Here is a 56,273-nt window from a genome sequence, read left to right as displayed (position 1 = left end):
AAAGCCCGGCGCGGTGCTGGCCACCAACACCTCCTATCTCGACCTCGACACCATCGCCGCCGTCACCTCCCGCCCGCAGGACGTGGTGGGCCTGCACTTCTTCGCCCCGGCCAACGTGATGAAGCTGCTGGAGGTGGTGCGCCCGGCTCTCGCCGCGCCCGATGTGATCGCCACGGCGCTGGCGCTGGCGAAGAAGATGGGCAAGCAGCCGGTGGTGGCCGGCAATTGCGACGGCTTCATCGGCAATCGCATCTATGCGCTCTACCGCCGCCATGCCGAGGTTCTGGTGGAGGACGGCGCCAGCCCGCAGGAGGTGGATGCGGCGCTGGAGGCCTACGGCTTCGCCATGGGCATCTTCGCCGTGTCCGACATGTCCGGCCTCGACATCGCCTATGCCATGCGCAAGCGCCGGGCGGCCGCCCGCGATCCGGCCGAGCGCTATGTCGCCATCGCCGACCGGCTGGTGGAACAGGGCCGCCTCGGCCGCAAGACCGGCGCCGGCTGGTATGCCTATGACGCGGTGGGCGACAAATCCGCCGATCCCGTGGTGGAGGCGCTGATCGCCGAAAGCCGCGCGGAGAAGGCCATTGTCCCGCGCTCCTTCACACCCGAGCAGATCCAGCGCCGGCTGCTCGCCGTCATGGCCAACGAGGGCGCCAAGGCGCTGGCGGAGGGCATCGCGCTGCGGGCCTCCGACATCGATCTCGCCTTCGTCCATGGCTACGGCTTCCCGCGCACCAGAGGCGGGCCGATGTGGGCCGCCGACCAGATGGGCCTGCGCGCGGTCGTCACCGAAGTGGAAGCCGCCCACGCCGCCGGCGGCGCCGGATCCGAGCCCGCGCCGCTCTTGCTGGCCCTCGCCCGCGACGGACGCAGCTTCGCCGACTGGCGGAAGGCGTAAGGCCCTTCAGGACAAGAAAAACCCCGCCGCCGGCGCAAGCCGGGCGGCGGGGGAGTTAGCGGGCCGCCACGGTCGGGTCAGGCGGCACCGACAATGGTGATGGAGCAAACGTTCTGGGCCGGCGCGCCGCCGAGATTGTGCGTGAGGGCAAGGCTGGGGCTCGCCAGTTGGCGCTCGCCCGCCTGGCCGGTCAGTTGCAGCCAGCATTCGTAGAGCATGCGCAGCCCCGAGGCTCCCACAGGATGGCCGAAGCATTTCAGGCCACCATCCACCTGGCAGGGCATGACGCCGTCCACATCGAACGCGCCGTCCAGCATCCGCTTCCAGGCGGTGCCCTCATCGGCAAGGCCGATATCCTCCAGCGTCACCAGCTCGGTGATGGAGAAGCAATCGTGCAGCTCGGCGAAGCTCAGCGCGGTGCGCGGGTCGGCAATACCCGCCTCCGCGTAGGCCCGCCGCGCGGCGATGCGGGCGGTATGGACATAGGAGCCGTTCCAGCCGCTCTGCTGCACTTCCCAGCCGTTGGATGCCACAAGCTGGATGGCCTTCACCAGCACCGGCGTCTTGCCGAGGCTCCTCGCGATCTCCGGCGTGGTGACGATGGCGCAAGCCGCACCGTCCGACACCGGGCAGCAGTCGAACAGGCCGAGCGGGTCCGCCACCATGGGGGCGTTCACCGCCTGCTCGATGGTGATGGCCTTGCGCAGGTGGGCGTTCTTGTTCGTCACCGCATTGGCGTGGCTCTTCATGGAGGTGTGCCCCATGGCCCGCTTCAGGTCGCCGGAGGAGATGTTGTGGCGCGCCCCATAGGCCCGGGCGAGCTGGGAGAAGTTGCCCGGATTGGTGTGGGTGGGCAGGTACATGGGCGCGAGCGTCCCTCGCGAGGCCGGCGGCAGGCCGGCAAAGCCGGTGTCCTTCAGCTTCTCCACGCCCACGGCGAGGGCGATGTCCACCGCCCCGGACGCCACCGCATAGACCGCGCCGCGGAATGCCTCCGTGCCGCCGGCGCAGAAGTTCTCCACGCGGGTGACGCCGATGGCCGGCAGGCGCAGGGCCTGGGCCATGGGCGTGCCCGCCTTGCCGGCGCCGATGTCGTCATAGTGGGAGGAATACCAGGCCGCCTCGATCTGGTCCGGCCTGATGCCGGCATGGCCCAAGGCCTCCAGATAGGCCTCGGCCATCAGCTCTTCCTGGCCCACGTCCCAGCGCTCGCCGAAGCGCGAACAACCCATGGCGAGAATGGCGACCCTGTCCTTGATTCCCTTGGCCATCGTGCGTCGCCTTTCGATCAGGCTGCGGCCGGCAGCGCGGACGCCGCGACCGCCTTCCAGAAATAGCGGCGGTAGCCGGTGCGCTCGTCCATATCCTTGATGCGGAACACGAAACGCACGGCGTCACCGGGGCCGAGGCGCGCCGCGTCGGGGTCGGTGAAGTCCATCATCAGGCGGGCGCCGCCGGGAATGTCTATGAGCCCGTAGCAATTGGGTGGGCTGCGCGAGAAGGCGAGCCGGTCCGCCGTGGCGGTGGCGACCGTGCCGCCGAGGTCGGCCAGCGGCCACGGCTCCTGCGGCTCCGCGAAGAAGCCGGCCTCCGCCACGGCGAGGCGGGAGGGGGGGAACTGCACCTGACCGGTCTCGGGGCTGCGGCTGCCGACGAAGCCGAGGAGTGCTTGGGAATTGCGATAGGCGGTGGTCAGCGCCTCGCTCACGGGAAGGCGGCCGCGCAGGCCCCGCTCCCACGGCAGAAGGCCGCGAAAGACGGGGAGTTTCAGATAGTTGGTCTCGGCGATGCCGGTGTCGATCATGGCGGACGCGGCGGGTGCGAAGCCGGCAATGGCGGCGGTCGCCTCCAGCACAAGGGCAGTCGCGCCCTGGCCGAACTGGGCCACTACCAGCCGCTCGCCGGGGCGCATGTCTTCCATGGCCCGCGCCAGCATCACCAGCGCGTGGGCGGCGCCGGTATCTCCGCATTCCAGATCAAGGGGTTGGGCCAGCTTTGCCTGGCTCAGGCCGGCGGCTTGCGCCACCGCTTTTGCGGCGCCGGGAATGACGCAGGGCAGGACGAAACTCTGGATGTCCTCCGGCGAAAGTTGCGCCCTATCGAGGGCTTCCGAGATGGCGCGCGGCACCAGATCGAGGAAACCCTCCTCGCGCACCCAGCGCTCTTCCCAATCGGTGGTGAGGGCGTGGCCGGCGCCGCGGTAGCGCTCGATGAAGGGCGCGGACAGGCTGGCGCCGCCGCGATAGGCGAGCAGGTTCGGCCCGGCGCCGACGAGAACCCCGGCACCCCCGTCCGAATAGCGTAGTTCGGCAAGTCCTCCCGGGGTATTGGATGGCATGTCGGAAGCGATCAGGAGAGCCGGATCCGAACCCTCCAGCGCGGCGTGAAGGGCGAGGAGGCCGCACCTCATGGTGCCGCCGACATCCTGGGTGCGGATCGCCTCCGGGAGGCGGAGCGCGGCACACAGGAAGCTCGCCTGCTGCGGCTCGGCGAATACCGGCGTGGTGGTGGCGAAGGTGAGGGCGCGGACGGCCGTGCGCGCCTCCGGAGCCTGATCGAGGCAGGCCCGCGCGGCGGCGACGCCCATGCTCACCGGGTCCTCGTCCCAGAAGGCGAGGGTGCGGGCCCCGCGCGTGTCGGAGCGGGCACAGAGCCAGTCCATGGCGGCAGCCATGCTCGCGCGCTGGAGGCGCAGGCGCGGCAGGTGGATTGCGATCGCTGTGATGCCCGTCACCTTGGGTTCCTCGCCCTGATCTGTGATTGCGGCGCCCGGCCGGGAGGAGGCGCTCGGTCCGCACGCGCCGCCGTCGGGGCCGACGATGCGCAGGAAACCCGGTTGCCACCCGCGATTTGGCATTATAATAACCAGAACGTTCGGTCAATAAATATTCAGAGAGGGACGCCATGGAGCAGGAACACATCGCCATCGTCGGTGCCGGACAGGCTGCGGCATCCCTAGCCATGCGCCTGCGACATAGCGGATATTCCGGCGCCTTGACGCTCTATGGCGATGAGCCGCACCCTCCCTACCAGCGTCCGCCGCTCTCCAAGGCCTATCTTAAAAGAGAATGGACGGTTGATCGGCTTTATCTGCGCCCGGCCGACTTCTGGAGCGACCTCGGTGTCGCGCTGGTGACGGACGCGCGCGTCACCGCCCTCGATCCGGCAGGGCGCACGCTGGAGGTGAACGACCGCACGGTGCCATGGAGCAAGCTGGCGCTGGCGACGGGCACCCGCCCGCGCACCCTGCCGCCGGAATTTTCCGGGCTCAAGGGCGTGTACGAACTGCGCGGCCTCGCCGATGCAGAACGCCTTCAGGACGCCATTCGTCCGGGCCGACACCTCATGGTGCTGGGCGGCGGCTATGTGGGGCTGGAGACAGCGGCGGTGGCGGTGAAGGCCGGCCTTTCCGTGACCGTGGTGGAGCGCGCCGCGCGCATCCTGGAGCGGGTGGCCTGCGCCGAGACATCGGACGCCATCCGCGCCCTGCACGCGGGCCACGGCGTGCGTATTCTGGAAGGGCGCAGCGTGGTCGCCGTGACAGCGCGGGACGGCGCGGTCGCGGCGGTGACGCTGGACGACGGCACGCGCATGGAGGTGGATGCGGTCCTCGTCGGCATCGGCGTGCTGCCCCGCGACGAGCTGGCCCGCGCCGCGGGCATCGCCTGCGACAACGGCATCGCAGTGGATGTCCACGGCCGCACCTCGGCGCCGGGCATTTGGGCGGCCGGCGATTGCGCGGCCTTTCCCTTGGCGGGCATCCCGACGCGGCTGGAGAGCGTGCAGAATGCGGTGGACCAGGCGGAATGCGCGGCCGACGACATGCTCGGCCGCCCGCGCGCCTATGAGCCGGTGCCGTGGTTCTGGTCCGACCAGTACGACATGAAGCTCCAGATCGTCGGTCTCAACCGCGGCTATGACGCGGTGCTCCGCCGGCGCACGGAGCGCGGCGAATCGCTCTGGTACTTCCGCGAGGGCCGGATGATCGCGGTGGACGCCCTCAACGATGCGCGCACCTACATGGCGGCCAAGAAGCTGCTGGAAGGCGGCATCGCCGTCTCACTCGAAGAGGCGGCGCAGGAGGGGTTCGACCCTGTGGCACGGATGCGGCGGCCGGCCGCCTGAGGCGGTCCCGGCTCCCGGCGTCAATCCTTGCGCGGTCAGTCCTTGCCGGAGCGGGGATCGGCCCGGCCATCCTGCCGCGCAGGGTGGCGCGCATCCTGTTTCGCGTGGGGCTGGGTGCCATTGGATGGTGCGGCCGCGTGGGCGTAGCCGTTCACGAACAGGTCCACGGTGCGGTCGGCGAGTTCGCTGGGCGTCACCGCGCCGTCGGCGTGGTACCACGTATAGGTCCAGTTGATCATGCCGAAGAACAGCATGGTGTCCACGTGGGCCATGGTGGAGTCCTTGGCGAGGTCCGGCCGCAGCTGCAGCAAGATGTCCCGCACATAGGCGATCAGCTCGCGCTGCTTGGCCACCAGCACCTTGCGGGTCTCAGGCACCAGGAACTCCGAGCAGGTGAGCAACGCCACGTGCTGGTCGCGCGAGACCGAATAGACGTCGAGGAACAGGCGCGTCAGCTGGCGGAATCGCTCCTCCGGGTCCTGGTAGCCGTAGAGGGTCTGCCGGCACTTCATGAGGAGGCTTTCCACATGCGACGTGAGCATGTCGGAAAGGATGGCCTCCTTGGACGTGAAATAGTGATACAGGCGCGACTTGGAGCACTCGCAGGCCTCGGCGATGTCGCCGATGGAGGTGGCCGCATAGCCGCGCTGCGCGAAGACGGATGCCGCCCGCTCGAGTATGGTATCGTGAATATTGTCGTACTCGGCTGAGCGCGTTCTCGCCACGACGTCATACCTGCAAGAATGTTCCGATCATTCGGTCTATAAGCGCGAAGGCCCCCGGTGCCAAGTGCAGGGCCGGGAAACGGGTAGCTCCCGGGCGCGGCCAGCGGCGCGGTCAGCTCCTTACCTCTGGCCCCCTGTCCGCGGTGGCGTTTTCCCGGGCGGTTGATGCAGATCAAATTTCCCCGTTTACATAGACCATCCGTTCGATCTATTAATTCATCAACCGAGAGCGGCCGCAAGAGCCGCGTGTTCCAACGGTCGGATGGGGGAGGAAGCACATGCAGCATCCTGAGGTGGAGTCGCTCGACCGCGACGGTATTCTGAAAGTCCAGCGCGAGGGCCTTGCCGGCCTCGGCGCGCGCCTCGCGCAGTGCGATGCCTGGAAGGCGCATTTTGCCGAAGCCGGCATGAAGCCGGAGGATCTCGCCTCCGAGGACGGCCTCGCCAACGCCCCCTTCATGGACAAGTCGCTGCTGCGCGACCGCTATCCCTTTCCCTTCCTCACCGTGCCCATGGAGAAGGTGGAGCGCTTCGTCGCCACCTCCGGCACCACCGGCCTGCCGGTGACGTTCGGCATGACGAAGAACGACCTGCACGGCCTCCTGCCCTACCAGATGGCGCGCCTGCTGACGGCCGCGGGCGTGCGCAGCGGCTTCCGGGCCTATCAAGGCTACGGCTATGGCTTGTGGATCGGCGGCCCGGCGCTGGACGCCGGCTTCTCCGCCGTGGGCTGCACCAACTTTCCCATCGGCCCCGGCCGCGGCGAGCTTGCCGCCCGCTGGCTGCGCGACCATGCCTATGACGTGGCCTCCATGTCGCCGTTGTGGCTGATGACGCTGGTCCAGGCGGCCAAGCACCAGGGCATCGATCCGCGCACGGAGTGGACGCTGAAGGTGGCCATCCTCGGCGGGCAGTCGGTCTCCGCCGAGTTCCGCGCCCAGCTGGAGGCGGAACTGCCCCAGGGCTTCATGAGCCACAACATCTACGGCACCACGGAAGCGGGCGGGCCGATCCTCGCCATCTCCACGCCCTACACCCACGCCGACGACGAATTGCAGCTCCTCAACGAGGACACCGTCATCGTCGAGATCCTCGATCCCAAGACCATGAAGCCGGTGTCGGACGGCGAAGTGGGCGAGATCGTCGTCACCACCCTGCGCAAGGAGGCCTCGCCTGTGGTGCGCTGGCGCACCCGCGACCTGGTGCGCCTTTCCCCACGCCCCTACGACTGCCCCTCGGGCCGTCGCGGCATGCGCAAGATCGGCCGGATCATCGGGCGCACCGACGACATGATCAAGTTCAAGGGCGTCATCGTCTTCCCATCGCAGATCGAGGACGTGATCGCCGGCATCCCCGGCCTCGCCAAGGAGGCCTGGCAGATCTACGTGGACAAGGAGGCCACCACCATCGGCAAGATGACTGTGGCGGTGGAATCCGTCAGCGCCGAGCAGCGCCCCGGCGAGGTGTGCGCCGCCGACGTGCGCCGAGAAATCAAGGCCCGCCTTGGCATCAACGTGAACGTGGAGTGCCATGCGGAGGGCGCGCTGCCGCGCTACGAAGCCAAGGCCACGCGCGTGCTGCACCGGTCGGAAGCTGCGCACTGAGGCTTGTCTTTTCCTGGCGGGGAGCGGCGGGCGGATGCGTCCGCCGGCCCCGCGCGCCGGATGCCGTCATGACCCAACCCCTTCCCAGCCCCGCCGACAGCGCCGTCGCTTTCGAGCGGGTGCGCGCACGCATCAAGGCCGCGACCTCCGCCTGGGCGGCGGGCATGAGCCTCGCCGAGATCCGCGCCAGCTTCGAGGACTTCCTCGGGGCGGGCGAAGGCGCCCCGCAGGTCACGCGCTCGCCGCACGCGCTCGCCGGCCTTCCCGCCTGCGCCTTCGATGCGGCGGAGGCAGAGGCGGGCCGCACGCTGCTCTATTGCCACGGCGGCGGCTTCCAGATCGGCTCCGTGCGCTCCCATGCCGGGCTGATGGCGCGCCTTGCCGCGGCGAGCGGCATGCGGGTGCTAGGCTTCGACTATCGGCTCGCCCCCGAGCACCGCTTTCCCGCGGCGCCGGACGACGCCTTCGCCGTCTACCGGGTGCTGGTGGAGGCGGGCGACATCCCGCTTGCGCTCGTGGGGGATTCCGCCGGTGGGGCGCTTGCCCTCGGCACCGCGATCAGGGCGCGCGATGCCGGCCTGCCGCTGCCGAAGGCGCTGGTGCTGCTCTCGCCCTGGCTCGACCTGACCATGAGCGGGGAGAGTTACAGCGCGCTGGTGGAGCAGGACATCTTCTCCCGCCCGGAGCAGTTGAAGGCCATGGCCCGCACCTATCTCGGCCGCGACCATGCGCCCGCCGACCCCACGGCCTCGCCGGTGCTGGGCGATCTCTCCGGCCTGCCACCCATCCTGGTCCATGCGGGCGGCGCCGACATCACCCTCGACGATAGCCATCTCCTCGCCCGCAATGCGGCGGCGCAGGGCGGGCGGGTGGAGGTCGAGGTGTTCGAAGGCATGTGCCACCATTTCCAGGTGTTCGAGGAACTGCCCGAGGCGGCCCTCTCCCTCGCCCGCATCGGCGCCTTCCTGCGCGCCCTCTGACACCCGGACACGTCCTCCCGACGGCTCGACCCCTTTCGCCGTCGCATGTGCCGGGTTCACTCGCCGGCCTCCCGCCATCGCCGGGAGGCCGGTTCTTTCTTGGGGCCTATTTTTGGGGGCCCATTTTTTGAGGCTCAGGGATCGAGCCGAGCCGGATCGAGGCCCCAGCCGGCGAGGATCTCGCGACCGTGCGCACCCGGTGCCGCTGGCCCGGAGGCGATGGCGGAGGGGGTGGCGGAGAAGCGCGGCGCGGGCGCCGGCTGCACCACGCCGTCCACGCTCACGAAGGCGCCACGGGTCCGCGCGTGCGGATCGGCGGCGGCCTCGTCCCAGTCGAGGATGGGGGAGACGCAGGCGTCGGTGCCGGCGAACAACCGGGCCCAGTGGTCGCGCGGCTCGGTCAGGAAGAGGGCGGCGAGCCGGGCGCGCAGCCGGCCCCAGGCGGCGGGTTCGGCCGCGTGGGTGAATTCGGCGGGGTCCAGCCCGAGGGTGTCGATGAGGATGCGGTGGAACTTGCCCTCCACCGGCGCCACAGCGAGGAATTTTCCATCAGCGCACGCATAGGTGCCGTAGAAATAGGCTCCGCCGTCCAGCAGGTTCGCCTGCCGCGCAGCGCCCCACAGCCCCCCGGCGCGGAAGCCCCAGAACATGGCGGCGAGCAGCGCCGCGCCATCCGTCATGGCGGCATCCACCACCTGGCCTTCGCCGGTGGTCTTCGCCCCCAGCAGCGCCGCCACCATGCCGAACGCCATCAGCATGCCGCCGCCGCCGAAATCGGCGATGAGGTTCAGCGGCACGGGCGGCGGCGCATCCGCCGGGCCCATGGCGGCCAGCGCGCCGGTGGCGCCGAGATAGTTGAGGTCGTGCCCGGCGGCGTCCTTCAGCGGCCCCTCCTGCCCCCAGCCGGTCATGCGGCCGTAGACGAGGCGCGGATTGGCGGCGAGGCAGGGCTCCGGCCCGAGGCCGAGGCGCTCCATCACCCCCGGCCGGAAGCCCTCGATGAGGCCGTCCGCGCGGGCGAGGAGATCGCGCATCACCTCAAGATCCCTCTCCGCCTTGAGGTCGAGGGCGATGGACCTGCGGCCCCGCGCCAACACGTCGAAACGCGTGTTCATGAGCGGGATTTCCGGCCGCTGGCCCCTCTGGTGGACGCGGATCACCTCGGCGCCCGCATCTGCCAGCATCATGGCGGCGAACGGGGCCGGCCCGAGGCCGACCATCTCGACGATGCGCAATCCCGAAAGCGGTCCCGGCATCGGCCTCAGCCCTGGCCGGCGGGCAGGTGGACGACGAGGCCGTCCAGCGCGGGCGCCACCTTCACCTGGCAGGAGAGGCGGGAGCTGTCGCGCACGTCCTCGGCGAATTCCAGCATGTCGCGCTCCATGCCGGCGGCCTCGCCCGCCGCGGCGCACCACTCGGGGTCCACATGCACGTGGCAGGTGGCGCACGAACAGGCGCCGCCGCATTCGGCGACGATGCCCGGCACGTTGGCGCGGCGGGCGCATTCCATGACGCTGAGCCCGTTCTCCGCATCGATCTCGATGCGCTGGCCGGCGGGCGTGACGAAGGTAATCCGGGTCATCGGGGCTCCCCGTGGATATTGGTTCTTGCTTGAGGGCAGGCTCAGGCGCCGCAGCCCATGCCGCCGGAGACGCCCAGCACCTCGCCGGTGACGAAGGAGGCGCCCTCGGAGGCGAGGAAGGCCACCGCCGCCGCCACTTCCTCCGGCTCGCCGATGCGGCGCAGAAGGGTGAGGGCGGCCATATCGGCGAGGATCGTCTCGCCCACCTCGGCCACCGCGCGCTCCACCATGGGGGTGCGGATGGGACCCGGCGCCACGGCGTTGGCGATGATGCCGTAGCGGGCATTCTCGCGGGCGATGGAACGGGTAAAGCCGATCAGCCCCGCTTTCGCGGCGGCATAGACGGCGCCACCCTTCGAGCCGAGCCGCCCCGCCTCGGAGGCGACGTTCACCAGCCGGCCGTAGCGCGCCGCCTGCATGGCCGGCAGCGCGAGGCGGGTGAAGAGAAAGGCGGTCTCAAGGTTCACCGACAGCAGGAAGCGCCAGTCTTCCGCCGTGGTCTGCGTGAAGAAGGCGTGCTGGTCAGCGCCGATATTGTTCACCAGCACGTCGAACGGGCCGTGGGCGGAAAACAGCGCCTCGGCCGCCGCCGCATCCGTGCCGTCCATGTGCACGAAGGCGGCGCCGCTCGCGGCCGCGAGCGCCGTGCCGGTTTCGGCGTCGCGGTCGCAGAAGACCACGTTGAGGCCGTCCGCGCCCAACCGTTTGACGATGGCGGCGCCGATGCCGGCGCCACCTCCGGTGACGAGCGCGCGGCGCCCGGGAGACGCCGTGCTCATCGGCCGGTGAAGACGGGCTTGCGCTTCCCGATCACCGCGGCGAGGCCCTCGCGGGAATCGGCGGTGAAGGAGAGTTCGGAGACGGTGCGCGCCTCCTCCGGCAACGCCCGCTCCACGTCCAGCGCGTTCCACAGGAGACGCTTGGTGGCCGCGAGCGCCAGCGGCGCGCCGGAGGCATAGAGGCGCGCGGCCTTCTTCGCCTCGGCCTGAAGGGCGTCGTCGGGCACGCATCTGGTGATGAGGCCGATGGCCTGCGCCTCCGCCGCATCCACAATGCGGTTGGAGAGCATGATCTCCGCCGCCCGGCGGAAGCCGACGAGATGCGGCAGGATCACCGAGGAGCCCGCGTCCGGCGCCATGCCTACGCGCGTGGCGCCGGCGAGGAACTTCGCGCCGGCGCCGGCGATCACGACGTCGGAGGCGCAGACGAGGCCGAGCCCGCCGCCGCCCGCGGCATAGCCGTGGACCTCGGTGACGACGACGGCTTTCAGGCGGATGAGTGCGCCGATGGCGACCTGCAGATAGGCCGTCACCTCGCGCAGGAAATCGCCGAGCGCCTCGCCCTTGGAGGCGAACTCGCGCACGTCGCCGCCGGCGCAGAAATTGGCGCCGGCGCCGCGCAGGTGCAGCACCCGCACGTCCGGCGCGCGGTGCACCACCATGATCGCACGGTACAGCGCCTGCATGAGTTCGATGTTCATGCCGTTGGCCGAGCCGGGACGGTTCAGCGTGAGGGTGGCGACGCCCTCCGCATAGTCGAGCAGGACCGGCCCTTCGCCGATCCAGCTCTCGGGTGCAGGCGCATTATTGGCCGCGGGCGCTTGGGAAGAGGCCGCAGGCGCTTGGGAAGAGGCCGCAGGCGCTTGGGCAGAGGCCTCGGAAGTGCTGTGTGTCATGGAAGGTCTCAGACCAGGAAGGAGAGGGTGAAGATGGGCTTGTTGTTGTTCACGAGCGCGATCTTCTTGCGCACCAGCCGGAAGCCGCCGTCCACCATGCGCAGGCGATAGGTGTTGCGCGCCGCCCACAAAGTATCGCCGCGCAGATTGTCCTCGTAGATGAGGACGTTGGCACGCACCTCCACCTCGTTGCCGCGGACTTCGGCGATCTCGATATTGGAGATGACGCGGGCCAGCTCCGAACGCGGGGTCTGGGTGTGGCGGCGCCCGGTCTTGAGCTGGCGGATGCGCACGCCGATGCGCGAGCGGTTATCGTAAAGTACCGACATCTCCTTCTCTGGGTCGGTGTCGTCGCCATTGGCGGGGACCCAGTAGATGGCGTCGTCCGTCCACAGCGCCTCCCACCCGTCATAGTCGTGGGTGTCGGCGAGGCGGGCCTCCAGATAGAGGAACTGCGCCACCTGGTGGTGGAGCGCCACGGCATCGGTTGCCGCAAGATCGGGAGCGGATACGTCCGCGAAGGATTGGGCGAGCGCGGTCATCAGCGGGCCTCGGTCATCAGGTTGAGGTAGTGGCGCCAGATGCCGCGCTGCGGCGTCTCGTCGGTGGAATGGGCGATGCGGAAACCATTGTCGTCGAGCCGCTCACGGTGCAGGCCGCGCGAGAGCACCAGCCATTCGGGATCAAGGATCTGCGCGCCGCGATGGTTGCGCTCGTACATCTCGGTGTCGTCGGCGAGCAGCAGGCCGGCGGGGCCCACCGACCCCATGGTCTGCTGGCGCAGGCGCCGGTTGATGTCGGGCGCGCCCTTGAACTGCACGGCGGTGACGTGCTGGACGGTTTCGTCCACCGCCACCGGCTGCAGCACGAAGATCTGGATCTCGGCGATGAACAGGTTCGGGAAGATCATGACGTGCGGCGAGCCGTCGATCATGATCTGGCGGGCGCGCTCCTCGCCATAGCCCGCGTTCATGGCCTTCACGTACTCGGGCAGGCGCTCCGGCGTGGTGCCGAACCACTGCAGCGGCTTGTCGTTCTTGCGCCATTCGGGGCGCAGGTCGAACTCGGTATGGCCGTTGCCATAGTCGCGGGTCAGGGCGGTGGAGTCCGAGCCGTAGAGGCTGCCGATGCCCGAGCTTGTCACCTGGAAGACCGAGCCGTGGACGAAGCCGGGGTGATAGCCGTCGGTCTCGTTCTCCAACATGAACTTCCAGTTGGCCTTGGTGCGGTGCTGGAGAAAGCCCGCGGTCAGCTCCAGCTCGCCGGTGGGCGAGTTGTCGAGCAACTGGTCGAGCGCCGCCTTGGCGCCACCGAGATGCTCCTCCAGGGAGATGCCCTCCGCCGCCATCGAGCCGAACACGAAGCCACGATAGATGGCGATGCGCGGCACCTTGCCGAGGTTGAGGCCGGCCTTGCTCTGGCCCTCGTAGCCGTCCGGCAGGGCATAGCCCATGAGGTCGCCGGTGTTGGAGAAGGTCCAGGAGTGGTACGGGCAGGTGAAGCTGGTGCGGTTGCCCTTCTGGTAGGCGCACAGCTGGTTGCCGCGATGGGGGCACTTGTTGAGCAGGAGGCGGACCTCACCTTCCTTGTCACGCACCATCAGCACCGGCATGGGGCCGATCGACTTGGTGACATAGTCGTTCTTGTTGGGGATCTCGCTGGTGTGACCCACGTATACCCAGGTCTTGTACCAGATCTTCTCCAGCTCTTCCTGGAAGATGGCCGGATCGTAATAGAGCCGGCTGTTGATGCGCGCGGGCTCGATGAGCGCGCGGTAGTCGCGCGCCCCGGCGGAGGCTGCGGCTTCGGACACGGCGGCTTGCGGCATGGCGGTCCACCCCTGAGGTTGTGTTGGATTGTTGGAAAATTAATCGAACGATTGGTCTAAATATTCCTTCGTCCTTGGAACCTGTCAAGCGCCGTCCACGCCGCGTGGACGCAAATTTTCTCGCCGACCATGTTCGGCAGGCCCTCAGGTCGCAATGGATTATTGCGTTGATCAACCTTGCACGTCCGCTCCAATGACGTTGCGTACGGGCAACGCAGATTCTGGTGGAAATGGGATTTGATCTGAATTAAAAAGACCGAACGATCTAACGATAATAGATCGAAAGCGTGATGCCCCCCGCTTTCCATCCGCAGGCTCTCCAGCGCTGGAGACGTGATGGCGGCCCGGCGGCGTCACCATCAAGCCTGGGGAGGACACATGAAGAGGATTGTGACGGGCGTGGTCGCGCTGGCCCTGATGGCCACCGCCGCCAGCGCCGACATCAAGATCGGCGCTATCGTCTCGGAGACCGGCCCGGCTTCCTCGCTCGGCGATCCCGAGGCCAGGACCATCCGCATGATGGTGGAAGAGCTGAACACCAGGGGCGGCATCAAGGGCGAGAAGCTGAAGCTCGTCCTCTATGACGACAGCGGCGACCCCTCGAAGGCCAAGACCTTCGCCACCCGCCTCGTGGAGGACGACAGCGTCGTCGCCATGGTCGGCGGCACCACCACCGGCACCTCGCTCGCCATCCTCGCAGTGGCCGAGGAGAGCAAGGTGCCCTTCATCTCGCTCGCCGGCGCAATCGAGATCATCGATCCGGTCAAGCCCTATGTCTTCAAGACCCCGCACACCGACCGCATGGCGTGCCTGAAGATCTTCGAGGACATGAAGAGCCGCGGCCTCGTCAAGATCGGCCTCATCTCCGGCACCGACGGCTTCGGCGCCTCCATGCGCGCCCAGTGCCTCACGGTCGCCAAGTCCTCCGGCATCGAGATCGTCGCCGACGAGACCTACGGGCCGAAGGATGCGGACATGACCCCGCAGCTCACCAACATCCGCAACAAGCCGGGCATCCAGGCCATCCTCAACTCGGGCTTCGGCCAGGGGCCGGCCACCATCACCCGCAATTACGCGCAGCTCGGCATCACCTTGCCGCTCTACCAGTCCCACGGCGTCGCCTCCAACGCCTTCATCGAGCTTTCCGGCGCCAAGAATGCCGAGGGCGTGCGCCTGCCCGGCACCGCGCTGCTGGTGGGCGAGCTGCTTGATCCGAAAGATCCGCAGAAAGCGGTGGTGCTGGCCTACAAGGCGAGCTTCGAGAAGGCGGCCGGCGGCGCGCCGGTCTCCACCTTCGGCGGCTATGCCCACGACGCCATGCGCATCCTCACCGGTGCCATCGCCAAGGCGCCATCCGCCAAGCCGGCGGCGATCCGCGACGCCATCGAGGCCACCACCGGCCTTGTGGGCACCACCGGCACGTACAATTACTCGAAGACCGACCATCTCGGCCTCGATCTCTCCGCCTTCCGCATCCTCGAGATCAACAACGGCGGCTGGAAGTTGGTGCAGTAGGCCGGCGACCGGCGCGGTACCTTCTCTATCCAGGGATTCTTCGCCTCCGGCCCGCGGGCGCCCGTTCACGGGTGGCCGCGGGAGCGGCGGCGGACACCAAGACAAGCCGCCCCCCAAGGACGCATCGCGTCCGCCGGGCAGGCGCGGCCCCCCTTCCACACAGCGTGAGACGGTCTTCGCCGCTCCCTCCGGGTCCGGCCCGCCGCCTCGAACCGCCCGCGGGGAGCGAGCGAACATGTCCGATCTGCTGCAGTTCCTGGCATCCGGGGTCACGGTGGGCGCGGTTTATGCGCTCGTCGCCCTCGGCTTCACCATCATCTACAACGCGTCCGACGTGGTGAACTTCGCCCAGGGCGAGTTCGTGATGCTGGGCGGCATGATCTCGGTGGCCGGCGTCGCCGCCGGCCTGCCGTTGCCGCTCGCCGCGCTCATCGCCATCGCCGTCACCTCGGCCATCGGGGTGGCGCTGAACACCTTCGCCATCGAGCCGGCACGCGGGGCGCCGGTGGTGTCGCTCATCATCATCACCATCGGCGCCTCCATCTTCATCCGTGGCGTCACCCAGATCGTGCTCGGCAAGGGCACGCACCGCCTGCCGTCCTTCTCGGGCGACGAGCCGCTCCACGTCTTCGGCGCCACCGTGCTGCCGCAGAGCCTGTGGGTGACGGCGGGGGCGGTGGCGATCTTCGTTGCGCTGTGGCTGTTCTTCACCCGCACGCTCACCGGCCGCGCCGTGCTCGCCACCTCCAACAACCGGCTGGCGGCGCAGCTCGTGGGCATCAACACCCGCTTCGTGATGACGCTCTCCTTCGCCCTGTCCGCGGCCATCGGCGCGCTGGCGGGCGTGCTCATCACCCCGATCCTGCCGACCAGCTTCGAGGTGGGCATCTCGCTGGCGCTGAAGGGGTTCGCCGCCGCCATGCTCGGCGGCATGGGCAGCCCAAAGGGGGCGCTGACGGGCGGCCTGCTGCTCGGCCTCATGGAGGCGCTGACGGCGGGCTACATCTCCTCCCACTACAAGGATGCGGTGGCCTTCTTCGTCATCCTCGCCGTGCTGTTCGCCTTCCCGCGCGGCCTCTACGGCAGCAATCCGACGGAGCGCGTGTGACCATGCGGCTCTCGTCCAAGCAGTCCACCTTGCTGGTGCTGGCGGCGCTGATGATCATCAGCCCGTTCTTCTTCCCGTCCAATTATTACTATCGCGTCGGCTCACTGGTCTTCGTCAACGCCATCGCGGTGGTGGGCATCGTCATCCTCACCGGATATGCCGGGCAGATCAGCCTCGGGCATGCCGGCTTCGTGGGCATCGGCGGTTACGCCTGCGCGCTCCTGCCGGTGCACCTCGGGGTGCCCCCCGCGTTGGCGGTGGTGCTCGGCGCAGTGCTCTCCGGCGCAGTCGCCTATGGGGTGGGCCGGCCGATCCTGCGGCTGAAGGGCTATTACCTCGCCGTGGCGAGCCTCGGCTTCGGCGTGCTGGTGGCCATGGTGCTCGCCAACGAGGGCTGGCTGACCGGCGGGCCGGACGGCATCAAGGTGCCCGACCCCGGCCTGCGCGCGCTGCTGGAATCGCTCGGCATCACATTGACCAACCCGCAGTTCTGGTATGCCTTCTGCGGCCTCGTGCTGTTCGTCGGCGCCTGGCTGGCGCTGAACCTGCACGACAGCCCCACCGGCCGCGCGCTCAGGGCGCTGCACGGCTCGGAGGTGGCGGCGCGCACCGCCGGCGTGGACGTGGCGAAAGCGAAGCTGAATGCCTTCGTCATCTCCGCCGTCTATGCCTCGGTCGCCGGCTCGCTGCTGGCGTTGCAGAACCGGCTGATCACCCCGGACGTGGCCGGCTTCATGCACTCCATCGAACTCGTGACCATGGCGGTGCTCGGCGGGGCAGGCTCGGTGCTCGGCGGCATCTTCGGCGCCGCCCTGCTCACTTTGCTGCCGCAGGTGCTTACCGTGCTGCAGGATTATGAGCACGTGGTGCTGGGCCTCGTGATGATGCTGGTGATGATCTTCCTGCCGGCGGGGCTCATTCCGAGCGCCCGGCGCCTTCTGCGGGGGAGGGGCGAATGAGCCTGCTTCAAGTGGAGGGCCTCGGCATCTCCTTCGGCGGCGTGAAGGCGGTCAACGACGTCTCCTTTGCACTCGACACGGGCAGGATCGTCTCCGTCATCGGCCCGAACGGGGCCGGCAAGACCACGCTGTTCAACATGATTTCCGGTGTCTACCTGCCGAAATCAGGAAAAGTGCTCCTCGATGGCGAGGACGTGACCGGCCTGCGCCCGGACCTGCTGGCCGGGCGAGGCATGTCGCGCACGTTCCAGAACCTGCAGATCTTCCACGAGATGAGCGTGCTGGAGAACGTCATCGTCGGCTTCCACATGCATGAGCGCGGGCCTGTGCTGTCCGACCTGCTCGGTCTTCCCGGCTCGCGGCGGCGCTCGCGCGCGGCGGCGGAGGGTGCGCGCGTCCTGTTGGAGCGGGTGGGGCTGGAACGGGCGGCGGAGCGCGAGGCCGGCGCCCTCTCCTATGGCGCGCTGAAGCGGCTGGAGATCGCGCGGGCGCTTGCCGCAGGCCCCCGCGTGCTGCTGCTCGACGAGCCCGCCGCCGGCTGCAACGCGGTGGAGACCGAGGAGATCGACCGCCTTATCTGCGAGGTCGCCAGGACTGGCGTCGCCATCCTGCTGGTGGAGCATGACATGAAGCTGGTGATGCGCCTCTCGGACACCATCGTTGTGCTGGACCATGGCGAAAAGATCGCCGAGGGCGATCCCGCCGTGGTGAGCCGCAACCCGAAGGTGATCGAGGCCTACCTCGGCGCCGGCACCACGGAGGCGCTCCATGCTCACGGTTGAGGGATTGCGCTCGCGCTACGGCCGCATCGAGGTCTTGCACGGCGTGGATCTGTTCGTCGGCTCGGGCGAGATCGTCACCGTGGTGGGGGCCAACGGCGCGGGCAAGACCACGCTGCTGCGCTGCCTCTCCGGGGTGCAGCCGGTGTCGGGCGGCGCCATCACCTTCCGCGGCGAGGCGATGACCTGCGTGCCGGCCTATCGGCGCGTCGCGCGCGGGCTGGCGCAGTCCCCGGAGGGCCGGCAAATCTTCACCAATCTCAGCGTGGAGGAGAATCTGCGCCTCGGGGCCTTCATCTTCGCCGATGAGAGGGTGGAGCGCGACATGGCGGACGCCTTCGCCATGTTCCCGATACTCAGGGAAAAGCGCAACCAGCTCGCGGGCGGCCTTTCCGGCGGGCAGCAGCAGATGTTGGCCATCGCCCGCGCCCTCATGGGCCGTCCCGCCTGCCTGCTGCTGGACGAGCCCTCCATGGGCCTTGCGCCCATCCTGGTGGCGCAGATCTTCGAGGTGGTGAAGGCGCTCAAGGCCCTCGACGTGACCGTGCTGCTGGTGGAGCAGAACGCCTTCGGCGCGCTGTCCGTCGCGGACCGCGGCTACGTCATGGAGACCGGCCGCGTCACCATGGGCGGAAGCGCGGACGAACTGATCGCCGATCCCCGGGTACGTGAAGCCTACCTCGGCATCTAGGCTCCGCCCTCCACGATACGCAATTGGGGTGGCTCCTGAAGCAGACCTTCCCAAAGGTCCGCTGCTGTGAAGGGCTTCGGAAGCCGACCCGATCACGGCAGGGCTAAACCAGCGGGCCGGCGTCGGAATGCCTCAAGGGCCGAAACCACGGTCCGACGTGCGCGACGGTCAAGGTCTTCGCGGTGCTATGGCGATTTGAGGAAGCAGAAGATGGGTGGCGAAGGGTGTGCGTGGAGAAGCCCTTGTCGAGCCTGGCGGATGGGCCTTGGCCCGGCTGACCCGACTGCTGCCATGATCTGCATGTTTGAGTCGCGGCCAGCACGACGAGACCGCGTGGGCGTTCCCGGCTTTGGTGCATGGCAAGCCCCTCGCAGTGAAGCCCGAGCTTGCCAGCCGCGCCAAGTGACGGCAATCTCCGCTCCGCGAGAGGATCGGCGCGTGTATGCCGGCGTATTTTCGCGTCGGGCAACAGGACATGGGAAGCTGCGAAATCATGATCATGGACGATGGGAATGCCGCGGCTGGCGAGACTGACGAGGTCGCCGTGCCTGGGCTCCGGTCGGGGTCTCTCAGCCGCCGGTCATTTCTGGTCGGCTCTGCCCTCGGTCTCGGCGCGCTGGGGCTGGCCGGTTGCGCGTCATCCGATGGCATGAGCCTCGCCGAGGCGGAGAAGCTCTACGGGCCGGTCCCCACCGAGAAGTTTCCGATCCCGGGGGTCGATGTCAACAAGGTCAATCCAAAATATTTTCGCCGGACAGTGAGTTACGAAACCAAGGAAGCACCGGGCACCATTATCGTCGATCCCGGCAATTACTACGTTTACCGCGTCGAGGACGGCGGATCCGCCACCCGCTATGGGGCTAATGTCGGCCGCGCCGGGTTCCTGTGGAGCGGTGACGCGTATGTCGGGCGCAAAAGCGAATGGGCGACCTGGACCCCGCCCAAGGAGATGATCCAGCGCCAGCCCGAGGTGGCCAAATATGCCCGCGGCATGCCGGGCGGCCTCGACAACCCCCTCGGCGCCCGCACACTGCATCTCTATCAGAACGGCACGTACACGCTCTATACAATCTACGCCACCAGCGATCCCGAGTCGATCGGCTCTGGCGTTACAAGCGGTTGTGTCGGCCTTCTCAGTCAGGACATGATCGACCTTTATGCACGAACCCCAGTCAAAACCAAGGTAGTCGTCCTGCCGGCATAGCAACGCCCGGTTCCGGCTCCCGGTGGCACCGGTTCAGACCATGCAGAAAACAGGCGCATTCCCAGAATCTGGCGATTGGGCCTGTAGCGATCCCGGAAGGTCGCCGATCCAACTGCAAGTTCCCCGCATCGCTGCACAGGCGGCGGGGCTGCGCAGGTGGTCCTGACGCAGTTTGTGTTGGACCAACGAAAGCGCGGCGCCGTCGGAAGCCCCATCAGAGGCCCCCGTCAGTGTGGACAATCCGATAGGCAACGTCACCGCCCAGCGCGGGTTGCTCACCCGGCGCGCGACGACGGACAGCGCGCACGATGACGACAAGTCGAATTTCGGTCGATGGAGTTAGGCCCCAATGGGTCGCCGATCGGGGTGAAGCCCTTCCGTTTGAGCGGCCAATCATCCGCACGGTCCGGGAACATTCGTCCGCAACCCGCGTCACACGGTAGCGCCCGCAGTGAGGCCGGCACCCGCGGCAATCCAAAATTCTATATATTTTTCAAAATCATAATTGATTTCTGGCGGAGAGGGGGGGATTCGAACCCCCGATACGGTTGCCCGTATGCCGCATTTCGAGTGCGGTGCATTCGACCACTCTGCCACCTCTCCGCGAGGGCACGGCGCGGGACGCCGGGCGTGTGGTTCTGCGCTTCTAGCGGACCGGAAGCGCGACGACAAGCCGTCCGATGACATCGCAGGTCATGTCCCCACAAGCCCGCCGACGGGCACATCGGCGACCGGCCACCGCCACCCGCCGGCGCAGGGTGGGGTGCTGGCAGGCGGCACGCGGGCGGTGCTGCATCCGTCGCGGGGATACCCACGGCCGGTGAGCTTGACTCATGGGCCGTGGGTCAAGTCCCCCGCCGCGCCTGAGCGAGCCATTTGGAGTGGACCGCTTTGGCCTCGGTCAACCACAAGAGGCCGATGGCATGACCCGTTCTTGGTGCCCTACACCGCCTTGAGATGCCGCAGCGGGCGGCCGGGCGAGATGGCCTGGGCGGCGGCGACGATGGCGGCGGTGTCGAGGCCGTAATGGGCGTAGAGGTCGGCCAGCGTCCCGGTCTGGCCGAAATGCTCCACGCCCAGCGCGCGCAGGCGATGGCCCGCCACCGCGCCCAGCCAGCCCAATGTCGCCGGATGGCCGTCGATGACACTCACGATGCCGCAATGGCGGGGCAGCGGCTCCATCAGGCGCTCTGCATGGCTGGTGGCGCCGGCAAAGCCGCGCTCGCGGGCGCGGGCGGCGGCGGTCCAGCCGGCGTTCAGCCGGTCGGCGGAGGTGACGGCGAGCAAGCCCACGTCGCGCCGGTCCTCGGCGATGAGGGCCACCGCCGCGATGGCCTCGGGGGTGACGGCGCCCTGCACCGCCACCACCAATTCGCAATTGGGGCCGGGCTCCCGCAGCCAATAGGCGCCATCCACGATGCCGCGCTTCTGCGCCTCGGTCAGCACCCGCTTCGGCTGCTCCAGCGGGCGGGTGGAGAGGCGGAAATAGACCGAGCCGCCGGTCTCGTCGCGCAGCCAGTTGCGCTCGTCGCCTGCCCCCTCCCCGTCGCGCTGCACATAGTCGAAGGCAAATTCCATCAGCACCGCCAGTTCGTCCACGAAGGCCGGCTCGAAGGCGGCGAGGCCGTCCTGCGCCATGCCGATGAGCGGGGTGGAGATGGACTGATGCGCCCCGCCCTCGGGCGCCAAAGTGATGCCGGAGGGCGTCGCCACCAGGATGAAGCGGGCGTCCTGGTAGCAGGCATAGTTCAGCGCATCGAGACCGCGGCAGATGAAGGGATCATACAGCGTGCCCACCGGCACGAGGCGCGCGCCGAACAGGGAGTGCGACAGGCCGAAGGCCGAAAGCGTCAGGAACAGGTTCATCTCGGCGATGCCCAGTTCCACGTGCTGGCCCTTGGGCGAGAATTCCCAGGCGAAGGTGGAGGGGATGCGCTCGCGCTTGAACACATCCGCCAGCGCCGCGTGGGCGAACAGGCCGCGCCGGTTCACCCATGGCCCCAGATTGGTGGAGACGGTCACGTCCGGCGAGGTGGTGACGATGCGGTCGGCGAGCGCGCTCTCGCCCTTGGCCAGGTCCTGGAGGATGAGGCCGAAGCCCGCCTGGGTGGAGATCACCGGATTGGGCGGCGGCGCCAGGGCCGGGACAGTGAGGGCGGGGTCGGTGAAACGGCGCGGGCCGCCCTGCGCGAACGGCACGCGGTTAAGGAAGGCGGCAAGCTCGCCCGCCGGGCGCTTCAGGCCCTCGAAGGGCTCCCATTCGCGGCCCTCGCCCACCCCCATGGCGGCGCGCAGGGCGTCCATCTGGGCGGGGGTCATGAGGCCGGCGTGGTTGTCCTTGTGGCCAGCCAGCGGCAGGCCGAAGCCCTTCACCGTGTAGCACAGGAAGGCCACCGGCCGGTCGTGGTCGATGGCGTCGAAGGCTGCGATGAGGGCGGCGATGTCGTGGCCGCCCAGATTGGTCATGAGGGCGGACAGCTCGGCATCCGAGCGCCGGGCGATGAGGGCGGACACCTCCCCCTGATCGCCGAGGTCGTCCATCAGCCGCTTGCGCCAGGCCGCGCCGCCCTGGAAGGTGAGTGCGGAATATTCGGCATTGGGGCAGGTGTCGATCCAGCTTTTCAGGGCAGCCCCGCCCGGCTCGGCGAAGGCGGCCTGCTGGAGGGTGCCGTATTTGAGCAGGACCACCTGCCAGCCCATGGCCTCGAAGATGCCGGTGAAGCGCTCATAGAGGCCCTCGCGCACCACGCCGTCGAGGCTCTGGCGGTTGTAGTCGATGATCCACCAGGTGTTGCGCACCTCGTGCTTCCAGCCCTCCAGCAGGGCCTCGAAGACGTTGCCTTCGTCCAGCTCCGCATCGCCCACCAGCGCGATCATGCGCCCCTTCGGACGGTCGCCGGCGAGGCCGTGGGCGTGCACGTAATCCTGCGCGAGGCTCGCAAACAGGGTCTGCGCCACGCCGAGGCCGACAGAGCCGGTGGAGAAATCCACGTCGTCCGCGTCCTTGGTGCGGGAGGGGTAGGACTGGGCGCCCTTGAAGCCGCGGAAATGCGCCAGCCGGTCGCGGGTCTGGCGGCCGAACAGATACTGGATGGCGTGGAAGATGGGGCTGGCGTGGGGCTTCACCGCCACCCGGTCCTCCGGGCGCAGCACGTGGAAATAGAGCGCGCTCATGATGGCGGCTAGCGAAGCGGAGGAGGCCTGATGACCGCCCACCTTCAGCCCGTCGCTGCTCGGGCGCAGGTGGTTGGCATTGTGGATCATCCAGCTCGCCAGCCACAGCACCTTGCGCTCCAGCTCGGCGAGGATGGCAAGGTCTTCCGCGCTCGGCGGCGCCGGGCGCGGGCGCAGGGGGGCGGAGAGTGCCGAGGGAGCGGGCGGGTGCGCGGTGTGGCGATCCATGTGGCGGTCCTCGAAGGGCGTTTTTTGGGGCGCGCTTCGAGCCGGCGCGCCGCTGACGCACAGTCTAGCGCGAGCCGGCCGGCAGGTTCGCTCAAATCCACATTAACACGGGACCAGTTGAGGCATATCCTGCCAATATCCGTCGCCTTTGGAGCGGAAACGTGCGCCTTGATGCCATCGACCGTAAAATCCTCGCCGCCCTCCAGCGCGACGGGCGCATGAGCATCGCGGATCTCGCGGACGAGGTGGGCCTCTCCCCCTCGCCGTGCCTGCGGCGCGTGCGGGCGCTGGAGGAGGACGGGCTCATCTCCCGCTACGTGGCGGTGTTGGACCAGCGCAAGGCCGGGCTGCCGGTGAGCGTCTTCGTCTCCATCAAGCTGGAGCGGCAGAAGGAGGAGGCGCTGGACGCCTTCGCCGCCGCCATCCGCACATGGCCGGAGGTGCTGGAATGCTATCTCATGACCGGCCAGCGGGATTACCTTTTACGGGTGGTGGCGGCGGACCTCGATGCCTATGAGAGGTTCCTGAAGCAGAAGCTGACCCGGCTGGAAGGGATCGCCTCCATCGAAAGCTCGTTTTCGCTGGAGCAGGTGAAATATTCCCACGTCCTGCCGCTGCCCTGAGGGCGCGCGGACGGCATCAACTCGGTCGGCAACACGGCAAGGAGGAACCCCATGAGCGTGCGCGTCGGCATCGGCGGATGGACGTTCGAGCCCTGGCGGGGCGTGTTCTATCCCGAAGGTCTGGTCCAGAAGAAGGAGTTGCCCTTCGCGGGCGAGCGCCTGAAGACCATCGAGATCAACGGCACCTTCTATCGCACGCCCTCGGCCAAATCCTGCTCCGAATGGGCGGGGCAGGTGCCGGACGGCTTCGTCTTCGCCCTCAAGGCGACCCGCTATGTCACCCATCGCCGGGTGCTGGCGGAGGCGCAGGAGAGCGTGGCTAAGTTCATCGCCAGCGGCATTGTCGAGATGGGCGACCGGCTCGGCCCCATCAACTGGCAGTTCGCCGCCACCAAGGCCTTCGACCCGGAGGATTTCGCAGCCTTCCTCGCTCTGCTTCCGGAGAGCCACGAGGGGGTGAGGCTGCGCCACGCGGTAGAGGTGCGGCACCCCTCGTTCGCGGTGCCGGACTTCGTGGCGCTGGCGCGCAAGCACAAGGTGGCGGTGGTCTATGCCGACCACGACGACTACCCCGCCATCGCCGACATGACCGCCGACTTCACCTATGCCCGCCTCCAGCGCACGCGGGAGGAGGTGGAAACCGGCTATGATGATGCCGGGCTGGACCGCTGGGCCAAGGCTGCCCATGACTGGGAGAAGGGTGCGATCCCGGAAGGCCTGCCCACGCTCGCGCCGGCGGCGAAGGCCGGCAATGCCAGCCGCGACGTGTTCATCTACCTGATCAGCGGCGCCAAGGTGCGCAACCCGGCCGGGGCCATGGCCCTGCAGGCGCGGATCGATCACGATTGACCTTGATCAACGCCGTATTGCTGCACCGCCGTACGTTGTATCTTCAAGTCCGCCCCGAAGCCCCGCGGGAGTGGCCTGCCGTTGCATCCCCTTGCCGGCACCTTTCCGCAGGACCTTCCGCGGGCGCGTCTGCACGCCGAAAAGGTGTCCTTTCATGAAGCGCACGCTTGTCATCCTGCTGGCTCTCCTTGCCGTCGTCGGCGCAGGCGGAGCGGGCGCCTGGTACATGGCGAGCCGCAGCCGCGCCCTGCCGCCGGGCTTCGCCTATGGCAACGGCCGCATCGAGGCGACGCAGGTGGACGTGGCCACCAAGGCCGCCGGCCGGGTGCTCGACGTGCTCGCGGAGGAGGGCGACTTCGTTCACCAGGGCCAGGTGGTGGCCCATATGGATGTGGCGGAGACCGCCGCCGCCCTGCGCACCGCCGAGGCGCAGGCGAGCCAGGCCCGCCAGTCCCGCGATACCGCCACCCATGTGGTGGAGCAGCGCAAGGGCGAGCTGGACCTCGCCGCCAAGGAGCTGGAGCGGCAGGAGACCCTCGTCACCAAGGGCTTTGCCACCGAGCAGAAGGTGGATCAATACCGCACCACCAAGCTCACCGCGCAGGCGGCGCTGGCCGCCGCGCAGAGCAGCCTTGCGGCCAGCGAATCCGCCATCCGCGCCGCCGAGGCGGAGGTGGAGCGCCTGACCCGCATGGTGGAGGACGGCACCCTCACGGCGCCGAAGTCCGGCCGCGTCATCTACCGTCTCGCCGAGCCCGGCGAGGTGCTGGGCGCGGGCGGCAAGGTGCTCACCTTCATCGACCTCTCCGATGTCTACATGACCATCTTCCTGCCCGCCTCGGACGCCGGCGCCATCACCCTCGGCGCCGAGGCGCGCCTGCTGCTGGAGCCCCTGCCCGACCGCGCCGTCCCGGCCGCCGTCTCGTTCGTGTCGGCGCGGGCGCAGTTCACCCCCAAGCAGGTGGAAACCCAGCGCGAGCGCGACCGCATGATGTTCCGCGTGAAGCTGCGCGTGGCCCGCCCGCTGGTGGAAAAATACCTGGAGCAGGTGAAGACCGGCGTGACCGGCGTCGGCTACGTGCGGATGGATCCCAAGGCCCAGTGGCCCTCCTGGCTCCAGTCCGACCTCGTGACCGAGGCTGCCCAGTGAGCGAGGAGCCGGTGCGCGAGGTGATGGCGGGTGCTGCCTTGCATCTCGCAGGCATCCGCCATCTTTATGGCCGCACCCTCGCGGTGGACGGGCTCGACCTCACCATCGCGGAAGGCGCCTCCGTGGCCCTGGTGGGACCGGACGGGGTGGGCAAGTCCACCCTGTTGGGCCTCATCGCCGGGGCCAAGCGCATCCAGCAGGGCAAGGTGGAGGTGCTGGGCGCGGACTTCTCCGACAGGCGCGCCCGCGAGGCGACCCAGCCGCGCATCGCCTTCATGCCGCAAGGGCTGGGGCGCAACCTCTATCCCAACCTCACGGTGGCCGAGAACATCGCCTTCTTCGCCCGCCTGTTCGGCGAGGAGGCCGGCGCCAAGGGCGCCCGGGTGGCACCTTTGCTCGCCGCCACCGGCCTTGACCCCTTCGCCGACCGGCTCATGCGCAAATTGTCCGGCGGCATGAAGCAGAAGCTGGGCCTGTGCTGCGCGCTGGTCCACGACCCCGACCTGCTGCTGCTGGACGAGCCCACCACCGGCGTCGATCCTCTCTCGCGCCGCCAGTTCTGGGATTTCATCGAGACCATCCGCGCCGCCCGCCCGGGCCTGACCCTGCTGGTCGCCACCGCCGACATGGAGGAGGCGGCGCGCTTCGAGCGCGTGGTGATGGTGGATGCCGGCCGCATCCTCGCCGACGGTAGCCCCGCGGAGCTGCTGGCCCGCACCGGCCAGCCGAACCTGGAGCGCGCCTTCATCTCGCTCTTGCCGGAAGGCCAGCGCGGCGACGGCGACGGCACGGAGCACATCGAGGCCATCGCCGCCGACGCGCCCATCGCCATCGAATCGCGCGGCCTCACCCGGCAGTTCGGGGATTTCGTCGCGGTGGACCATGTGAGCTTCAAGATCCGCAAGGGCGAGATCTTCGGCTTCCTCGGCTCCAACGGCTGCGGCAAGTCCACCACCATGAAGATGCTCACCGGTCTGTTGCCTGCTTCCTCCGGCGAGGCGCTGCTGTTCGGCGTCCAGGTGGACCCCAGCGACATCGAGACCCGCCGGCGCGTGGGCTATATGAGCCAGGCCTTCTCGCTTTATGGCGAACTCACGGTCCGCCAGAACCTCGACCTGCACGCGCATCTGTTCTCCCTGCCGGAAGAAGACGCACACCGGCGCATCGCCGAGCTGGTGCGCGCCTTCGACCTTGCCAGCCACCTCGACGCCCTTGCCGACGGCCTGCCCCTGGGCGTGCGCCAGCGCCTGTCGCTGGCGGTGGCGGTGCTGCACGAGCCGGAAGTGCTGATCCTCGACGAGCCGACCTCGGGCGTGGACCCGGTGGCCCGCGACAATTTCTGGGACCATCTTCAGCGCCTGTCGCGGGAGGACGGCGTCACCATCTTCGTCTCCACCCATTTCATGGGCGAGGCGGAGCGCTGCGACCGCATCTCCTTCATGCATGCGGGCAAGGTGATCGCCACCGGCACGCCGCAGGCGCTCAAGGACGAGAAGCAGGCGGCGACGCTGGAGGCCGCCTTCATCGCCTATATGGAGATGGGCGGCCGGGCGGCGCAGACCGACGCTCAGCTGCCACCCCCGGCGCCGAGAGCCACCGGCAAGCCCGCCGGCTTCTCCCCGCGCCGCCTCGGCGCCTATGCCTGGCGCGAGACCCTGGAGCTGAAGCGAGATCCGGTCCGGCTCGCCTTTGCCCTTCTGGGCACGGCGTTCCTCATGATCATCTTCGGCTACGGCATCACCCTCGACGTGGACAAGCTGCGCTTCGCCGTGCTCGATCGCGACCAGACGCCGGAAAGCCGGGCTTATGTGGATGGCTTCGCCCACTCGCCCTATTTCGTGGTGCAGCCGCCTCTGGCCAGCCCGGATGACCTCGACCGGCGGCTGAAATCCAACGCCATCGCCTTCGCCATCGAGCTGCCGCCGAATTTCGGCGCCGATCTGCGCTCCGGACGGCCCACCGAGGTGCTGGTGACCATCGACGGCGCCATGCCGTTCCGCGCCGAGACCATCCAGGGCTATGTGGCCGCGGTCCACGCCATGTTCCTGTCGGACGTGGCGCAGCAGGCGGGGCGGACCCTGTCGACAGCGGCGACGCTGGAGATGCGCTACCGCTACAACCAGTCGTTCCGCAGCCTCGACGCCATGGTGCCGGCCACCATCGCGCTCATGCTCATCTTCATCCCGGCCATCCTCACCGCCCTGGGGGTGGTGACGGAGAAGGAGCTGGGCTCCATCACAAACCTCTACGTCACGCCGGTCACCAAGCTGGAATTCCTGCTGGGCAAGCAACTGCCCTATGCGGGGGTGGCCTTCTTCAACTTCGTCGTCATGGTGCTGATGGCGCTGTTCCTGTTCGGGGTGCCGCTGAAGGGCTCGTTCCTCGGGCTGGCTTTGGGGGCGCTCGCCTATGTGCTAGCCACCACCGCCATAGGCCTGGTCTCCTCCACCCTCACCAACACCCAGGTGGCGGCCCTGTTCGGCACCGCCATCGGCACCATGATGCCGGCCACCCAGTTCTCCGGCATGATGCAGCCGGTGGCGACGCTGGAGGGCGGGGCGTGGGTGCTGGGCACCTTCTTCCCCACCACCTATTTCATGCGCATCAGCGTGGGCGCCTTCACCAAGGGGCTGGGCTTTTTCGAACTCCTGCCCTTCGTGCTCGCCACCGCCGCCTTCTGGCCGGCGCTGCTGGCGCTGGCCTTCCTCATCCTGCGCAAGCAGGAGGTCTGACATGGTCGCGCCCTCCCCTCCCCTTGCCAAGGCTCCTCCCCGCTGGCTCGCCTTCCTCGGCAATGTGCGCGAGCTGGCGGTGAAGGAGCTCATCAGCCTGTGGCGCGACCGCTCGCTGCTGGTGCTGGTGGCCTATGCCTTCACCCTCGCCATCGTGCTCCAGGCCAACGGCATGAAGCACGACCTGAACCGCGCCACGGTAGGCGTCGTGGACGAGGACAATTCCGCCCTCTCCAACGCCATCCTCGACGCCCTGCTGCCGCCGCGCTTCCAGCGGCCGGTGCCGCTCGCCCCGCAGCAGGTGGATCCGGGCATGGATGCGGCCCGCTACACCTTCGTCATCAACTTTCCGCCGGACTTGCAGTCGGACGTTCTGGCCGGCCGCGCGCCTTCGGTGCAGCTTCTCATCGACGCCACGTCCCTGATGCAGGCGGGCCTCGGCGCCAACGACATCTCCGCCATCTTCCAGGAGGAGGTGAACCGCTTCGTGCTGCGGCATTCGGAGGGGGTGGCGAGCCCGGTGGAGCTTCAGGTCCGCATCGCCTTCAACCAGGGACTGGAATCCTCCTGGTTCACCGGCACCATGGGGCTCATCACCAACATCACCATGCTCTCGGTGCTGCTGGCCGGCGCCGCCCTGATCCGAGAGCGCGAGCACGGCACGCTGGAGCACCTTCTCGTGCTGCCGGTGCACCCGTCCGAGATCATGCTGGCCAAGATCCTCGCCAACGGCGCGGTCATCCTCGCCGGCTCCGCCTTCAGCATCGTGGTGGTGCTGAAATGGGGGCTCGGCATGGGGATCGCCGGCTCCATCCCGCTGTTCCTCGCGGGCACGGCGCTCTACCTGTTCTTCACCGCCTCGCTCGGCATCTTCCTCGGCACCCTGGCGGGGTCCATGCCGCAGTTCGGGCTGTTGTTCTTCCTCACCGTGCTGCCCATGAACATGCTGTCCGGCGGCTTCACGCCGCTCGAAAGCATGCCGCAATGGCTGCAGGTGGCGATGCAGGCCTCGCCCTCAACCCAGTTCGTGGCCTTCGCCCAGGCCATCCTCTATCGGGGGGCGGGGCTCGAGACGGTGTGGCCGCGCTTTGCGGCCACCTTCGGCATGGGCGTGCTGTTCTTCGCCGTGGCGCTGGTGCGTTTCCGCACCTTCCTGGCCGCCCAGCAATGAGGCCGGCGCTGGCCGAAGACAGGGGCCGCCGCCCGGCTCAGATATAGTCCACGAAGGAGGACAAAGCTTCCCGCGAGAGGTCGCGCATCTCGGCGAGGGTGTAGGTGTCGAGCACGGTGCCGATGGCGTCGCGCACCTGCACCATGAGCAGGCGCACCTCGCAGGTGGCCACGTCGCAATCCTCGCACGGCTCGTAGGCGTTGCGGCTGGCGCAGGGGAAGGGCGCCAGCGGCCCGTCGAGGGCGCGGATCATCTCGCCCACCACGATGTCCTCCGGCGCCTTGGCGAGGCGGTAGCCGCCGAGCTTGCCCTTCTTGGAGGACAGGAAGCCGGCGTTGCGCAGTTCGCCAAGGATGACGTCGAGGAACTTCTTCGGGATGTTGTTGGCCTCGGCGATATCGGCCACCTGTGTCGACCCGCCCGGCGGCAGGCGGGCCAGGTGGACCGCGGCCTTGAGACCATACTTTCCTTTTTTCGTCAGCATTCTGCGCCCTCTTTCGGGCTTATGCGGATGTGCACGGCCGCAGTCAACCGGCCGGAGCCTGTAAAATCAGCGAACGACAGCGGGAGGCGGCGCATCAACCCTCCTGCGGGGCGTCCTTCAGCTCATGGCGCGCCATCAGCGGGGCTTGGGCCATGGCGAAGGCGAAGGTGAGCGGGAGGTAGCCGAAGGTCTTGAAGGCGACCCAGGTGTCGGTGGAGACGGTGCGCCACACGATCTCGTTCAGCACCGCCATCACGAGAAAGAACACGCCCCAGCGGATGGTGAGGACCCGCCAGCCCTCGTCGGTCAGCTTCACCATGCCGTCGAAGACATAGGGCAGCAGCGGCTTCTTGAAGTAGAGGCCACCCAGGAGCAGAACGCCGAACAGGGCATTCACCATGGTGGGCTTGAGCTTGATGAAATGGTCGTCCTGGAGCCACAGGGTGAGGCCGCCGAACACCATCACCACCAGCGCCGACACCAGCGGCATCACCGCGATGCGCCGCGCCAGCACCCACATGGCGGCCAGCGCCGCCAGCGTTGCCACCATGAACGCGCCGGTAGCCACATAGATGCCGCCGTAGCCGTTGACGACAAAGAACAGCACCAGGGGACCGATTTCGAGGCCGATCTTGAGCCAGGGGCTCATCTTGGGGCGGGCGGGGGCGGTGGAGTGCGTCATGACCGGGCCGGTGGGAGGAAGGCGCGCCGGTTCACCGACGCCACGCGCTCCCATGTGGCGCTTGCGGGCGGCACAATCAAGAACGTTGGCGCTTGCGGGCGGCACAATCGAGCGGTTCGTCGTATTCCGCAACCCTAACGCAGCGGCCCGAGGCAGGCCGTCAACTCGGGCCCCTCCCGGGGCACCCGTGCCTGGAGCCGGGCGGCGAGACGCTCGAGCCCGGGGGAGGGATTGCCCGCATTGCGCCTTCGGGGGTTGGGCAGCGTCACCGCCAGCAGGGCCGCCTGCCGCGCATCCACCCGCGCCGCCGGAATGCCGAAGGCCCGGCGCGCCCCCGCCTCCACCCCGAACTCCCCGTTCGGCCCCCATTCGGCGATGTTGAGATAGATCTCGATCAGCCTCCTTTTGCTCACCACCAGGTCCAGCCACAGAGCGAGCGGGATCTCGAACGCCTTGCGGATCAGCGCCCGCCCCGGCCACAAAAACAGGTTCTTGGCGATCTGCATGGGAATGGTGGAGGCGCCGCGCGCATCCTCCAGCTCGTCCGCCTTGTCGATGGCGGCGCGCATCTCGTCGAGATCGACGCCCCAATGGCTGCAGAAGCTCGCATCCTCCGAGGCGATGACGGTGCGCACCAGCACCGGGGACATCTGCTCGATGGGGGTCCAGACCCGCTCCACCCGCTCGCCCTGAACCCATCGCAGCAGCATGAGGGCGGAGACCGGATTGACCACGTTGTAGGCGAGGGACAGGACCAGCGGGATGGCGGCGAGAGCCAGCAGCACGCGCAGCACCAGAGCGACCATCAAAATCCTCCCTCGCCCGCCGGGCGCGGCCAATCGGCTTGACCCGGCCTTCTGGTTGGGGCACCCGGTGGCCCCCGTCAACGGCGCGCCCGGCCTGGGCGTTCCCTCCCGCCCCGTTTGTGGCCCGCAGGTCTCGGCCCGCTGGTCTTGGCCCGTTTGCCCAAGGTGACCCGATCGTGACCCTTTCCCTCAAGGACCGGCTCGACGCCTCCGCCACGGCCACCGAGACCCGCCTGGCCCTCGCCCTCGCCGACGCCGCGCTGCCCGGCGAGCGGCTGCGGCCCGAGCGGCTGATGGCCGCCATGCGCCACGGCGCGCTCGGCGGCGGCAAAAGGCTGCGGCCCTTTCTGGTGATCGAAAGCGCCGCTTTGTTCGGCATCCCGGCCGATCAGGCGGTGACGGCGGCCACCGCGATCGAGTGCATCCATTGCTATTCCCTGGTCCATGACGACCTGCCGGCCATGGACGACGATGATCTGCGCCGGGGCCGGCCCACCGTGCACCGGGCCTATGACGAGGCTACCGCCATTCTCGCCGGCGACGGCCTGCTCACCCTCGCCTTCGACCTGCTGGCGGGGGAGGACGCCCATCCCGATGCCGCCGTGCGCATCGCTTTGGTACGGGCGCTGGCGCGGGCGGCGGGCATCGGCGGCATGGTGGGCGGGCAGATGCTGGACCTCACCGCCGAGGGTCGCTTCTCCGGCGGCGCCCCCCTTGCCCTTGCGGAAGACGCCATCCGCGACCTCCAGGCCATGAAGACCGGCGCGCTTCTGGCGGTCTCCGTGGAGGCCGGCGCGCTTTTGGGCGGTGCCACGGCGGACGAGCGCGCGGCGCTCCTGGCCTACGGCCGGGCGCTGGGCGCCGCCTTCCAGATCGCCGACGACATCCTCGACGTGGAGGGCACCGCCGAGGAGGTGGGCAAGAAGGTGGGCAAGGACGCCGCCGCCGGCAAGGCGACCCTGGTCTCCCGTCTCGGCCTGTCGGCCGCCCGCACCCTGCTCGACCGGCTGGTGGCGGATGCCGCCGCCGCCCTCGCCCCCTTCGGCGCGCGCGGCGCGGTGCTGGCCGAGGCCGCCTTGTTCGTGGCGAACCGGCGGAACTGAGCCCCCCTGCCGCGCGCGCCCCCGTTCCCCCGTTCCCGCGCGCCCTGCCGTGCGCGATCATGTGACGGTCGTGCCCATCAGGCCGGTTCAACCGGGACCGATCCGGCCCTATGGTCACGTCCGAGACGGACAAGGCCGGACCATCGTGATGAACCGCCGCAAACTGCTCGCCCGGGGGGCCGCGCTGGCCGCGGTGCCCCTTGCCGGTCCCTATGCCGCCCTGGGGCAGGCGTCGGAGAGCGATGTCATCATCATCGGTGCCGGTGCGGCGGGCATCGCCGCGGCCCGCCGCATCGCCGAGGCCGGGCGCAGCTATGCGCTGATCGAGGCCTCCGGCCGGGTGGGCGGGCGCGCCTTCGCCGACACTTCCATCTTCGGCGTCCCGTTCGATGTAGGCGCCCACTGGATCCATACCCCGAGCCTGCATCCCCTGTCCGCCTTCGGCCGGGCGGCGGGCCTCGACCTCTATGGCGCGCCCCACCACGGCCGGCTGTTCATGGACGGCGCCGAGGCGGGCGAGGGCGAACGCGCCGACTTCTTCGCCGCCGTGAAGCGGGGCGAGCGCGCCATCGTGGCCACCGGCGAGGCCGGGCGGGATGTTCCCGCCGGCCGGGTGCTGCCGAACCTCGGCGACTGGGCGCCGAGCGCCCGCTTCGCGCTGGGGCCGTTCTCCTGCGCCAAGGAGCTGGACCAGGTTTCCACCGTGGATTTTTCCCGGTCCGAGGAGAAGGACGAGGACGAATTCTGCCGGCAGGGCTTCGGCACCCTGGTGGCCAAGCTCGCCGCACCCCTCAGCGTGCGCCTCAACACCGCCGCCAGCACGGTGGACTTCAACGGGCGCCTGGCATCGGTCGCCACCGATCGCGGCACCCTGAAGGGCCGCGTGGTCATCATCGCCGTGCCGCCCAGCGTGATCGCCGCCGGCACGCTGCGCATCCTGCCGCGCCTGCCGGAGCGCGTCCGCACGGCGGTCGAGACCATCACGCTGGGCACCTACGACCACATCGCCTTCGAGCTGCCGGGCAACCCCGCCGGGCTGAAGGCGGACGAACTCGTCTACTTCAAGGTGGACGGGTCACGGGCCTACGGCCTCCTCGCCCGCATCAACGGCGGCAGCCTCCACAGCCTGGAGGTGGCCGGCGCCGTCGCCGCCGACCTCGCCAACGGCCCGCCGGAGGCCGCACGCGCCTTCCTCATGGCGGCGCTGACTCATGAATTCGGTGCCCGCACGGCGGCGAAGGTGGGCAAGGTGCACGCCACGCGCTGGAGCCGCGAGCCTTGGGCGTTGGGCGCCTTCACCTGCGCCCTGCCCGGTTACGCCCATATGCGCCGGGCCTTCATGGAGATCGTCTCCGACCGCCTGATTTTCGCCGGCGAGCACGCCCATGAAAGCCTGTGGGGCTCGGTCGGCGGCGCCTGGCTCTCCGGCGAGCGGGCCGCCAAACAGGCGCTGGGCGTGCTGGGGTAGGCCCGTCCGCCGGAGGACAAGGAGCAAGCCGATGGCGCGGCACCGAGGCCCCCTCCCCCGCGCGCGCCGGCCATGCTAGCGTCCGGCCCGTGACCGATCCGCGCCTTTCCCCCCTCACCCGCCGCGCCTTCCTCGCCGGAGGCGCCGCGCTCGGCGCCCTGCCGTTGGGCATCACCCGCGCGCTTGGCCAGCAGGGCGAGGCGGATGTCATCATCATCGGCGCCGGGGCCGCCGGCATCTCCGCCGCGCGACGCATCGCCGAGGCCGGGCGCTCCTATGTGCTCATCGAGGCGACGAACCGGGTGGGCGGGCGCACCGTCACCGACACCGCTTTGTTCGGTGTACCCTTCGACCTGGGAGCGGCGCGGCTGAACATGCCGGCGGCCCGCCCCATGGCGGCCTATGGCAGGGCCGAAGGGCTCGACATCACCCGCGCGCCCGAAGGCGGCCGGCTCTATGTGAACGGGCGCGAGGCCCGCGATACGGACTACGAGGCCTTCGTCGCCACGGTGCGCCGAGCCGAGCGCGCCATCGGCGCCGCCGGCGACGCCGGCCGCGACATGCCAGCCGCCCGCGCCCTGCCGGACCTCGGCCCATGGGGACCGAGCGCCCGCTTCGTGGTGGGGCCCATCGGTTGCGCCAAGGAGCTGGACCAGGTTTCCACGGTGGATTTCTCCCGCGCCGATGAGCGCGAGGGCGAGGAGATCTGCCGCCAGGGCATCGGCACGCTGGTCGCCCAGCTGGCACGACCGCTGACGGTGCGGCTGGAGACGGTGGCCCGCAGCGTGGAGCTGACCGGCCGCCTCGTCACCGTGCAGACCAACAAGGGCACCATCCAGGGGCGTTCCGTCGTCGTCGCCGTGCCGCCCAGCGTGATCGCCAGCGGCAGGCTGCGCATCCTGCCGTTCCAGCCGCGCTATCGCACGGCGGTGGAGAAGATCACCCTGGGCGCCTACGACCACATCGCCTTCCGCCTGCCGCGCAATCCGGCTTCGCTTGCGGCGGACGAGACGCTTTATTTCAAGGCCGACGGCGCGCGCGCCTACATGATGCGCGCCCGCATCGGCGGCGGCGACCTCTATACGCTGGACGTGGCCGGCGACACCGCAGCCGGCCTTGCCAACGCCGCTCCGGAAGCTGCGGCCGCCTTCGCCAGGGAAGCGCTGACCCGTGAATTCGGCGCCGACACGGCGGCGCGGATGGGCAAGGTGCACGCCACCCGCTGGAGCAAGGAGACCTATGCGCTCGGCGCCTTCTCCTGCGCCCTGCCCGGCTACGGCAACATGCGCCGCGCCTTCATCGAGACCGTGGGCGGCCGCATGGTGTTCGCCGGCGAGCACGCCCACGAGACCCTGTGGGGCACGGTGGGCGGCGCCTGGCTGTCAGGCGAGCGGGCGGCCCGGCAGGTGCTGGGGCTGATCGGGGTGCGCTCGGGATAGGATGGCGCTGGTGCCGCCCGTTTGGCCCCATGGGCGGTCTCGGCCCGGGTTGAAAAGAGCCGCCGTCACCCCTTCTCCCGCGTGCGGGAAGGGGGGTACCGGCGCTTCCCCGCCCATCTCACCATCGTCGCCCTCCGGCTTGACCGGAGGGTCCATCTCGCCGCCTGGCCAAAACCTGGCCGCAGTGTCCCGGCCGTTCCATAGACCCTCCGGTCGAGTCGGAGGGTGACGGCGCCCTCTCGTCTTAAGGCGCCGTCCCTCAATGGGAGCGGGCGAACATCTCGTTGAAGGAATAGCCGGCCCCCCGCACGGTGCGGATGGGATCGGACTGGCGGCCGCGGTTGATGGCCTTGCGCAGGCGACCCACATGCACGTCCACCGTGCGCTCGTCGATATAGACGTCCTGCCCCCACACCCCGTCGAGCAGCTGCTCGCGGGAAAATACCCGTCCGGGGCTCTGCATCAGGAATTCCAAGAGGCGGAATTCGGTGGGGCCGAGGTGGACCTCGCGGCCGGCGCGGTGGACCCGGTGGGTCTCCCGGTCCAACTCTATATCGCCGGCGCGCAGCAGGGTGGCCACGTGCTCGGGCTTAGCCCGGCGCAGCAGGGCGCGCACCCGGGCGAGCAATTCGGGCACCGAGAACGGCTTCACCACATAATCGTCAGCGCCGGTGGCAAGGCCGCGCACGCGCTCGGTCTCCTCGCCGCGGGCGGTGAGCATGATGACGGGCAGGCGCTCGGTCTCCGGACGGGTGCGCAGGCGCCGGCACAACTCGATGCCGGACAGGCCCGGCAGCATCCAGTCGAGGATGACGAGATCGGGCACGCTCTCGCGCAGGCGCGTCTCAGCCTCGTCGCCGCGGCCGACGCTTTCCACGCCGTAGCCCTCCGACTCCAGATTGTAGCGAAGCAGGAGGGTCAGGGGCTCCTCATCCTCGACGATCAGAATATGCGCCGGCACTATAAATCACCCGTCTTGGCATCACCCGTCTTGACGACATCGGCTGCCCGGCCCGGACGGACCGGGATCGGGACCAGCCATCACGTCCGCTCAAGCCTGGGCGGAACGTCCCGGAAAAGCCAGGGTGGTCTCGCTGGAGGCGTCCGCCTTCGGGCGGCTCTCCGGCAGGTTCTGGCCGGTGACCATGTAATAGACGATTTCCGCGACATTGGTCGCGTGGTCGCCGATGCGCTCGATGTTCTTCGCGCAGAACAACAGGTGCGTGCACACGGAGATGTTGCGCGGATCTTCCATCATATAGGTGAGGAGTTCGCGGAACAGGGACGTGTACATGGTGTCGATGGCGCTGTCGCGGCCCCACACCTCAACCGCCTTCGCCTCGTTGCGGGCGGCATAGGCGTCGAGCACTTCCTTGAGCTGCTCCAGCACCAGGTCGGAGATGTGCTCCACACCCCGCACCAGCTTGGCCGGGTGGTATTCGCCCTCGATGGCCATGACGCGCTTGCCCACGTTCTTGGCCAGGTCGCCGATGCGCTCCAGGTCGTTGGCGATGCGGATGGCCGACACGATCTCACGCAGATCGTTGGCCACCGGCTGGCGCTTGGCGATGACGAGGATGGCGCGATCCTCGATCTCGCGCTGCATCTGGTCGACGGTGGTGTCGAGCAGCACGACCTTCTGGGCGAGGGCGCCGTCACGCTTGATGAGCGAGGACACGCTGTCGGCGACCAGCCGCTCGGCGAGGCCGCCCATCTCCACCACCTTGCGGCCGATTTCCTTCAACTCCTGGTCGAAGGACGAAACGGTATGCTCCGGCATCGGAATAATCCTTTTCAAGCATTTTCCAGCGAAGTGGGCACCGGTTCGCGTGACGAAAATGCGGTAAAGCAAAACGATCGAGCGGCCTTGCGACGCCGCTGACCCAAAGCCGCTCCAGTCCTCAGCCGAAGCGGCCGGTGATGTAGTCGCGCGTCTTGATCTCCTTCGGATTGGTGAAGATCACGTCCGAAGGCGCCACCTCGACCAGTTCGCCGAGATAGAAGAAGGCGGTGATGTCGGCGCAACGCGCGGCCTGTTGCATATTGTGCGTGACGATGACGATCGTGAAGTCCTGCTTCAGCTCGTCGATCAGGTCCTCGATCTTCGAGGTGGAGATGGGGTCGAGGGCCGAGGTGGGCTCGTCCAGCAGGATCACCTCGGGACGCACCGCGATGGTGCGGGCGATGCACAGGCGCTGCTGCTGGCCACCGGACATGCCGAGCGCCGAGGTGTGCAGACGATCCTTGGTCTCGTCCCAGATGGCGGCCTTGCGCAGGCACCATTCCACGCGCTCGTCCATCTGCGCCTTCGAGAGCTTCTCGTGCAGCTTCACGCCGAAGGCGATGTTGTCATAGATGGTCATGGGGAACGGGGTGGGCTTCTGGAACACCATGCCGATGCGGGTGCGCACGATGGTGGAATCCAGCTCCTTGCCGACAATGTTCACGCCGTCATACAGCACCGCGCCCTCGGCCCGCTGGCCGGGATAGAGGTCGTACATGCGGTTGAACACGCGCAGCAGGGTGGACTTGCCGCAGCCCGAGGGGCCGATCATGGCGGTCACCCGCTTTTCCGGAACATGGAAGTTGATATTCCGCAGGGCGTGGTTGCTGCCGTAGTAGAACTGCAGGTTCTCCACCTTGATCTTGGCGGGGGCGGCCAGCGCGTCCGGACGGGCGGCGACCGAGGAGGAGATGTTGAAGGTGGGATCGACGGCTGAAGTCATTTTGGCCTCGCTTCGGAGGATGAATTCGGAAGGGTTCGGGTACGCGGGAGCCCAGTCGGGGGCCTAGTGGCTCCGCGCGAGGAACAGACGGGACGCCACGTTGAGCACGAGCACGCCCACGGTGATGAGCAGCGCGCCAGCCCAGGCAAGCGAGACCCAGTCGTCGAACGGGCTGCCGGCAAACTGGTAGATGGCGATGGGAAGGCTCGCCATGGGCTTCGACAGGTCGGTCGACAAGGCGTTGTTGCCGAGGGAGGTGAAGAGCAGCGGCGCCGTCTCGCCGGCCGCGCGGGCGATGGCGAGCAGGATGCCGGTGACGATGCCAGCCCGCGCCGCGCGCCAGGTGATGAACATGACCACCTTCCACTGCGGCGCACCGAGGGCGAATGCGGCCTCGCGCAGGCCCACGGGAACAAGGTTCAGCATGTCCTCGGTGGTGCGCACCACCACCGGGATCACCAGGATGGCGAGCGCCAGCGACCCGGCCCAGCCGGAGAAGCCGCCGAACGGCACCACCAGCAGGGTGTAGATGAACAGGCCCACCAGGATGGAGGGGGCCGACAGCAGGATGTCGTTCACGAAGCGGGCGGCGGAACCGATCTTCGTGCCCTTGCCGTTCTCGGCGAGGAAGGTGCCGCAGAAGATGCCGATGGGACCGCCGATGGCCATGGCGATGCCGATCTGGATCAGCGAGCCGACGATGGCGTTCAAAAGGCCACCGTTCTGGCCCGGCGGCTTGGTCACTTCAGTGAACACGTTGAGGCCGAGGGCGGGCAGCCCGCGGGCGAGCAGGGTCCACAGGATCCAGCCCAGGAGGAAGATGGCGAGGACGGCAAAGCCCGTCGAGATCGCCTTGATGGTGGTGTCCTTGGCGCGGCGCGCGGCGAGGGAGGCCATGATTGCCTGCTCCTTGATCAGTCGAGCCGCGAGCGCACGAGCGCCCGGGACAGAGCCAGCACAATGAACGAGATGACGAACAGGATGAAGCCGAGCTGCAGCAGCGAGGTCAGCTTCAGGGACCCGATCGCCGCTTCCGGAAACTCGTTGGCGATGGTGGAGGCGATGGTGGCACCCGGCGCGAACAGGGAGGCGGACATGCGCGTCGCGTTGCCGATGACGAAGGTGACCGCCATGGTCTCGCCCAGGGCGCGGCCGAGGCCGAGCATGATGGCGCCCACCATGGCCGTCTTGCCGTAGGGAACCGAGACGTTCTTGTAGACCTCGTAGGTGGTGGCGCCGATGCCGTAGGCGGATTCCTTCAGCATGGGCGGCACCGATTCCAGCGTCTCCACGAACATGGCGGTGATGAAGGGCAGGATCATCACCGCGAGGATGAGGCCGGCGGTGAACATCCCCGAGCCGAGCGGCGGGCCGGCGAACAGGGCGCCGATGACCGGCAGGTTGCCGATGGTGTCGATCAGCGGCGGCTGCACGTAGGCGGCCATCAGCGGGACGATGACGAAGAAGCCCCACATGCCGTAGATGATCGACAGCACGGCGGCCAGCAGCTGCACCGCGACGCCGATGGGCCGCTTCAGCGGCTGGGGGGCGATCTCGGTGAGGAAGAAGGCGATGCCGAAGGACAATGGCAGGGCCACCACCACGGCGATGATGGCGCTGAACAGCGTGCCGTAGATCATCACCAGGGCGCCGAAATTCTCGGTCACCGGGTTCCAGGCCGACGACCAGATGAAGTCGAGCCCGAAGTGTTGCAGCGCCGGCAGGCCGCCCTGGAACAGCTCGGCAATGATCAGGCCCAGCAGGATGAGGACGAAGATGCCGCTCGCCCACAGCAGGCCGACGAAGATCGGGTCCGAGATCCGGCCGGTCGCCTTCGCCTTGGTGATGGGCTGGACAGATCCAGACCCCATGCTCTCCACCGTCGCGTCCATTGGATGCCTGTCCCCCGCGTGCCGCAGCTGGCGGCCTGATCCGAAACCAGGGCAGCACGCGCTCTCGCGTCGCCCGTCATCGGGGTGCTGCTGCCCGCCGCGCGGCGGAAGCAAGCATGCACCCGGTCGTGAAAGAAGCGCCGCCCCGGTGGGGGCGACGCCAGGTCTTTGCCGGGATCAGAGGACGGGCTTGCCGTCCGGACCCTTGATTTCGCTCTTGAGCGCTTCTTCCACCTGCTTCACCACCGATTCGGGAAGCGGGATGTAGTGCAGCTGCTCGGCGATCTCAGCGCCTTCCTTGGTGTAGGCCCACTTGAAGAACTCCATGGTCGCGCGCGAGGCGTCCACGTTCTTCGGGTCCTTCGGGAGAAGGATGTAGGTGGGGCTGACGATCGGCCACGCCTCGGGAGCCGGGGCGTCGATCATGGAAGCGGCGAAGTCCTTGGCGCCCTTCCAGTCGGCGGAGGCGGCGGCGGCCTGGAAGCCGGCAACCTCGGGGCCGACGAACTTGCCCGACTTGTTCTGCAGCTGGGTGACCACGAGCTTGTTCGCGGCGGCGTAGATGAACTCCACGTAGCCGAGGCCGCCCTTGGTGTTCTTGACCGTTCCGGTCACGCCTTCGTTGCCCTTGGCACCGGCGCCCACCGGCCACTGCACCGAGGTGGCGGAGCCGACCTTGGACTTCCAGTCGGGGCTGACCGCCGAGAGGTAGGCGGTGAAGATGGAGGTGGTGCCCGAGGAGTCCGAACGGTACACCGGCACGATGGCCGAGGACGGCAGCTTCACGCCGGGGTTGATGTCGGCGATGGCCTTGTCGTCCCACTTGGTGATCTTGCCGAGATAGATGTCGGCGAGGATCGGGCCGGTCAGCTTGAGCTGGTTGGTGACGATGCCGTCCAGATTGACGGTGGCGACCACCGAACCGATCACGGTCGGGAACTGGAGCAGGTTGTTGGCGGCGAGCTTCTCGCCGGGCACGGTGGCGTCGGAGGCGCCGAAATCGACGGTGCGGTTGATGATCTGGTTCTGACCGCCGCCCGAGCCGATGGACTGGTAGTTCAGCGTGTTGCCGGTCTTCTCTTTGAACTTCGCGCCCCAGGCCTGGTAGACGGGGGCCGGGAAAGACGCGCCAGCGCCGGTGAAGTCGACGGCTTGAGCGCTGCCAGCGAACAGCGTGCCGGCTACGGCGATCGCGCCGAAAGCGGTGGTGAGCTTCACGGTAATTCTCCTTGCCAAATCCGTTGCCGGTCCAGGCCTGACGCCGGGGCAACATTGGGCTCGGGACTCTTAGCCCCGGTCAGCCAAGGTTCTATGACGCCCGCGTGACGTGGAGATGACAGGCTAAGCCACTGCCTTGTCATTCTTTTTTTCCGGACCCGGCAAAGCATCGAGCCGAACGCTGAAAGTCGCCCCCTCGCCAAGCACGCTATCGATGCCCAGCCGCCCGCGATGGCGCGCCACGATGTGCTTGACGATGGCAAGACCGAGCCCCGTACCGCCCTGGTCGCGGCTCGCCGCCACGTCCACCCGGTAGAAGCGCTCGGTCAGGCGCGGCAGATGCTCGGGCGGGATGCCGGGGCCGAAGTCGCGGATGCTCACCACCGCCGTCCCGTTTTCGCGCGAAAGCCTGACCTCGATCCTCTTGCCGGGCGCGCCATATTTCAGCGCGTTCTCCACCAGGTTCTCGAACAGGCGGATGAGTTCATCACGATCACCCAGCACCTCCAGCGGGGCGGCGTCCTTCACCTGCTCCAGCGTCACGCCACGGTCCCGTGCGAGGGGCGAGAGGGTGTCGCACACATGGGCGAGGATGCCGCCGAGGTCCACCTTGGTCTGCGGCCGCACATGGGCGTTGAGCTCAATGCGCGACAGGGAGAGCAGGTCGTCGATGAGCCGCGACATGCGCCGTGCCTGCGCCGCCATGATGGCGAGGAAGCGCTCGCGCGCCGGGGCATCATTGCGCGCCGGGCCCTGCAGCGTCTCGATGAAGCCGGACAGGGAGGCGAGCGGGGTGCGCAGCTCGTGGCTGGCGTTGGCCACGAAGTCGGCCCGCATCTGCTCCACCCGGCGCTGCTGGGTGAGATCGCGGAAAGTGAGCAGCACCGCGTCCGGCGCATCCGCCGCGCGGCGGCCGCCGGCGCGGATGCCGGCCTGGGCCTCCAGGCGCAGCGGCACCACATGGGCCTCCAGCCAGCGGTCGAGCGGAATGCGCTCGGCGAATTCCACCCGCCGGGGCAGGCCGTCCTCGGCGGCGGCGCGCACCGCGTCCAGCACCTCGGGCACGCGCACCACGAAGGACAGGGGATCGCCCACGCGGGTCGGCCCGATGGCGAGGGCCACCCGCTCGTTGGCGGTGATGATCTCGCCCATGGCCGACAGCAGCAGGGCCGGTTCCGGCAGGGCGGCAACAACCGCCGCCGCCTGGGCATCGCCGCGCGTCAGCGGGGCCTGCGCGAGAACCGTCGGCGCCGCCTCCGGAAGGGCGACGGCCGGGGCGTGCGGCAGATTGAACAGCAGGGCCACGAGCAGCGCCGCCATCAGAGCGGCCAGCACCGGATCCAACGCCCCGAGCGCCACACCCGCCGCGGCGGCGAGCGCGAGGGCGGCGATGAGGACCAGCACACGCCGGCGCGGGCCGAGGCTCACGGGCCCGAGAACCGGCCCGATATTGGGCCCGCTCATGGACCAACCGGGGAGGGAGGCGCCCGAAGTCGACGCGCCCGCCTCGGGGGGGTTCATCCCTGCCACGCCGGAACCAGCCATATTTGGTTCGACCGCGCTTGGTTCGACCGCGCTTGGTTCGACTGAGCCTGGCTCGTTGGCATTCGGCGCGGTGGCGCTTGGCTGGGCAAAGTCCGGCCCGATGAAGCCCTCACCGGTCATGCCCGGCCCGGCGGCGCGTGACGTGGTAGGACCCGGCTCGGCTTGACCGGCCGGCGGCGCTCCCCGCGAACCACTGGCGCGGGGTGTCGTGCCGCGCGGCCCTGTATCACGCTGGAGTTCGGCGTCCCGCTCGGGTCCAGCCATCGCCATCCTTGTCGCGCCTCCCTGGGCGTCGGTCTTGGGCGCCTTGCCGGCGCCGCTTTGCGAATCGCCCGTTGGCGCGCGGGTTGCGATGCTCGCGCCGCTTAACGAAGCCATTACGACAGCTTGAGCGCGATCGTACGACAGATCCACAGCCGGCAAATGCCCAGGCTAACGTCTCCCCGCCATGCGATGGCTCCATTTCTACAATACTCTCTTTTCCAGGCTCGGGGCACGGCGGCGACGTGCGTCTCCTTCCCCGGACGGGCCGACGGGCGATTCACCCTCTCGTTTGAAAACGTTCCATTTTCATCGAAACGAATCGCGCGCCGGCCCTCATCTGCTATGAGGAGGTTCAAGCGGAGGACCCGACCATGCGAAAGCCCCATTCGTGCCGGGCAACGCGGCACGGCCCCCTTCCGACAGCGGCGGGACGAGCCATTTTTCGGGCCACCGTTCTCGCCGGCTCACTGCTCGGAGCCGGTGCGGCGTGCGCGGACCCGGTGCCCCTGCCGACGACCGACTTCGCCCTGAGCGCAGACCTGCGCCGCGGCGGCACCCTGGGTCTTGCCCACAGCCAGGGAAAGATGCGGGTGGAGATGACCAAGCCCAACGTGCCTGGCAGCATCGTGGGCATCATCGATCTCAGGGCACGCCGCATGGTGGTGCGCACCCCCAACCTCCCCAACATGGCGGTGGAGATGGAGCTGCCGCCCGAATATGCCCTCGGTGCCCTCAGCGGGACCGGGCTGCGGGTGGGTGAAAGCCAGGTGGCGGGAGAAGCCTGCGACCTGTGGAAGGTCGACGCGCCGGTCGGCGCCGCAGGGGGCGCGGCCATGGGCACGTCAGTGGGTCCCACCACCGCCTGCATCACCCCGGACGGCATCGCCCTGCGCACCGAGGTGGAGATGCAAGGCAAGAAGCATCTCGTGTTCGAGGCGCTCACGCTGAGCCGCGCGCCGCAGGATCCCAAGCTGTTCCAGCTGCCGCCGGGCGTGCAGGTCATCAAGGTGCCGAAGGGCAAGCTCGGCGCGGCCCTGGGCCTGCCCAACATCGGCGCGCCGCTGCTCGACCTCACGCCCAAGCCCTGAGCCTGAAACCCCAAGGCGGCAGTATCGGCGCCGCGGCCGCTCAGCCGAAGGTCAGGGCCACGGGCACGTGGTCGGAGGGCTTTTCCCAGCCGCGCGCGTCCTTCAGCACCGTCATCGCCCGCGCGGATGGCGCGAGACTCTGGCTGGCCCACACATGGTCGAGCCTGCGGCCGCGATCGTTGGCGGTATAATCGGGCGAGCGGTAACTCCACCAGGTGAACAGCTTGTCCTCGGGCGGCACGATGGTGCGCATCACGTCCACCCAGGGGCCCGAGGCCTGGAAGCGGTTCAGCCTCTCCACCTCGATGGGGGTGTGGCTGACCACGTTGAGGAGCTGCTTGTGGCCCCACACGTCGGTTTCGAGGGGGGCGATGTTGAGGTCGCCCACCACCACCGCATGGCGCCCGGCATCAGCCGCGGCGGCGGTGAGCGATGGCCAGGCCGTTACCTCGTCGAGGAAGGCCAGCTTGTGGGCGAACTTGGGGTTCAGTTCCGCGTCCGGCACGTCCCCGCCGGCGGGGACGTAGAAATTGTGCACTGTCAGCGGCTTGCCCAGCGCGTCCGCGGGCGCGAGGGTCACCGCCACGTGGCGTGCATCCCCCTTGCCGCAGAATTCGCCCTTCTCCACCGACTGGAACGGCCGACGCGAGAGGGTCGCGACCCCGTGCCAGCCCTTCTGCCCGTTGAGGGCGATGTGGGGAAAGCCCATGTCGCGGATGGCGTTCAGGGGAAACTTGTCGTCCTGGCACTTGGTTTCCTGGAGGCACAGGACGTCGGGCCGCAGCATCTCCACCGCCGCACGGACGATGTCGAGACGAATGCGGACGGAATTGATGTTCCAGGTGCAGATTGTGAGGGGCAAGGCAATGGCGGACTGAAAAGGAAGGATGCGGCGAGCCTTACACCCCTGCCCCGTCGGCAGGCAAGTCACGCATGGCGTCGCATGGCGCGCCGCAGGGGGCATAGCGGGGGCGGCGGCCAGGTCACCCGAAATGGGGGCTCGAACACGCCGAGCGGCCCGACAAGACCACCCGCCAAATCAGGCCACCGGCTCCAGCCGAACAGGCCGACGCGCGGGGGCTCGGGCTCGGGGCCGGCGCGCGCTTGATGCCGAAATCGCGCAACCGCTCCGCGCTGGCCAACGGGAACAGAAAACGGGGAGCCGCGCAGCTCACACGGCGGTCCACCGGCGTCGCGACCGCAGGGACTCGCCACCCGCTCCGCACCCGGAGCCGGATCAGGACGCGACGGCAACCCCACACCAGGAAGCGGACACGCTCAGCGGCGGTCGCCCTCTTCCTGGATGAGGGCCTCGGTGGCGGCGATGGCGCCTTCCAGCTCGGAAATCTTGCGCAGCATGCCGTCGGAAGGAAGGGCGGTGCTCTTTGCTGCGGTCAGTACCAGGTCTCGTTGAGCCGCCTTGAGTCGATCGAGCAGGCTCGAAAGGTCGGCCTCTGCCTGTTGCGCCATTTTGGTCTTGAACTCCAGAAATGCCAAAAACAGGCGAAGCGGGAAGCCTCGCCCGTTCGGTTGATCCAATCCCGCCGCCCCGGAAGGGCGGCGGGAGGATGAATGATCAGTCGGCGAGCTCGATGCCGCGGGCTTCAGGACCCTTGGGACCCTGGCCCACCTGCACCACCACGCGCTGGCCTTCGGCCAGGTCGGTGAGGCCGGAACGCGAGATGACGGTGACGTGCACGAACACGTCCTTGCCGCCGCCTTCCACCGCGATGAAGCCGAAACCCTTGTCGGGGTTGTACCACTTCACGGTGCCGACGCGCTCCTCGGTGGGGCCGGTGGCCGCACGGGGACCCGCGCCGCCGGCGCGGGGGGCGCCGCCGAAGCCGCCGCCAGCACCGGGACCGGCGCCGAAGCTGCGACGCGCAGGCGCTGCCTCAGCCGTGGAGGTATCAACCTCCAGGACTTCGGTCACCTGGCGGCCCTTCTGGCCCTGGCCTACGCGGACCGAGAGCTTGGAACCGGGAGGCACGCTCTCCTGGCCAGCGGCCTCGAGGGCACGCGCGTGCAGGAATACGTCACCCGAGCCGTCGGCGAGCTCGACAAAGCCGAAGCCCTTTTCAGGGTTGAACCACTTGACGGTGGCGTCGATCGGCGGGCCGGAGGGGGCGGGTGCGCTGAAGCTGCTGCTGCTGCTGGGCGAAGAAAACGGACGGTCCCCTCCGAAGCCGCGATCACGCGGCGGCGCAAAGTCGTCATCAAAGCCACGGCGGCGCGGCTCTCGGAAGTCTCGGTTACGGCTCATGTGTATTTCCGTTGAGGTCAGTCGCCAATTTTGGCTTAGGGCCATCCACCACTGCCGGATGAAAATGCGTTTGTTCGTGCTTTAACTTGCACGGTCTGGGCGACTTAAACTCCGCCTTCGCACAACGCTCAATCCAGCCACCCGCGTCTCGCCTCGCAGCCTAATGGACAGGCCGGAAACAGGACCCATGACAATGGGCGCACTCCTCCGGCCAACAAACAGACTAACACATCTGCCTCGCTTTGGTACATGAATGTTGGGCTGGCAGTCGCTCTGTGTGGAGCGGGACCGCGAGGGCCCTGAAGTGGCGGCAAGAGCGCCGTGCGGAGCGTCCATGAGGAGCGCCAGGGCGTTTGCCTGGAAAAAGCCGCGCGGCGTGGCCCATTCCGCTCCGTCGGGCATGTGGAACAACTCCATTTCTATTGTCGCACTCCGGTGTTCCTCGGGGTTTTTCTCCACTTGGCGCACGGAACGCGCGTGTTTCTCGCGCAACAGCCGGAGCCGCCCGGAAGGACCCATCCGCGCGGATCCCGCTCCGGACTTCAGAAGTAGAGAGTGCGCTGTCAGGTCAGGTAGCGTTGGAATCCGATCGGTGCGCACACTCGGCCTCCACGGTCGCCCGCGACAGGAAGACCCATGACGCAGTCGGTTCCCCGCCACCATCACCAGAGCACCACCGCCAGCGCGCCGCTCGCGCCCATCGCGGTGGCCCCCTCGCCGCAGACGCTGGCGCTGCTGGAAACACGCCGTTCCCTGCCCCTGCGCGCGCTGGTGGAACCGGGGCCGGACAGCGCCGAACTCGACCGCATGCTCGGCATCGCCGCCCGGGTGCCGGACCACGGCCGGCTGGTGCCGTGGCGCTTCATCGTGATCGAGGGGGAGGCCCGCGCCGCCGCCGGCGACCGGCTGGACGCGCTCTATGCCGCGCAGAACCCCGGCCTTGCGCCGGAGAAGGCGCATATGTGGCGTGACTATCTGCTGCGTGCCCCGGTGACGGTGATCGTGGTGAGCCGCACCGATCCGGCGGCCAAGATTCCCGAGCTCAACCAGGTGCTGTCGGCGGGCGCTGCCGCAATGAACTTGGTGATTGCAGCCAGTGCCATGGGCTTTTCCGCCCTGTGGCTGCTGAAATGGCCCGGCCGCGATCCGGACGCCGCTGCCCTGCTCGGCGTCGCGGCGGGGGAACAGGTGGCCGGCTTCCTCCATATCGGCCGGCCGGCGGCCAAAGCCGAAGACCGTCCCCGCCCCCAGCTTGACCAGATCGTCACGCGGTGGCGGCCGGCGCCCTGAGGCGATTCAGACGGTGAGGGACGCCTCCACGCGCACGGCGCGGCGGAAATAGATGACGCTCACATAAACCGCGGCCAGGCTGAACAGGCCCATCAGGGCATATTCACCCACGTCGCCCAGATTGAGCAGGCCCGCCAGCGCCCAGCCGGCGGCGACGGCCGTGGCGAGGGCCTCGGTGGCGATGAGCGCGGTCGCACTCAAGACCGTGAAGAGATTGCCGCCGTGCCGCGCCCCCTTGGAACCCGCCACGTTGGAACCCGCTTCCTGCGAACCTGCCATTTTCGTCTCCCGCGGCTTCGGCCTCGGCCTGCCGCTGCCTATACCTTTGGCTCAGAATTCCTTAGGTCCATGGTACCTAAGCTGTCGAGCCTGACTCGTCCGCCCGGCCCTTGGTGCTGATCGGGTCGGGAAACTGCGACGCGCGCGCCGCCGGGTCAAGTCCGCCCCGCCAGAGCGCCCAGAAGGAGACCTTGCATGCTGCCGGCCGAAGCCCACGAGAGTTCCCACGCCATGGGGGGCATGGTCGCCGCCCCGCACCATCTGGCGGCGGAGGCGGGACGCGAGGTGCTGGCCGAGGGCGGCAACGCTATCGAGGCCATGGTGGCGGCGGCGGCCGCCATCGCCGTGGTCTATCCGCACATGAACCATGTGGGCGGCGACGGCTTCTGGCTCATCCGCGAGCCCTCGGGCCGGGTGCGCTATATCGAAGCCTGCGGCTTTGCCGGCGCCCGAGCCACCATCCCCTTCTACCATGAGCTTGGCCTCGGGGCGGTGCCCACCCGGGGGGCGCTGGCCGCCGTCACCGTGCCCGGCGCGGTGGACGGCTGGCGGCTGGCCCTTGAGGCCGCCAGCGCCCACGGCGGACGCATGACGCTCAAGCGGCTGCTGGAGCCCGCCGTCCGCCATGCCCGCGAGGGCGTTCCGGTCTCGCGCTCCCAGGCCGCCCTCACCGCGCAGAAGAAGGCCGAGTTGGAAGACGCGCCGGGCTTCGCCGCCGCCTTCCTGACACCCGACCGGGAGGCTCCGAAGGCGGGAACCCTCCAGCGCCAGCAGCGCCTCGCCGACACTTTGGATCATCTCGCCCGCGCCGGCCTCGCCGATTTCTATCGTGGCGACGTGGGCCGCGAGATCGGCACCGACCTGGAGCGCATCGGTAGCCCGGTGACGCGGGAAGACCTCAAGCGCTATGCGGCGGTGGAGCGCCCGCCGCTGGCGGTGGACATCGGCGTCGGCCGGCTGTTCAACGCCCCGCCGCCCACCCAGGGGCTGGCCTCGCTGCTCATCCTCGCTCTGTTCGACCGGTTGAAGGTGAAGCGGGGCGACAGCTTCGAGCATGTGCACGGCCTGATCGAGGCCACCAAACGCGCCTTCCTGGTGCGCGACAAGGTGGTGTGCGACTACGAGCACCTCAGCCACGACCTGGCCGCTCTGCTCACCCCCGAGGCCATCGCCAAGCGGGCTGACGGCATCGAGATGGGCCGTGCCCTCCCCTGGCCGCAGGGCAAGGCCGGCGGCGACACGGTGTGGCTCGGCGCGGCGGACAAGTCGGGGCTGGTGGTGTCCTACATCCAGTCCATCTTCTTCGAGTTCGGCTCGGGCTGCGTTTTGCCTTCCACCGGCGTGCTGATGCAGAATCGCGGCGCCAGCTTCTCGCTGGAGCCGGGCGCGCTCAATCCGCTGAAACCCGGGCGACGGCCGTTCCACACCCTGAACCCGGCTTTGGCGGTGCTCGCCGACGGGCGGGTGATGGCCTATGGCACCATGGGTGGGGAAGGCCAGCCCCAGACCCAGTCCGCCGTCTTCAGCCGCCATGTGCTGTTCGGCGTGCCGCTGGGGGAGGCCATCGCCCGGCCGCGCTGGCTGCTGGGCCGCACCTGGGGCGATGTGGAAACCCGGCTGCGTCTGGAGCCGCGCTTCGACGACGAGGTGGTGGAGCGCCTGAAGCTGGTGGGGCACGACCTCGCCCTGGTTCCGGACGCTTACAGCGATACCATGGGCCATGCGGGGGCCGTGGTGCTGCATCCCGGCGGGCGCATCGAGGGGGCGCATGATCCGCGCTCGGACGGTGGCGCGGCGGGGGTATGAGCGCCACGGGCGCCGCAACATAAAACCGGCTGCCCCCCGGGGAGAGGACAGCCGGCGGCTTCGGCTCTGTCTTCGGGCACCTGTCGGACTGAGAGACGGATTAAACGCCCAGGCTGTTGCCGCCTGTGGGAATCCGGCTCCAGCACTCAGACCAGAGCTCGCATGATCCCATCACCGTGCAGTGCGAGGTGATGGGGGCGTGCCCTAGCGCTGGTCGCGCCGCTCGTCCCGTTGATTCTCGTTCCGTTGGCCTCCCTGCTGCTGGCCACCCTTCTGGCCGGGCATCTGGGCTTGCTGCTGCTGGCCCTTGTCCTTGCCCTGGCCTTCGCGGCCTTTCTCGTTCTGGTTCGGGTTCTGGGTGTTGCGCTGATCCTGGTCACGATTGGACATGATCGCTTCTCCAAGGCAGCCCCATGCGAACGAACGCGCAGACTGCCGCCGGGTTCCACACGGCACGCGGAATGTTCGCAGGTCGCGCCGGAGGGCATGAGCGGAGCGGCCTCGACGCCGTCTCGAGGGCGCCATGTGCGCGTCAGCCGGAAAGAAGCTGGCCGTGATGGGACGTCGCGCATGCACCGACCCGTTGCGCACACCCCTTGTCCCCACGAATCCATGGGGCGAGCTCATGGCTGCCCTGCGCCGGACGCAGGCATGGCAGGGGTGCCGTGGCGTCCGAAGCCCCCAAAAAGAAAGACCCGGCCGAAGCCGGGTCTTTGACTTGGAACTGGATCACGCGACCAAGATCAGGGGACCAAGATTAAGCGACCAAGTTCACCTGGCCAGATCAGGCAGCCTCGTCGGCCTCGATCTCGGCGTCGAGGTCGGCCTCTTCCACCACCTTGGCGGTGCCGCGACGCGGACCCTTGAGCAGGTTCTGCTCGATGAGCTTCACCGCTTCGGTCTCGGTGATGTTGTTCACCGCCGAAAGCTCGCGGGCCATACGGTCGAGAGCCGCTTCATAAAGCTGGCGCTCGGAATAGGACTGCTCGGGCTGGGCGTCGGACCGGTAGAGATCGCGCACCACTTCGGAGATCGCGACGAGGTCACCGGAATTGATCTTGGCTTCGTATTCCTGCGCACGGCGGCTCCACATGGTGCGCTTCACGCGGGCGCGACCCTGAAGAGTTTCCAGCGACTTGTCGACGATATTGGTCTCGGAGAGCTTGCGCATGCCGACGGTGGCGATCTTGGGCACGGGCACCCGCAGCGTCATCTTGTCCTTTTCAAACGAGATCACGAAGAGTTCGAGCTTGAAACCGGCGACTTCCTGTTCCTCGATGGCCATGATGCGGCCCACGCCGTGGGACGGGTAAACAATGTGCTCACCCGTCTTGAAGCCGAGACGGGTCTGCGCGTTCTTCTTTGCCGACATGCTCTTGACACTCCTGATCCGGCCCAAGGACACGAAGTCTGGGGCCGAACCTGTTGGCGCGGAGGCCGGCCGGTCCGGTACCGGGACGGCGCGCACCCTGGCGCTGCGGACTTGGGTCGCGGCCGGAACGCCCGCCAACCCGCTCAGCCAGTCGATGGCCATGGACAGCCCCCGCGCCACGCCGTAAGTGTCGGCAGGCACGCAAATTCTCGCCCCTGTATTCCCGAGAATACGCCCATGGGCATGCGCGAACACTGAGCGGGCGCGAAGCGGCTGGTTGGGTGAAAGCAATCGACTGTAAAGTCACGTATATCACAATTTTTGTCGGAATCAAAGCGCGCCTGTCGCCTACCTTACTCTCGGCAGCAGCAAGCGGGAACTTGGCCGCCAACTGGCGGCCATCTTGCCACGCGCGCCGCCACGCGGCTTCGCCGAGATCGGCTTCAGTCATATAAGCATTTCTTTATATCCTTATTGCCGCAGGGAAGGCTTCGTGCTACAGGCGCCCATCCCGACCTGCGCCTTGCGGCGCGTCGCATTCCAGCGGAGCAATCCATGAGCAACGATTACGTGGTGAAGGACATCAACCTTGCGGACTGGGGTCGCAAGGAGCTGGACATCGCCGAAATCGAAATGCCCGGCCTCATGGCCACCCGCGCCGAATACGGCCCGACCCAGCCGCTGAAGGGCGCCCGCATCGCCGGCTCCCTGCACATGACCATCCAGACCGGCGTGCTCATCGAGACGCTGAAGGCGCTGGGCGCCGACGTGCGCTGGGCCTCGTGCAACATCTACTCCACCCAGGACCATGCCGCCGCCGCCATCGCGGCCGCCGGTGTCCCCGTCTTCGCCGTGAAGGGCGAGACGCTGGAAGAATACTGGGAATACACCCACCGCATCTTCGAATGGGCCGACGGCGGCGCGCCCAACATGATCCTGGACGACGGCGGCGACGCCACCCTGCTGGTCCACCTCGGCCTGCGCGCGGAGAACGGCGACACCGCCTTCCTCGACGGCGCCACCAACGAGGAGGAGGAAGTCCTCTTCGCCGCCATCAAGCGCCGCCTGAAGCACAAGCCCGGCTGGTACACCCTTTTGGCCAAGTCCATCCGCGGCGTGACGGAAGAGACCACCACGGGCGTGCACCGTCTCTACGAGATGCAGAAGAAGGGCACGCTGCTGTGGCCCGCCATCAACGTCAACGACAGCGTCACCAAGTCCAAGTTCGACAACCTCTACGGCTGCCGTGAGTCGCTGGTGGACGGCATTCGCCGCGGCACCGACGTGATGATGGCCGGCAAGGTGGCCATGGTCGCGGGCTTCGGCGACGTGGGCAAGGGTTCCGCCGCCTCCCTGCGCAACGCCGGCTGCCGGGTGATGGTGTCGGAAGTCGATCCCATCTGCGCCCTGCAGGCCGCCATGGAAGGCTATGAGGTCACCACCATGGAGGATGCCGCCAAGCGCGCCGACATCTTCGTGACCGCCACCGGCAACCTGGACGTGATCACCGTGGATCACATGCGGGCCATGAAGGACCGCGCCATCGTCTGCAACATCGGCCACTTCGACAGCGAGATTCAGGTGGCCGGCCTCAAGAACCTGAAGTGGCACAATGTGAAGCCGCAGGTGGACGAGGTGGAGTTCGCCGACGGCAAGCGCATCATCCTGCTGTCGGAAGGCCGCCTGGTGAACCTCGGCAACGCCACCGGCCACCCGAGCTTCGTGATGAGCGCGTCCTTCACCAACCAGACGCTGGCGCAGATCGAGCTGTTCACCAAGCCCGGCCAGTACGCCAAGGAAGTCTACACCCTGCCCAAGCACCTCGACGAGAAGGTGGCTTCGCTGCACCTCGACAAGATCGGGGTGAAGCTGACCAAGCTCACCGATCAGCAGTCGGCCTATATCGGCGTGCCTCAGCAGGGCCCGTTCAAGAGCGAGCACTACCGCTACTGAGCCACGCCCGGCGGCGTCTCCCGCGCCACCCCTGATCCAGCGGACCGCCGGCCCTCGGGCCGGCGTTCTGCGTTCTGAAGGCGTTGTGCGGGGTTTGCGGCAGCGCATTGTTTTCCCCCGCGAACGGAGCTAGGTGTTGCATGCACCCGCCCCATGCGGGCAGAGCCGGACGGGTCCGGAGCAGCGTCTTTCAGCCCAGGGCCTCGGTCCCGGGCGGGCGCGGCACGGTCCGGTCCACTGCCCATGTGCCACGGACGGGAAAAGCGCGGGGGCTTGCCTTGAACGGTTTCGTGCGACGGTCGCGAGGCGTGACACTGCGCGGCATGATACTCGGCGTCGTGAGGTTCCGGTCGACCGGGTACCGCGACCCGGCCAACTGCCGGGCCACCGCGGGGAGCGCCGCCCGACGGCGCCCCTCCTCCCCCCTGCCCGACGCACGGCACTGAGCGGCGATCGCCCTCGATGGCCCTCAGCTTTTCCCGCGACCGCACACGCCCCCTGCCCTTCGCCGCCGAAATCGGCGCCCTCGGCGTGGTGTTCGGCGACATCGGCACCAGCCCGCTCTATGCCCTCAAGCAGGGCGTGCTGGCGGTGGGCGGCACCAATTTCCTCGGCGGCGATGTGCTGGGGCTGCTTTCGCTCATCACCTGGAGCATCATCCTTTCCGTCACCGTGAAATACGTGATGCTGGTGCTGCGGGCGGACAATGACGGCGAAGGCGGCATCCTCGCCCTCGTGACCCTGCTCGACCTCCACCGCAGCGCACTGGGCATGCGCTGGTACCTGCTGGCGGCGGGCCTGCTCGGCGCCGCCATGCTCATCGGCGACGGCGTGCTCACCCCTGCCATGTCGGTGCTGTCGGCCATCGAGGGCCTCCAGGTCATCGCGCCGGAGTTGGAACACTGGGTGGTGGCGCTCACCGTGCTGGTGCTCGCCGCCGTGTTCCTGTCGCAACGGCTGGGCACCGAGCGCATCGCCGCCTTCTTCGGGCCGATCATGCTGCTGTGGTTCAGCTCGCTCGCGGCGCTGGGGGTCTATGGCATCCTGCAGGCGCCCCATGTGCTCGCCGGGCTCGACCCGCGCTACGGCATCATGCTGATGGTGAACCATCCGGGGCTGGCCGGCGTCATTCTCGGCGCCTGCTTCCTCGCGGTGACGGGCGGCGAGGCGCTGTATGCGGACCTCGGCCATTTCGGCCGCCCGGTCATCGCCCGCGCCTGGCTGTTCGTGGCCATGCCGGCACTGCTGCTCAATTATTTCGGCCAGGGCGCGATTCTGCTGGTGGATCCGAACGCGGTGCGCAACCCGTTCTACGACCTGTCGCCCGACATGTTCGACATTCCGCTCCTGTTCCTCGCCACGGCGGCGACGGTGATCGCGTCGCAATCCATCATCACCGGTGTGTTCTCACTGGCGAAGCAGGCCATCGAGCTGGGCTACCTGCCGCCCATGCGCATCCGCTACACCTCCGAGCACAACGAGCAGCACATCTATGTGGGCCGGCTGAACTGGCTGCTGATGATCGCCTGCATCGCCGTGGTGCTGGGCTTCGAGGCCTCCGACCGGCTGGCCTCGGCCTACGGCATCGCGGTGGCCTTCGCCATGGTCACCACCTCCATCCTGTTCATCGCCCAGGTGCACCGCTCCTGGGGCTGGCCGGCGCCGGCGGTGTGGGCCATGGCCACCGGCCTGCTCACCATCGACTTCGCCTTCGCCTCGGCCAACATGACCAAGCTCCATGACGGCGGCTGGCTGCCCCTGAGCATCGCCGGTGCCGTCATCTTCGTGATGGTGAGCTGGCGGCGCGGGCTGGAGGGCGTGGTGGCCCAGCAGGTGCGCTTCACCGAGCCCCTCGACAATTTCGTCGCCCGCAAGGACCGGGTGAACGATGTCGAAAGCCCGCGCACCGCCATCTTTCTGTCGCGGGCGGGTGCGATGACGCCCGTCGCCCTCTCCCGCATGGCGGATCTCTTGAAGGTCCGGTTCGAGAAGGCGGTGATTGTTTCGGTGTGGATCGCCGCGCGGCCCCGGGTCTCGGTGGAGGACCGGGTGAAGGTGACGACCCTCAACGAGGGCTTCGTGCGGGTGGATCTGCGCTTCGGCTACATGCAGCAGATCGACGTTCCCTCCGTGCTCGGCCCGGCGCTCAGCGCCCGCGGCATCGATCCGGACGCGGCCATCTATGTGATCGGCCACGAGCGGATCATCCCGCCGGATGAGGTGACGAAGATCAAGGACGTGGTGGCGCATGTGTTCGCCTTCCTCGCCCGGAACGCGGAGCGCTCGGTGGACCGGTTCGGCCTGCCGCGGGCCCGCACGGTGGAAATCGGCTATCCGGTGAAGCTTTGAACGGCCAAGCCGGGCCGGGCGCGGCGCCGTCAGGGCGGGCCGCACTGGTTTGGAATCGGCACGCCGCCAGGGACCGGCGGCCCGAAGCGCGCTGCGCTTGAGGTGCGGCATTCGAACAACGCAATCTGAGCGAGCCGGCGGCGTCACAACGCAAAAAGAGTGAGAATGGCCCTTCAAACTCGCGCGAAAGCGTGCAGATGTGGGCGGGCCGGTGACGTTGCGGGCGGGGGATATCGGTGACGCAATGGGTGTTCGGGCGGTCGCTTCGAAAATCTGGGTTTTCCTGCGGGATCGGGTAGGTCTGCACGGGCTGGGCTTCGTCCTGAGCCTGGTGGTGATCGCGTTTGCGGCCACCGTGCTCTACCGCATGCTTCACAACCTGAAGCTCTCCGACGTGATGGACGCCCTTGCGGCGAAGGACCCGCGCAACGTCATCATCGGCTTCCTGCTGGTGGCGGGGGCCTATCTCACCCTCACCTTCTATGACTGGTTCGCCCTGCGCACCATCGGCAAGGACCATGTGCCCTACCGCATCGCGGCGCTGGCCGGGTTCTGCTCCTATTCCATCGGCCACAATGTGGGCTTCACCGTCTTCACCGGCGGCTCGGTGCGCTACCGCATCTATTCCGCCTGGGGGCTCGGG

General features: G+C 68.4%; 50 protein-coding genes and 1 tRNA gene (2 of these 51 running past the window's edge). 24 read left to right on the top strand and 27 right to left on the bottom strand.

What is annotated here, in order from left to right; translation table 11 throughout:
- Positions 1–901, top strand: partial view of an FAD-dependent oxidoreductase gene (locus FBQ73_RS15300; RefSeq protein ID WP_138400346.1) — the end only. 1,178 nt of this gene lie to the left of the window's left edge; only the last 901 of its 2,079 coding nucleotides appear in the window; its start codon lies beyond the left edge, outside the window; it ends in the stop codon at positions 899–901.
- 77 nt (positions 902–978) lie between these two features.
- Here the strand turns inward: FBQ73_RS15300 and FBQ73_RS15295 are convergent, their stop codons facing one another.
- Positions 979–2,172 carry an acetyl-CoA acetyltransferase gene (locus FBQ73_RS15295; RefSeq protein WP_138400345.1) on the bottom strand — a complete coding sequence of 398 codons (1,194 nt, stop codon included), beginning with the start codon at positions 2,170–2,172 and terminating at the stop codon, positions 979–981.
- 17 nt (positions 2,173–2,189) lie between these two features.
- Positions 2,190–3,635: a 3-oxoacyl-[acyl-carrier-protein] synthase III C-terminal domain-containing protein gene (locus FBQ73_RS15290; protein WP_210236792.1), complete on the bottom strand. Its 1,446-nt coding sequence runs from the start codon at positions 3,633–3,635 to the stop codon at positions 2,190–2,192.
- A 170-nt stretch (positions 3,636–3,805) separates the two neighbouring features.
- On the opposite strand from FBQ73_RS15290, the gene FBQ73_RS15285 reads away from it, so the two are divergent.
- Complete coding sequence (locus tag FBQ73_RS15285) at positions 3,806–5,026, top strand: NAD(P)/FAD-dependent oxidoreductase (RefSeq protein WP_138400343.1); 1,221 nt, start codon at positions 3,806–3,808, stop codon at positions 5,024–5,026.
- A gap of 35 nt (positions 5,027–5,061) precedes the next feature.
- Here FBQ73_RS15285 and FBQ73_RS15280 read toward each other — a convergent pair whose 3' ends face one another.
- Positions 5,062–5,751, bottom strand: coding sequence for a TetR/AcrR family transcriptional regulator (locus FBQ73_RS15280; RefSeq protein ID WP_138400342.1), 690 nt, complete (start codon positions 5,749–5,751; stop codon positions 5,062–5,064).
- 278 nt (positions 5,752–6,029) lie between these two features.
- Between FBQ73_RS15280 and FBQ73_RS15275 the strand changes: the two genes are divergently transcribed.
- Together FBQ73_RS15275 and FBQ73_RS15270 are read left to right on the top strand one after the other, a co-directional pair.
- Positions 6,030–7,355, top strand: a complete 1,326-nt coding sequence (locus FBQ73_RS15275; protein ID WP_138400341.1) for a phenylacetate--CoA ligase family protein — start codon at positions 6,030–6,032, stop codon at positions 7,353–7,355.
- 68 nt (positions 7,356–7,423) lie between these two features.
- Positions 7,424–8,335, top strand: coding sequence for an alpha/beta hydrolase (locus tag FBQ73_RS15270; RefSeq protein ID WP_138400340.1), 912 nt, complete (start codon positions 7,424–7,426; stop codon positions 8,333–8,335).
- Between the two features lie 134 nt (positions 8,336–8,469).
- Here FBQ73_RS15270 and FBQ73_RS15265 read toward each other — a convergent pair whose 3' ends face one another.
- Genes FBQ73_RS15265 through FBQ73_RS15240 form a run of 6 tightly spaced genes read right to left on the bottom strand, consistent with a single transcriptional unit; the run spans position 8,470 to position 13,420 of the window.
- Positions 8,470–9,591, bottom strand: a complete 1,122-nt coding sequence (locus FBQ73_RS15265) for a CaiB/BaiF CoA transferase family protein (protein ID WP_138400339.1) — start codon at positions 9,589–9,591, stop codon at positions 8,470–8,472.
- Positions 9,592–9,596: 5 nt separating this feature from the next.
- Positions 9,597–9,917 carry a 2Fe-2S iron-sulfur cluster-binding protein gene (locus FBQ73_RS15260; protein ID WP_138400338.1) on the bottom strand — a complete coding sequence of 107 codons (321 nt, stop codon included), beginning with the start codon at positions 9,915–9,917 and terminating at the stop codon, positions 9,597–9,599.
- 41 nt (positions 9,918–9,958) lie between these two features.
- Positions 9,959–10,696, bottom strand: a complete 738-nt coding sequence (locus FBQ73_RS15255) for an SDR family NAD(P)-dependent oxidoreductase (protein WP_138400337.1) — start codon at positions 10,694–10,696, stop codon at positions 9,959–9,961.
- Positions 10,693–11,592 carry an enoyl-CoA hydratase/isomerase family protein gene (locus FBQ73_RS15250; RefSeq protein WP_138400336.1) on the bottom strand — a complete coding sequence of 300 codons (900 nt, stop codon included), beginning with the start codon at positions 11,590–11,592 and terminating at the stop codon, positions 10,693–10,695. The genes FBQ73_RS15255 and FBQ73_RS15250 overlap by 4 nt, the downstream gene beginning before the upstream one ends.
- An 8-nt stretch (positions 11,593–11,600) precedes the next feature.
- Positions 11,601–12,134 carry an aromatic-ring-hydroxylating dioxygenase subunit beta gene (locus tag FBQ73_RS15245; RefSeq protein ID WP_138400335.1) on the bottom strand — a complete coding sequence of 178 codons (534 nt, stop codon included), beginning with the start codon at positions 12,132–12,134 and terminating at the stop codon, positions 11,601–11,603.
- On the bottom strand, positions 12,134–13,420 hold the full coding sequence (locus tag FBQ73_RS15240; RefSeq protein WP_138400334.1) for an aromatic ring-hydroxylating oxygenase subunit alpha: 1,287 nt from the start codon (positions 13,418–13,420) through the stop codon (positions 12,134–12,136). The genes FBQ73_RS15245 and FBQ73_RS15240 overlap by 1 nt, the downstream gene beginning before the upstream one ends.
- Positions 13,421–13,798: 378 nt before the next feature.
- Here FBQ73_RS15240 and FBQ73_RS15235 point away from each other — a divergent pair, with 378 nt between their 5' ends.
- The 6 genes from FBQ73_RS15235 to FBQ73_RS15210 all read left to right on the top strand — a co-directional run bounded on the left by FBQ73_RS15235 (position 13,799) and on the right by FBQ73_RS15210 (position 19,676).
- Positions 13,799–14,935, top strand: coding sequence for an ABC transporter substrate-binding protein (locus FBQ73_RS15235; RefSeq protein WP_138400333.1), 1,137 nt, complete (start codon positions 13,799–13,801; stop codon positions 14,933–14,935).
- A 235-nt stretch (positions 14,936–15,170) separates the two neighbouring features.
- The gene (locus FBQ73_RS15230; RefSeq protein ID WP_138400332.1) at positions 15,171–16,043 is read left to right on the top strand and encodes a branched-chain amino acid ABC transporter permease; all 873 of its coding nucleotides are present in this window, start codon (positions 15,171–15,173) and stop codon (positions 16,041–16,043) included.
- 2 nt (positions 16,044–16,045) lie between these two features.
- Complete coding sequence (locus tag FBQ73_RS15225; protein WP_138400476.1) at positions 16,046–17,002, top strand: branched-chain amino acid ABC transporter permease; 957 nt, start codon at positions 16,046–16,048, stop codon at positions 17,000–17,002.
- The gene (locus FBQ73_RS15220) at positions 16,999–17,784 is read left to right on the top strand and encodes an ABC transporter ATP-binding protein (protein ID WP_138400331.1); all 786 of its coding nucleotides are present in this window, start codon (positions 16,999–17,001) and stop codon (positions 17,782–17,784) included. The genes FBQ73_RS15225 and FBQ73_RS15220 overlap by 4 nt, the downstream gene beginning before the upstream one ends.
- A complete protein-coding gene (locus FBQ73_RS15215) occupies positions 17,771–18,472 on the top strand; it encodes an ABC transporter ATP-binding protein (protein ID WP_138400330.1) in 702 nt (233 codons plus the stop codon). Before FBQ73_RS15220 ends, FBQ73_RS15215 begins: the two co-directional genes overlap by 14 nt.
- 493 nt (positions 18,473–18,965) lie before the next feature.
- Positions 18,966–19,676, top strand: coding sequence for a L,D-transpeptidase (locus FBQ73_RS15210; RefSeq protein WP_210236791.1), 711 nt, complete (start codon positions 18,966–18,968; stop codon positions 19,674–19,676).
- A 513-nt stretch (positions 19,677–20,189) separates the two neighbouring features.
- On the opposite strand, the gene FBQ73_RS15205 is transcribed toward FBQ73_RS15210, so the two are convergent.
- Together FBQ73_RS15205 and FBQ73_RS15200 are read right to left on the bottom strand one after the other, a co-directional pair.
- Positions 20,190–20,279: transfer RNA gene (locus tag FBQ73_RS15205), tRNA-Ser, on the bottom strand.
- Positions 20,280–20,618: 339 nt separating this feature from the next.
- Positions 20,619–23,078, bottom strand: coding sequence for a transketolase (locus FBQ73_RS15200; RefSeq protein ID WP_138400329.1), 2,460 nt, complete (start codon positions 23,076–23,078; stop codon positions 20,619–20,621).
- A 161-nt stretch (positions 23,079–23,239) separates the two neighbouring features.
- Between FBQ73_RS15200 and FBQ73_RS15195 the strand changes: the two genes are divergently transcribed.
- The 5 genes from FBQ73_RS15195 to FBQ73_RS15175 all read left to right on the top strand — a co-directional run bounded on the left by FBQ73_RS15195 (position 23,240) and on the right by FBQ73_RS15175 (position 29,603).
- Positions 23,240–23,701, top strand: a complete 462-nt coding sequence (locus FBQ73_RS15195) for an Lrp/AsnC family transcriptional regulator (protein WP_011995891.1) — start codon at positions 23,240–23,242, stop codon at positions 23,699–23,701.
- A gap of 51 nt (positions 23,702–23,752) precedes the next feature.
- On the top strand, positions 23,753–24,550 hold the full coding sequence (locus FBQ73_RS15190; RefSeq protein WP_138400328.1) for a DUF72 domain-containing protein: 798 nt from the start codon (positions 23,753–23,755) through the stop codon (positions 24,548–24,550).
- Positions 24,551–24,704: 154 nt separating this feature from the next.
- Positions 24,705–25,700: an HlyD family secretion protein gene (locus tag FBQ73_RS15185; RefSeq protein ID WP_138400327.1), complete on the top strand. Its 996-nt coding sequence runs from the start codon at positions 24,705–24,707 to the stop codon at positions 25,698–25,700.
- Positions 25,701–25,723: 23 nt separating this feature from the next.
- Positions 25,724–28,432, top strand: a complete 2,709-nt coding sequence (rbbA, locus tag FBQ73_RS15180; protein WP_138400474.1) for a ribosome-associated ATPase/putative transporter RbbA — start codon at positions 25,724–25,726, stop codon at positions 28,430–28,432.
- A gap of 1 nt (position 28,433) precedes the next feature.
- Positions 28,434–29,603, top strand: a complete 1,170-nt coding sequence (locus FBQ73_RS15175; RefSeq protein ID WP_138400326.1) for an ABC transporter permease — start codon at positions 28,434–28,436, stop codon at positions 29,601–29,603.
- Positions 29,604–29,640: 37 nt separating this feature from the next.
- On the opposite strand, the gene FBQ73_RS15170 is transcribed toward FBQ73_RS15175, so the two are convergent.
- The 3 genes from FBQ73_RS15170 to FBQ73_RS15160 all read right to left on the bottom strand — a co-directional run bounded on the left by FBQ73_RS15170 (position 29,641) and on the right by FBQ73_RS15160 (position 31,575).
- On the bottom strand, positions 29,641–30,087 hold the full coding sequence (locus FBQ73_RS15170; RefSeq protein WP_138400325.1) for an RrF2 family transcriptional regulator: 447 nt from the start codon (positions 30,085–30,087) through the stop codon (positions 29,641–29,643).
- 94 nt (positions 30,088–30,181) lie between these two features.
- Positions 30,182–30,769: a septation protein A gene (locus tag FBQ73_RS15165; protein ID WP_138400324.1), complete on the bottom strand. Its 588-nt coding sequence runs from the start codon at positions 30,767–30,769 to the stop codon at positions 30,182–30,184.
- A gap of 134 nt (positions 30,770–30,903) precedes the next feature.
- Entirely contained in the window at positions 30,904–31,575 is a 672-nt protein-coding gene (locus FBQ73_RS15160) for a biosynthetic peptidoglycan transglycosylase (protein ID WP_138400323.1), read from the bottom strand.
- 176 nt (positions 31,576–31,751) lie between these two features.
- Between FBQ73_RS15160 and FBQ73_RS15155 the strand changes: the two genes are divergently transcribed.
- From FBQ73_RS15155 to FBQ73_RS15145, 3 genes are all read left to right on the top strand, one after another.
- Positions 31,752–32,678 carry a polyprenyl synthetase family protein gene (locus FBQ73_RS15155; RefSeq protein WP_138400322.1) on the top strand — a complete coding sequence of 309 codons (927 nt, stop codon included), beginning with the start codon at positions 31,752–31,754 and terminating at the stop codon, positions 32,676–32,678.
- A gap of 148 nt (positions 32,679–32,826) precedes the next feature.
- A complete protein-coding gene (locus FBQ73_RS15150) occupies positions 32,827–34,146 on the top strand; it encodes a flavin monoamine oxidase family protein (RefSeq protein WP_246089721.1) in 1,320 nt (439 codons plus the stop codon).
- An 89-nt stretch (positions 34,147–34,235) separates the two neighbouring features.
- Entirely contained in the window at positions 34,236–35,585 is a 1,350-nt protein-coding gene (locus tag FBQ73_RS15145) for a flavin monoamine oxidase family protein (RefSeq protein WP_138400321.1), read from the top strand.
- A 259-nt stretch (positions 35,586–35,844) separates the two neighbouring features.
- On the opposite strand, the gene phoB is transcribed toward FBQ73_RS15145, so the two are convergent.
- From phoB to FBQ73_RS15110, 7 genes are all read right to left on the bottom strand, one after another.
- Entirely contained in the window at positions 35,845–36,546 is a 702-nt protein-coding gene (gene phoB, locus FBQ73_RS15140) for a phosphate regulon transcriptional regulator PhoB (protein WP_011995880.1), read from the bottom strand.
- Between the two features lie 90 nt (positions 36,547–36,636).
- The gene (gene phoU, locus FBQ73_RS15135; RefSeq protein WP_138400320.1) at positions 36,637–37,365 is read right to left on the bottom strand and encodes a phosphate signaling complex protein PhoU; all 729 of its coding nucleotides are present in this window, start codon (positions 37,363–37,365) and stop codon (positions 36,637–36,639) included.
- Positions 37,366–37,486: 121 nt separating this feature from the next.
- On the bottom strand, positions 37,487–38,311 hold the full coding sequence (gene pstB / locus FBQ73_RS15130) for a phosphate ABC transporter ATP-binding protein PstB (protein ID WP_138400319.1): 825 nt from the start codon (positions 38,309–38,311) through the stop codon (positions 37,487–37,489).
- Positions 38,312–38,374: 63 nt separating this feature from the next.
- Positions 38,375–39,208: a phosphate ABC transporter permease PstA gene (pstA, locus tag FBQ73_RS15125; protein WP_138400318.1), complete on the bottom strand. Its 834-nt coding sequence runs from the start codon at positions 39,206–39,208 to the stop codon at positions 38,375–38,377.
- Between the two features lie 17 nt (positions 39,209–39,225).
- Positions 39,226–40,203, bottom strand: coding sequence for a phosphate ABC transporter permease subunit PstC (pstC, locus tag FBQ73_RS15120; RefSeq protein WP_138400317.1), 978 nt, complete (start codon positions 40,201–40,203; stop codon positions 39,226–39,228).
- A gap of 177 nt (positions 40,204–40,380) precedes the next feature.
- Positions 40,381–41,421, bottom strand: coding sequence for a phosphate ABC transporter substrate-binding protein PstS (gene pstS / locus FBQ73_RS15115; RefSeq protein WP_138400316.1), 1,041 nt, complete (start codon positions 41,419–41,421; stop codon positions 40,381–40,383).
- A 123-nt stretch (positions 41,422–41,544) separates the two neighbouring features.
- Positions 41,545–42,885 carry an ATP-binding protein gene (locus tag FBQ73_RS15110; RefSeq protein ID WP_246089720.1) on the bottom strand — a complete coding sequence of 447 codons (1,341 nt, stop codon included), beginning with the start codon at positions 42,883–42,885 and terminating at the stop codon, positions 41,545–41,547.
- Between the two features lie 845 nt (positions 42,886–43,730).
- Between FBQ73_RS15110 and FBQ73_RS15105 the strand changes: the two genes are divergently transcribed.
- Positions 43,731–44,318 (top strand): hypothetical protein, encoded by a 588-nt coding sequence (locus tag FBQ73_RS15105; protein ID WP_138400315.1) that lies wholly within the window; start codon positions 43,731–43,733, stop codon positions 44,316–44,318.
- A 40-nt stretch (positions 44,319–44,358) separates the two neighbouring features.
- On the opposite strand, the gene FBQ73_RS15100 is transcribed toward FBQ73_RS15105, so the two are convergent.
- The 3 genes from FBQ73_RS15100 to FBQ73_RS23415 form a co-directional block, all read right to left on the bottom strand.
- Positions 44,359–45,180: an exodeoxyribonuclease III gene (locus FBQ73_RS15100; RefSeq protein WP_138400314.1), complete on the bottom strand. Its 822-nt coding sequence runs from the start codon at positions 45,178–45,180 to the stop codon at positions 44,359–44,361.
- A 416-nt stretch (positions 45,181–45,596) separates the two neighbouring features.
- Entirely contained in the window at positions 45,597–45,857 is a 261-nt protein-coding gene (locus tag FBQ73_RS15095) for a hypothetical protein (RefSeq protein WP_232847446.1), read from the bottom strand.
- Positions 45,858–45,894: 37 nt separating this feature from the next.
- Positions 45,895–46,581 carry a cold-shock protein gene (locus FBQ73_RS23415; RefSeq protein WP_138400313.1) on the bottom strand — a complete coding sequence of 229 codons (687 nt, stop codon included), beginning with the start codon at positions 46,579–46,581 and terminating at the stop codon, positions 45,895–45,897.
- A gap of 636 nt (positions 46,582–47,217) precedes the next feature.
- Between FBQ73_RS23415 and FBQ73_RS15085 the strand changes: the two genes are divergently transcribed.
- On the top strand, positions 47,218–47,871 hold the full coding sequence (locus FBQ73_RS15085) for a nitroreductase family protein (RefSeq protein WP_138400312.1): 654 nt from the start codon (positions 47,218–47,220) through the stop codon (positions 47,869–47,871).
- 6 nt (positions 47,872–47,877) lie between these two features.
- Here the strand turns inward: FBQ73_RS15085 and FBQ73_RS15080 are convergent, their stop codons facing one another.
- Positions 47,878–48,150 carry a hypothetical protein gene (locus tag FBQ73_RS15080; RefSeq protein ID WP_210236790.1) on the bottom strand — a complete coding sequence of 91 codons (273 nt, stop codon included), beginning with the start codon at positions 48,148–48,150 and terminating at the stop codon, positions 47,878–47,880.
- Between the two features lie 195 nt (positions 48,151–48,345).
- Here FBQ73_RS15080 and FBQ73_RS15075 point away from each other — a divergent pair, with 195 nt between their 5' ends.
- Positions 48,346–49,956 (top strand): gamma-glutamyltransferase family protein, encoded by a 1,611-nt coding sequence (locus FBQ73_RS15075; RefSeq protein WP_138400311.1) that lies wholly within the window; start codon positions 48,346–48,348, stop codon positions 49,954–49,956.
- Between the two features lie 204 nt (positions 49,957–50,160).
- Here FBQ73_RS15075 and FBQ73_RS15070 read toward each other — a convergent pair whose 3' ends face one another.
- Both FBQ73_RS15070 and FBQ73_RS15065 read right to left on the bottom strand, forming a co-directional pair.
- On the bottom strand, positions 50,161–50,346 hold the full coding sequence (locus FBQ73_RS15070) for a hypothetical protein (RefSeq protein ID WP_138400310.1): 186 nt from the start codon (positions 50,344–50,346) through the stop codon (positions 50,161–50,163).
- A 394-nt stretch (positions 50,347–50,740) separates the two neighbouring features.
- Positions 50,741–51,328: a CarD family transcriptional regulator gene (locus FBQ73_RS15065; protein WP_138400309.1), complete on the bottom strand. Its 588-nt coding sequence runs from the start codon at positions 51,326–51,328 to the stop codon at positions 50,741–50,743.
- A gap of 555 nt (positions 51,329–51,883) precedes the next feature.
- Between FBQ73_RS15065 and ahcY the strand changes: the two genes are divergently transcribed.
- The 3 genes from ahcY to FBQ73_RS15050 form a co-directional block, all read left to right on the top strand.
- Positions 51,884–53,281, top strand: a complete 1,398-nt coding sequence (ahcY, locus tag FBQ73_RS15060; protein WP_138400308.1) for an adenosylhomocysteinase — start codon at positions 51,884–51,886, stop codon at positions 53,279–53,281.
- A gap of 462 nt (positions 53,282–53,743) precedes the next feature.
- A complete protein-coding gene (locus tag FBQ73_RS15055; protein WP_210236789.1) occupies positions 53,744–55,630 on the top strand; it encodes a potassium transporter Kup in 1,887 nt (628 codons plus the stop codon).
- A gap of 244 nt (positions 55,631–55,874) precedes the next feature.
- Positions 55,875–56,273: the 5' portion of a putative bifunctional lysylphosphatidylglycerol flippase/synthetase gene (locus tag FBQ73_RS15050; protein ID WP_138400307.1), read on the top strand. Its footprint extends 747 nt past the window's final position; the window shows 399 of its 1,146 coding nt (coding positions 1–399); its start codon is at positions 55,875–55,877; its stop codon lies off the right edge, out of view.

The organism is Xanthobacter autotrophicus, from assembly GCF_005871085.1.
GTDB classification, from domain to species: Bacteria; Pseudomonadota; Alphaproteobacteria; order Rhizobiales; family Xanthobacteraceae; genus Xanthobacter; species Xanthobacter autotrophicus.
This window is presented reverse-complemented; position numbering and strand designations above follow the sequence as displayed.

What these genes read in the sequence shown, in the direction of transcription:
- FBQ73_RS15295 (WP_138400345.1), bottom strand. Translation starts at nt 2,172, where the DNA reads ATGGCCAAGGGAATCAAGGACAGGGTCGCCATTCTCGCCATGGGTTGT.
- FBQ73_RS15285 (WP_138400343.1), top strand. Translation starts at nt 3,806, where the DNA reads ATGGAGCAGGAACACATCGCCATCGTCGGTGCCGGACAGGCTGCGGCA.
- FBQ73_RS15275 (WP_138400341.1), top strand. Translation starts at nt 6,030, where the DNA reads ATGCAGCATCCTGAGGTGGAGTCGCTCGACCGCGACGGTATTCTGAAA.
- FBQ73_RS15270 (WP_138400340.1), top strand. Translation starts at nt 7,424, where the DNA reads ATGACCCAACCCCTTCCCAGCCCCGCCGACAGCGCCGTCGCTTTCGAG.
- FBQ73_RS15265 (WP_138400339.1), bottom strand. Translation starts at nt 9,591, where the DNA reads ATGCCGGGACCGCTTTCGGGATTGCGCATCGTCGAGATGGTCGGCCTC.
- FBQ73_RS15260 (WP_138400338.1), bottom strand. Translation starts at nt 9,917, where the DNA reads ATGACCCGGATTACCTTCGTCACGCCCGCCGGCCAGCGCATCGAGATC.
- FBQ73_RS15255 (WP_138400337.1), bottom strand. Translation starts at nt 10,696, where the DNA reads ATGAGCACGGCGTCTCCCGGGCGCCGCGCGCTCGTCACCGGAGGTGGC.
- FBQ73_RS15250 (WP_138400336.1), bottom strand. Translation starts at nt 11,592, where the DNA reads ATGACACACAGCACTTCCGAGGCCTCTGCCCAAGCGCCTGCGGCCTCT.
- FBQ73_RS15245 (WP_138400335.1), bottom strand. Translation starts at nt 12,134, where the DNA reads ATGACCGCGCTCGCCCAATCCTTCGCGGACGTATCCGCTCCCGATCTT.
- FBQ73_RS15240 (WP_138400334.1), bottom strand. Translation starts at nt 13,420, where the DNA reads ATGCCGCAAGCCGCCGTGTCCGAAGCCGCAGCCTCCGCCGGGGCGCGC.
- FBQ73_RS15235 (WP_138400333.1), top strand. Translation starts at nt 13,799, where the DNA reads ATGAAGAGGATTGTGACGGGCGTGGTCGCGCTGGCCCTGATGGCCACC.
- FBQ73_RS15230 (WP_138400332.1), top strand. Translation starts at nt 15,171, where the DNA reads ATGTCCGATCTGCTGCAGTTCCTGGCATCCGGGGTCACGGTGGGCGCG.
- FBQ73_RS15225 (WP_138400476.1), top strand. Translation starts at nt 16,046, where the DNA reads ATGCGGCTCTCGTCCAAGCAGTCCACCTTGCTGGTGCTGGCGGCGCTG.
- FBQ73_RS15220 (WP_138400331.1), top strand. Translation starts at nt 16,999, where the DNA reads ATGAGCCTGCTTCAAGTGGAGGGCCTCGGCATCTCCTTCGGCGGCGTG.
- FBQ73_RS15215 (WP_138400330.1), top strand. Translation starts at nt 17,771, where the DNA reads ATGCTCACGGTTGAGGGATTGCGCTCGCGCTACGGCCGCATCGAGGTC.
- FBQ73_RS15210 (WP_210236791.1), top strand. Translation starts at nt 18,966, where the DNA reads ATGATCATGGACGATGGGAATGCCGCGGCTGGCGAGACTGACGAGGTC.
- FBQ73_RS15200 (WP_138400329.1), bottom strand. Translation starts at nt 23,078, where the DNA reads ATGGATCGCCACACCGCGCACCCGCCCGCTCCCTCGGCACTCTCCGCC.
- FBQ73_RS15190 (WP_138400328.1), top strand. Translation starts at nt 23,753, where the DNA reads ATGAGCGTGCGCGTCGGCATCGGCGGATGGACGTTCGAGCCCTGGCGG.
- FBQ73_RS15185 (WP_138400327.1), top strand. Translation starts at nt 24,705, where the DNA reads ATGAAGCGCACGCTTGTCATCCTGCTGGCTCTCCTTGCCGTCGTCGGC.
- rbbA (WP_138400474.1), top strand. Translation starts at nt 25,724, where the DNA reads ATGGCGGGTGCTGCCTTGCATCTCGCAGGCATCCGCCATCTTTATGGC.
- FBQ73_RS15175 (WP_138400326.1), top strand. Translation starts at nt 28,434, where the DNA reads ATGGTCGCGCCCTCCCCTCCCCTTGCCAAGGCTCCTCCCCGCTGGCTC.
- FBQ73_RS15170 (WP_138400325.1), bottom strand. Translation starts at nt 30,087, where the DNA reads ATGCTGACGAAAAAAGGAAAGTATGGTCTCAAGGCCGCGGTCCACCTG.
- FBQ73_RS15165 (WP_138400324.1), bottom strand. Translation starts at nt 30,769, where the DNA reads ATGACGCACTCCACCGCCCCCGCCCGCCCCAAGATGAGCCCCTGGCTC.
- FBQ73_RS15160 (WP_138400323.1), bottom strand. Translation starts at nt 31,575, where the DNA reads ATGGTCGCTCTGGTGCTGCGCGTGCTGCTGGCTCTCGCCGCCATCCCG.
- FBQ73_RS15150 (WP_246089721.1), top strand. Translation starts at nt 32,827, where the DNA reads ATGAACCGCCGCAAACTGCTCGCCCGGGGGGCCGCGCTGGCCGCGGTG.
- phoU (WP_138400320.1), bottom strand. Translation starts at nt 37,365, where the DNA reads ATGCCGGAGCATACCGTTTCGTCCTTCGACCAGGAGTTGAAGGAAATC.
- pstB (WP_138400319.1), bottom strand. Translation starts at nt 38,311, where the DNA reads ATGACTTCAGCCGTCGATCCCACCTTCAACATCTCCTCCTCGGTCGCC.
- pstA (WP_138400318.1), bottom strand. Translation starts at nt 39,208, where the DNA reads ATGGCCTCCCTCGCCGCGCGCCGCGCCAAGGACACCACCATCAAGGCG.
- pstC (WP_138400317.1), bottom strand. Translation starts at nt 40,203, where the DNA reads ATGGACGCGACGGTGGAGAGCATGGGGTCTGGATCTGTCCAGCCCATC.
- FBQ73_RS15110 (WP_246089720.1), bottom strand. Translation starts at nt 42,885, where the DNA reads ATGAGCGGGCCCAATATCGGGCCGGTTCTCGGGCCCGTGAGCCTCGGC.
- FBQ73_RS23415 (WP_138400313.1), bottom strand. Translation starts at nt 46,581, where the DNA reads ATGAGCCGTAACCGAGACTTCCGAGAGCCGCGCCGCCGTGGCTTTGAT.
- FBQ73_RS15085 (WP_138400312.1), top strand. Translation starts at nt 47,218, where the DNA reads ATGACGCAGTCGGTTCCCCGCCACCATCACCAGAGCACCACCGCCAGC.
- FBQ73_RS15080 (WP_210236790.1), bottom strand. Translation starts at nt 48,150, where the DNA reads ATGGCAGGTTCGCAGGAAGCGGGTTCCAACGTGGCGGGTTCCAAGGGG.
- FBQ73_RS15075 (WP_138400311.1), top strand. Translation starts at nt 48,346, where the DNA reads ATGCTGCCGGCCGAAGCCCACGAGAGTTCCCACGCCATGGGGGGCATG.
- FBQ73_RS15070 (WP_138400310.1), bottom strand. Translation starts at nt 50,346, where the DNA reads ATGTCCAATCGTGACCAGGATCAGCGCAACACCCAGAACCCGAACCAG.
- FBQ73_RS15065 (WP_138400309.1), bottom strand. Translation starts at nt 51,328, where the DNA reads ATGTCGGCAAAGAAGAACGCGCAGACCCGTCTCGGCTTCAAGACGGGT.
- ahcY (WP_138400308.1), top strand. Translation starts at nt 51,884, where the DNA reads ATGAGCAACGATTACGTGGTGAAGGACATCAACCTTGCGGACTGGGGT.
- FBQ73_RS15055 (WP_210236789.1), top strand. Translation starts at nt 53,744, where the DNA reads ATGGCCCTCAGCTTTTCCCGCGACCGCACACGCCCCCTGCCCTTCGCC.